Here is a 56439-nt window from a genome sequence, read left to right on the forward strand (position 1 = left end):
GGTCAACCGGCTGGTGAAGGCGGCGATGCCGATCAGCACCAGCACGGTCAGCACGCTCTGCGGATCGGTGATGGTGAAGGAGTAGAGCGGGGGCAGGAAGAAGAAGTTGAAGGCAAGCGCCGCCAGCACGCCCGCGGCCAGCCCCGGCCTCAGGCCGTACCGGCTCGCGGCGGCGACCACCGGCAGCAGGTAGATGAGGTCGATCGCGCCTGTGCCGATCCACGGTTCGACCAGCTCGGCGAACAGGGTCGTCGCGGCGACGAATGCAAGGACCGCGGCATAAACCGTTGGCCGGGCATCCCAGCGAAAGCCCTGTCCGGCCGCCCGCGCCGGCGGAGACGCATCGGCCGGGATGACATGGATCGCCAGCCCCTCGACGTTGCGAAGCAGCTTCTCGACCACCGACCCGTGGCGCAGCTCGAACCACCAGCTCCGCCGGGATTTGCCGATCACGAGCTGGGTCGCGCGCATGCCCTCCACCTGGGCGCGCAGCCCGTCGATCACGCTTTCCGCGGGTACGGTCGCGATGGTCGCCCCCAGGCTCGACGCGAGGCGCAACGTCGCGGCGATCCGGGCCTTCTCCTCGGTGCCGAAACCTTCCGCGCGCGGCGTCTCGATATAGACGGCGGTCCAGGGCGCCCGCAGCGCGTCGGCGAGGCGCTTGGTGGTGCGCACCAGCGCCTCGGCACCCGGCAACTCGCTGACCGCGACCAGTACCCGCTCCCCGGCGGCGAAGGCGCCCGGCAGGGCAGTCGCGTCGAGATGCTCAAGCATCTGCCGGTCGACGCTCATCGCCGCGCGGCGCAGCGCCATCTCGCGCAGCGCCGACAGGTTCGCCTTGGAGAAGAAATGGCCGAGCGCCCGCGTCGCCTCGGCCGGGATATAGACCTTGCCCTGCTTCAGCCGTTCGATCAGCTCGTCGGGCGGGATGTCGACCACCTCGATCTCGGCATCCTCCAGCACGCTGTCGGGCACCGTCTCACGCACGCGGACCCGGGTGAAGCTGGCGACGACGTCGTTGAGGCTCTCGACATGCTGGATGTTGAGGGTCGAGAACACATCGATCCCCGCATCGAGCAGTTCCTGGATGTCCTGCCAGCGCTTGGGATGGCGGCTGCCCTCGACATTGCTGTGGGCGAGCTCGTCGACCAGCACCAGCGCGGGGCGGCGGGCGAGGATCGCGTCGAGATCCATCTCGGTCAGCGCCTGTCCGCGATAGTCGATGATGCGGCGAGGGATCACCTCGAACGGCGCGACCAGCGCCTCGGTCTCGGCCCGGCCATGCGTTTCGACCACGCCGACGACCACGTCTGCGCCGGAGCGAAGGCGGGCGGCGCCCTCGCTCAGCATCTCATAGGTCTTGCCTACGCCCGGGGCCGCCCCAAGGAAGATCTTGAGCTGCCCACGCGCCTCCCGCTCCGCAGCACGGAGCAGGGCGTCAGGCGAGGGGCGTTTGTCGTTCAATCCGGTCTTCCGCTGGTGCATGCAGACTATGAGGGCGCCAATCGGGAAACGCCACGCCCGCACCCCAATCTATATGCGAACTTAACGCGACCGCACCCATTCGCCGTCGCACCTTAACGCACCCCGCGCCTATCTGCCTTTCCGACCCGGCCACACCGCGCCGGCCGATCGGAGGCACAGCCCCATGACCGATATCCTGTGGCTCGGCGCGCTCGCCGGGCTGTTCGCGTTGACGCTCGCCTATATCCGCCTGTGCGACGAGGCGTGAGGCGATGACGCTGCATCTCACCCTGGCCGCGATCACCGCTGCCGCTCTCCTCCTTTACCTCGTGGCCGTGCTCCTTCGGCCCGAGCGATTCTGATCGGTATCGTCATGGATATTCAGGGCTGGGGGCTGATCGCCCTCTTCGTCATCATCCTCGTCGCGCTGGCCAAGCCCATGGGCATGTGGCTGTTTGCGCTCTACGAAGGCCGCCGCACGCCGCTCCACTATGTCTTCGGGCCGGTGGAGAAGGGCTTCTACAAGCTCGGCGGAATCGACCCGAACGCCGAGCAGAGCTGGCGCCGCTACGCGGTGCATATGATCGCGTTCAATCTCGCGCTCCTGCTGCTCACCTATTTCGTGGTCCGTTTCCAGGACCTGCTGCCAATGAACCCGCGCGGATACGCCGGCATCGCACCGGACGGCGCGTGGAACATCGCGGTCAGCTTCACCACCAACACCAATTGGCAATGGTATTCGGGCGAGGTCGCCCTTTCCAACTTCAGCCAGATGTTCGGGCTGGTGATCCACAATTTCCTGAGCGCCGCGACCGGCATCGCGCTCGCCTTCGCCCTGTTCCGCGGCTTTGCACGGCGCGAAGCCAAGTCGATCGGCAATTTCTGGGCCGATGTCACGCGCGTCACGCTCTACCTGCTGCTGCCGATATCGATCGTCTACGCCGTCTACCTGATCTGGAGCGGCGTGCCCCAGACCTTCGCCCAGTCGATCGATGCGACCACGCTCGAGGGCGTGAAGCAGACCATCGCGCTCGGCCCGGTTGCCAGCCAGGAAGCGATCAAGATGCTCGGCACCAATGGCGGCGGCTTCTTCAACGCGAACAGCGCGCATCCGTTCGAGAACCCGAGCGCGATGACCAACCTCATCCAGATGCTCTCGATCTTCCTGATCGGCGTCGGGCTCACCTGGACTTTCGGCAAAGCGGTCGGCAACACCCGGCAGGGCTGGGCGATCCTCGCCGCGATGCTGATCATCTTCGTTGCCGGCACCGGCGTCGCCTATTGGCAGGAAGCGGCGGGCAACCCCGTGCTGCACTCGCTCCATGTCGCCGGCGGCAATATGGAGGGCAAGGAGGTCCGCTTCGGCATCGCCGCCTCGGCGCTGTTCGCCAGCGTCACCACGGCCGCCTCGTGCGGCGCGGTCAACGCCATGCACGACAGCTTCACGGCGCTCGGCGGCATGATCCCGATGATCAACATGGAGCTCGGCGAGATCGTCGTCGGCGGCGTCGGCGCGGGCATCTACGGCTTCCTGCTGTTCGCCATCCTCGCGGTGTTCGTCGCCGGGCTGATGGTCGGCCGTACACCCGAATATGTCGGCAAGAAGATCGAGGGCCGCGAGGTGAAGTTCGCCGTGCTGGCCATCGCCGTGCTGCCGCTGCTCATCCTGGGTGGCACGATGATCGCCTCGGTGATGCCCGCCGGGCTCGCCGGACCGCTCAACAAGGGTCCGCATGGCTTCTCGGAGATCCTCTACGCGTTCAGCTCGGCGGTCGCGAACAATGGTTCCGCCTTTGCCGGCCTGACCGCGGGCACGCCCTTCTACAATGCGCTGCTCGGCATCTGCATGTGGGGCGGCAGGTTCTTCATGATCGTGCCGATGCTGGCGATCGCCGGCAGCCTTGCGGCCAAGAAATACACGCCGCCGTCTTCGGGCTCCTTCCCGACGACCGGACCGCTCTGGGTGGGGCTGCTCATCGGCGTCATCCTGATCATGGGCGGCCTGACCTTCCTCCCCAGCCTCGCGCTTGGCCCGATCGCCGATCATCTCGCGATGATCAGCGGCCACCTGTCATGAGCCGGTCGCTTAAACTCCCTCTCCCAGCGGGAGAGGGAAGGAGCCACGAAGCGGCGGGAGGGTGAGGGTGATCGCACGTCTAACCTCGCCCTCACCCTCCCACTCGGCTGCGCCGAGCGGGCCCCTCCCTCTCCCGCCGGGAGAGGGGACTGGAGATCAATAATGTCCGTACCAACCTCCATCTTCACCGCGAGCCTGGTCGTCCCGGCGATCGGCGACTCGTTCAAGAAGCTCGATCCGCGCCAGCTGATCAAGAACCCGGTGATGTTCACCACGGCCGTGGTGGCCACGTTGCTCACCGTGTTGCTGATCATCGGCGGCGAGCCGCTCAGCTTCGGTTTCCAGATCCAGCTCATCGTCTGGCTGTGGCTGACCGTGCTGTTCGGCACCTTCGCCGAAGCGCTGGCCGAGGGCAGGGGCCGGGCCCAGGCCGCCTCGCTCCGCGCGACCAAGGCCGATCTCAAGGCCAAGCGCCTGCTCGGCGTCGGCGAGACCTATGAGATCGCCTTCGCGACCCTGCTCGAAAAGGGCGACATCGTCCTGGTCGAGACCGGCGACCTGATCCCCGCCGATGGCGAGGTCATCGAGGGTGTCGCCTCGGTCAACGAGGCAGCGATCACCGGCGAGAGCGCACCGGTGATCCGCGAGGCGGGCGGCGATCGGTCGGCGGTGACGGCGGGTACCCGCGTCATCTCCGACCGGATCAAGGTCCGCGTCACCCAGGAGCCGGGGCACGGCTTTCTCGATCGCATGATCGCGCTGGTCGAAGGGGCCGAGCGGCAAAAGACGCCGAACGAGATCGCGCTCACGATCCTGCTCGTCGGCCTGACGATCATCTTCCTGATCGCGGTCGCCACCATCCCGGGCTTCGCTTCCTATGCGGGTGGCGGCGTGCCGGTGGCGATCCTTGCCGCGCTGCTGATCACCCTCATCCCGACGACCATTGCCGCGCTGCTTTCGGCGATCGGCATCGCGGGCATGGACCGGCTGGTGCGTTTCAACGTGCTCGCCAAGTCGGGCCGCGCGGTCGAGGCTGCGGGCGACATCGATGTGCTGCTGCTCGACAAGACCGGGACGATCACCATCGGCGACCGCCAGGCGAGCCAGTTCGTGCCCGTCGGCGGAATCGACATCGACACGCTGGCGAGCGCCGCGTCGCTGGCGAGCCTTGCCGACGAGACGCCCGAGGGCCGCTCGATCGTGGTGCTGGCGCGCGAGCGGCATGCCATCCCGACCCGCGTCATGCCCGCCGATGCGGAGATCATCCCCTTCACCGCCCAGACCCGCGTATCGGGCATCGTCACCGGCGGCAGCACGATCCGCAAAGGCGCGGTCGATGCGATCCTGCGGGCCGATCCGGGCCTGGGGGCAAGCCCGGTCGCGGCCGAACTTCGCCGCGTGACCGAGGAGATCGCCCGCTCCGGCGCGACTCCACTCGCCGTGTCGCGCGACGGCAAGCTGCTCGGCGCGATCGCGCTGAAGGACGTGGTCAAGGCCGGCATCCGCGAACGCTTCGGCGAGCTGCGCCAGATGGGCATCCGCACGGTGATGATCACCGGCGACAACCCGCTGACCGCTGCCGCCATCGCCGCCGAGGCAGGGGTGGACGACTTCCTCGCCGAGGCGACGCCCGAGGACAAGCTCGCGCTGATCCGCAAGGAGCAGCAGGGCGGCCGGCTGGTCGCGATGTGCGGCGACGGCACCAACGACGCGCCGGCGCTGGCCCAGGCCGATGTCGGCGTAGCGATGAACACCGGCACCCAGGCGGCGCGCGAGGCGGGCAACATGGTCGATCTCGACAGCGATCCGACCAAGCTGATCGAGGTCGTCGGCCTCGGCAAACAGCTGCTGATGACGCGCGGCGCGCTGACCACCTTCTCGGTGGCCAACGATGTGGCGAAATATTTCGCCATCATCCCGGCGATGTTCGTCGCGCTTTATCCGGGGCTCGGCGTGCTCAACGTGATGGGGCTGGCGACGCCGCAATCGGCGATCCTGTCGGCGATCATCTTCAACGCGCTGATCATCCCGCTGCTGGTGCCGCTGGCGCTGAAAGGCGTGACGTATCGGCCGATGCCGGCGGGCCCGCTGCTGGCGCGCAACCTCGCCGTCTATGGGCTGGGTGGGCTGGTCGCGCCGTTCGTCGGGATCAAGTTGATCGATCTTGCCGTGACCGGGATGGGGCTGGCGTGACCAAATTAGCCCCTCCCCTTCAGGGGAGGGGCTTCAGAAGAAGGAATTTCCAATGCTCACCGACCTGAAATCCGCCCTTCGCCCCGCCTTCGCGCTCACCATCGGGTACGCGCTGCTGCTCGGGCTCGCTTATCCGCTCGCGCTCACCGGCGTCGGCCAGGCGCTGTTTCCCGCCCAGGCGAATGGCAGCCTGATCACCGAGAACGGCAAGGTCATCGGCTCCGAGCTGATCGGCCAGGGCTTTGCCGGCGACCGCTATTTCCACGGCCGGCCCTCCGCCGCGGGCAAGGGTTATGACGCCAGCGCCTCGTCCGGCTCGAATCTCGGCCCCGCATCCCAGGCGCTTGCCGACCGCGTCAAGGCCGATGTCGCCGCCAACCCCCCTTCACCGGAAGTATCGGTCCCCGCCGATCTGGTGACGTCCTCCGCCTCGGGGCTCGACCCCCATATCAGCCCCGAGGCGGCTTTTTATCAGGTGAGCCGCATCGCCAAGGCGCGGGGCCTTGCGCCGGATGCGGTGCGATCGCTGGTCGAGGCGCAGACCGAGCATCCGCTGCTCGGCTTCCTCGGCGAGCAGCGGGTCAACGTGCTGGCGCTCAATCGGGCGCTCGACCGGGCGACCGCACGGCCGTAACAAGGGAGCATGCCGATCGCCGCCAAGGTCCTGATCGTCGAGGACGACGCGCACATCCGCCGGTTGCTGCGCGTCGCGGCCGAGCGGGCCGGCTACAAGGCGGGGGAAGCGGCGACGGCCCGGGAAGGGCTGTCGCTGCTCGATATCGACAAGCCCGATGTAGTGCTGCTCGATCTCGGCCTGCCCGACCGCGACGGGCTCGAGCTGATCCAGTTGATCAAGGCGCGCGGGGCGACCTTGATCGTCGTTTCGGCGCGCGACGATACCGCGGAGAAGGTCGCGGCACTCGATCTCGGCGCGGACGACTATCTGACCAAGCCGTTCGATACCGAGGAACTGCTTGCCCGCATCCGCACCGCGCTGCGGCACCGGCTCGCCGATCAGACGGCCCAGCCGGTGGTGACGATCGGCGAGGTGACGATCGATCTCGATACCCGCCGCGTGCTGCGCGCCGGCGAGGAGATCCATCTCTCACCCAAGGAATATGGCGTGCTGGCCGAACTCGCCCGGCGGCCGGACCGGATCGTCGGCCATGCGCAACTGCTCCGCGACGTGTGGGGACCAGCCCATGAGAGCCGGGTCGAATATCTGCGCATCGTCGTCCGCAATTTGCGGCAGAAGCTTGAGCCTGACCCGGCACGGCCGACGATCATCCGCAATGAGATCGGCGTGGGCTATCGGCTGACGGGCGCGGCGTAGACCCCGCACGTTCCGGAAAATCAATGACATTGCGCACCGTATTGCCGCCGGCCATGTAGCGCGCGCGGCCGAAAGTCCCTAGGGCGGCCGTCGCGTCTCCGAATCATATAGGATACGCCGCTATCACTCACGGACGAGGATGTTTGCCGGTGCGTCGCTTTTACGGTCTTCCTCTCATTGCCCTGATGTTGCCCGTTCAGGCGCTTGCGCAGGAGGCACCCGACGCCTCGCACCCCGCCGATATCGTCGTTCTCGGCTCCGGCCTGCCGCTGCCGCCCGGCACGCCCGCTTACAGCTCTGTGGTGATCGATCGCGACCGGCTGACCAACGACGCCTCGGGCCGGGTCGAAGACGTGCTGGCCGATGTCGCGGGCTTGCAGCAATTCCGCCGGTCGGACAGCCGCTCGGCCAACCCGTCGGCGCAGGGCGTGACATTGCGCGCGCTGGGCGGCAACGCGTCGAGCCGGGCGCTGGTGCTGCTTGACGGCGTGCCGCTGGCCGATCCGTTTTTCGGCTATATCCCGTTCAACGCGCTGGTCGGCGATCGCTTCTCCGGCGTGCGGATCACACGGGGCGGCGGCGCGGGCGCGTTCGGCGCGGGTGCGGTGGCAGGAACGGTCGAGCTGGCCAGCGCGACGCGGGCCGACCTGCCGCTGCTTTCCGGCAGCGCCTTCTACGGCAGCTATGATTCGCAGAACGTCACCGCCAGCCTGACCCCGGACCTGGGCAGCGGCTTCGTGTCGGTGTCGGGCAAATGGGAACGCAGCGACGGTTATCGCACCACGCCCGAATCGCAGCGCACGCCCGCCGATGCGCGTGCGCGGTTCGAGGATTGGTCGGGTGGTATCCGCGCTGTCGCGCCGATCGACGCGGAAACCGAACTCCAGGCACGCCTGCTCGTCTTCCGCGACAATCGCACGCTGCGCTTTCAGGGAGCAGACAGCAGCTCGGAAGGGCAGGACGCCAGCATCCGGCTGGTCCATCGCGGTGACTGGGCGGTGGATGCGCTGGCCTATATCCAGGCGCGCAACTTCACCAACAAGGTGATCAGCGCGACCAGCTTCAAGCTGACGCTCGATCAGCGCAACACGCCGTCCACCGGCCTGGGCGGCAAGATCGAACTGCGCCCCCCGGTCGGAGCCGACCATGTGCTGCGCGTCGGGGTGGATGCCCGCCTGGCTGACGGCGAGCTGTACGAAGATGCCTATGCCGCGAGCGGCGCGGTGACGGCGCGACGCAACGCGGGCGGCAACAGCAGCACGATCGGCATGTTCATCGAGGACGACTGGACGATCGGCAAGCTTGTGCTGACCGGCGGCGTGCGCGGGGACCGCTGGACCATCACCAATGGCTTCTACCGCGACCTGGCCCCCAGTGGCACCTATACCCGGAACGCCGTCTTCCCCGATCGGGACGGGTTCGAGGGCACGGGCCGGGTCGGCGCGCTGTTCCATGCGGGCAGCGCCATCGCGCTCCGTGCCGCGAGTTATACCGGCTTTCGCCTGCCGACGCTGAACGAGTTGTACCGGCCCTTCACGGTGTTCCCGATCAATACCCTGGCCAACGAGAATCTGAAGCCCGAGAAGCTGAAGGGTTTCGAAGGCGGTATCGACCTGACTCCGGCGCCTGGTGTCTCGCTCGGCGTCACGGCCTTCTACAATCGGCTCGACGATGCGATCGCCAATGTGACGATCGGCACCAACCTGCGCCAACGCCAGAACGTCAATGCGATCGTCGCCAAGGGCATCGAAGTGACCGCCGGTGTGCGACGCGGCGCCGTCTCGCTCGACGGTTCCTATGCGTTCAGCGACAGCCATGTCCGTGCGCCGGGCACGACCCTGAACGGCCTCATCCCGGCGCAGAGCCCGCGCCATGCGGCAAGTGCGACGCTCGCATGGGAGCCGAAATCAGGGCCGTCCTTCTCCACCACCGTTCGCTATGTCGGCCTGCAATATGAGGATGATCTGCAGACCGGCGTGCTGCCGGCCGCGACGACCGTCGATACGGTCGTGCGGCTGCCGGTCGGCAGGCATTTCACCATCGTGGCGCGCGCGGAAAATCTGTTCGACGAGACGGTCATCACCCGCAACGCAGGCGGATCGATGGACCTTGGCACGCCGCGTACCCTGTGGATCGGGATAAAGTTCGGCAGCTAATTCCAATAGGGATCGGCGACTGAGACCTGTTATCACCTGTTCCTGGCGGTTTATTTTTTTTCTCACCTGTTATGTTGGATTCGGTCGGCTAATTTCCTCACTTGAATCAGCAGCTTCGGGGCGGCCACCTGTTCCGGCGATAACAGGTGGGGAACAGGTGAGAACAGGTGGCGGAACAGGTGCCTTCCCGAAAAAACAGGCTCGGGAAACCTTCAATATCTCCAGTCTTGAGAAAGAGCCGATCGAGGCAAGACCAATCGCCCCAGGGCTATAATGGCACGGGCGGATCGGATTTGAATCGATGAGCCCGCGCAGCTGGTGATTCGGAACCGCCGGTTCAGGCGGTCGGTGGCGCAGCCGGCAGGATCACCGTCACGCGCAGGCCGCCGATCGGCGAGCGGCTGGCCTCGATCCGGCCGTGATGCGCCTCGACGATCGCCTGGGCGGTCGCAAGGCCCAGGCCTGAGGTCATTACCGATTGGCCCGGCTCGGTGGTGGTGCGGTAAAAGGGTTCGAACAATTCCTGTGCGAGCCCGATGTCCACGCCCGGTGCGCTATCGTCGATGATCAGGCGCCATGCATTGCGCTGGCCCTCCAGCCCGAGCTGGATGCGCCCGCCGCCGGGGGTGTAGCGCAGGCTGTTCTCGATCAGCGCGGTGAAGAGCTGCTCGATGCGCGCGCCGTCCCATTTCACCGGCACGGTCGCCTGGGGCATGTTGCCCGGCTCGAGCGTGACGTTCTGCGCCTTTGCGCGCTTGCCGCTGGTCCAGATCGCATTGTGGATCAGCGCGCAAGGGTCGACCGTCGCGAACCGGACCGGGAGGCGCCCGAGATCGGCGAGCGCGACGGCGTGCAGGTCCTCGGCCATCTCGCCCAGGCGGCGGACGCCCTCGACGACTTCGTCAAATGCTTCGGGGTCGGTCGGCGGCGATTCCTCGCGGATCGTTCCGAGCCGCTCGGCCAGCGCATGGACGGGCTTGCGCAGTTCCTCGGAGACCGAGACCAGCCAGGTGCGGCGCGCGGTTTCGAGCCGGTCGAACGAGCGGGCGATGCGGCCCAGGTTGCGCATGGTGGCGCGGGTTTCCGCGGCGCCGGTCTCGGTGACGTCGGCGCCATAATCCCCCTGCGCGATGTCGCGGCTGGCGCGGAACAGGGCGAGTTGGGGTGCGGCCCACCGGCCCGCGATGTAATAGCCGGCGACCAGCAGGATCAGGAAGATCGCGGTCATGGCGACGACGATGCCGATCACCTGATCGCGGACAAAGGCGAAGCTGGCCGCGTTGGCCGGCGGGGCGCGTACGATCCGCGCGTTCGCTACGACCCGGCCGTCGAGCTTGACCGGGCGTTCGGCCCGCACCCGTTCACCGTTGAGGGTCGGACCGGCGATATGGGCGCCGGTCGGGCCGACCAGTTCGATGCGCTCGCGCAGCGGCGGCGCGGGGTCGCCGGGCAGGCTGTTGTCCCTGAAGCTCGACTGGACGACCTGCAACGCGTTCTCGACCGGAACGCCGGCCTTGAGTTCGGCGCCGAGCAGGGTCGTCATCGCCGCGAGCGCCTGGCGATCCTGCGCCTCCATATAGGCCGCATTGCCGCGATCCAGGTTCCACACCAGAACGGCACCCGGCAGGACAGCCGCCAACAGCGCCTGACCTGCCAGCAGCAGGAACAGTCCGGCAAACAACCGCAACGATAGTCTCCCCCCAAGGCGGCAATGCCGCCGGCCAAGGGCTAACCTGTATCAGGCTGGGAAACAATCAAGTTCCCGGCGACAAAGGCGCGTCCCGCTAAGGGACCGTGGCGGCTACCGCGGCCAGCACCGCTTCCGCATATTCGGGCCGGCAGATCAGCAGGTCGGGCAGCAGCGGATCGGCGCAATTATAGACGAGCGGGCTGCCGTCGATGCGCGACGCGTGCAGCCCCGCCGCCTGCGCCACCGCGACCGGCGCGCAATTGTCCCACTCATATTGGCCGCCGGCATGTAGGTAGATCTCGGCACGCCCCTCTACCACCGCCATCGCCTTGGCGCCGGCCGAGCCCATCGGCACCAGTTCCGCGCCGAGCGCCTCCGCCACGCTTCGGACGATCTCGTGCGCGCGGGTGCGGCTGACCACCATGCGGGGCCGTGCTGGAAGGGGCGGGAAAACGGGAGGCGCGTCGTCGGTCACGAAGACCTTGTGCGCCGCGGGCAAGGCGACCGCGCCCGCGGCCGGTACGCCGTCGATGGCCAGGCCGATATGCACCGCCCAATCCTCGCGCCGTTCGCCGAATTCGCGCGTGCCGTCGAGCGGATCGACCACCCAGACGCGGCTTGCCGAGCAGCGGTCGCGATTGTCCGCCGCCTCTTCCGACAGGACGAAATCGGCTGGCCGGGCGGCATGGAGGCGGTCGAGGATCAGCGTGTTGGCCTCGGCATCGCCGCGCCGTTTCAGATCGCCGTCAAGGCAATTGCCGGTCGCGCAGAGGTTCCGGAGCAGTGCCGCCGCCTCGAGCGCGACCGAACGGGCGACTTCGGCATCGGTCACAGATCGGGGCTCCACACGCCCATGATGTGCTCGACGATCCGCTCCGCCGCGGCTTCGGGGCTCTCACGGGTCGTATCGACCCGGACCTCGGGGCGCTCGGGCGCTTCATAGGGGCTGGAGATGCCGGTGAAATGGGCGATCTCGCCGCTCCGCGCCTTGGCGTAGAGGCCCTTCACGTCGCGCTTCTCGGCTTCGGCCAGTGGGGTATCGACGAAGATTTCGACGAACTCGCCGTGCGGCAGCATCGACCGCACCAGCTCGCGTTCGGCGCGGAAGGGCGAGATGAAGGCGGTCAGCACGATCAGCCCGGCATCGGCCATCAGCTTGGCCACCTCGCCGATGCGGCGGACATTCTCGATCCGGTCGGCATCGGTGAAGCCGAGATCCTTGTTGAGCCCATGCCGGATATTGTCGCCGTCGAGCAGGAAGCTGTGGCGGCCGAGCGCATGCAGTTTCTTCTCGACCAGATTGGCGATGGTCGACTTGCCCGAGCCGGACAGGCCGGTGAACCACAGCACCTTCGGGTTCTGGCCCTTTTGCGCGGCGTGCGCCTCGCGGGTCACGTCGATCGCCTGCCAATGCACGTTCTGCGCGCGGCGGAGCGAATAGGTCAGCATGCCGGCGGCGACCGTTGCGTTGGTCGCGCGGTCGATCAGGATGAAACCGCCGAGATCGGCACCGTCGCCGAACGCCTCGAAGACGATCGGCCGGTCGGTGTAAAGCTGGGCGACACCGATGTCGTTGAGATCCAGGGTCTTCACCGACAGTTCGGCCAGGGTGTTGATATCGACGGCATAGTCGGGCGGCTGGACGGTCGCGCCGACCGTCTGCGTGCCGATCTTCATCCAATAGGTGCGGCCGGGCAGCAAGTGATCTTCGGCCATCCAGACGATCGTCGCCTTGAACTGGTCGGCGACTTCGGGCGGGGCGGATGCCGTGGCGATCACGTCGCCGCGCGAGCAATCGACTTCATCGGCCAAGGTCAGCGTCACGGATTGACCCGCTACTGCCTGATCGAGATCGCCGTCCATGGTCACGATCCGCGCGACCTTGCTGGTCTTGCCCGAGGGCAGGATGCGCACGGCATCGCCGGGGCGCACCACGCCTGAGGCGATCATGCCGGCAAAGCCGCGGAAATCGAGATCGGGCCGGTTGACCCATTGTACCGGCAGGCGGAACGCACGGTCCTGCGCGGCGTCGGTGCCTAGCGGCACGGTTTCGAGATGCTCGATCAGCGAGGGGCCGGCATACCAGTCCATCGCGTCCGACCGCGATGCGATATTGTCGCCGGCGAGGCCCGAGAGCGGGATCGCGGTGAAGCTTTCGATGCCGATCGATTCGGCGAAGGTGCGATAGTCCTCGACGATCGCGTCGAAGGTCGCCTGATCGTAGCCGACCAGGTCCATCTTGTTCACCGCGAGCACGATGTGCCGGATGCCGAGCAGGTTGACGAGATAGGAGTGGCGGCGCGTCTGAGTCAGCACGCCCTTGCGCGCGTCGATCAGGATCGCGGCGAGATCGGCGGTCGAGGCGCCGGTCACCATGTTGCGGGTGTATTGCTCGTGCCCGGGGGTGTCGGCGACGATGAACTTGCGCTTCTCGGTGGCGAAGAAGCGATAGGCGACGTCGATGGTGATGCCCTGCTCGCGCTCGGCGGCGAGGCCGTCGACGAGAAGGGCGAAATCGATGTTCTGGCCCTGGGTGCCGACTCGCCTGCTGTCGGCTTCGAGCGCGGCGAGCTGATCCTCGAAGATCATCTTCGAATCGTAGAGCAGGCGGCCGATCAGCGTGGACTTGCCGTCGTCGACCGAGCCGCAAGTGATGAAGCGGAGCAGCGACTTGTTCTGGTGGAGCGCGAGGTACGCGTCGATGTCCGAGGCGATGAGGGCGTCGGTTTCGTAGGAAGGGGCGGAGGCCATCAGAAATACCCCTCCGCTTTTTTCTTCTCCATGCTCGCCGACTGATCATGGTCGATCGCGCGGCCCTGGCGTTCGCTCGTCGTGGTGAGCAGCATCTCCTGGATCACTTCGGACAGGGTCGCCGCTTCGCTCTCGACCGCACCGGTCAGCGGATAGCAGCCGAGCGTGCGAAAGCGGATCGAGCGTTCGACGGGCACTTCGCCCGGGTTCAGGCGGAAGCGGTCGTCGTCGACCATCAGCAACAGACCGTCGCGCTCGACCGTGGGGCGGGGGGCGGCGAGATAGAGCGGGACGATCTCGATGCCCTCGGAGAGGATGTACTGCCAGATGTCGAGTTCGGTCCAGTTGGAGAGCGGGAAGACGCGGATGCTTTCGCCGCGGCTCTTGCGGGCGTTGTAGAGCTTCCACAGTTCGGGGCGCTGGTTCTTCGGGTCCCAGCGCTGGCGGGCCGAGCGGAAGCTGAAGATGCGTTCCTTCGCGCGGCTCTTCTCCTCATCGCGGCGCGCGCCGCCAAAGGCGGCGTCGAAGCCGTATTTGTCGAGCGCCTGCTTCAGTCCTTCGGTCTTCCACATATCGGTGTGGAGGCTGCCGTGATCGAACGGGTTGATGCCACGCTCTTCGGCTTCGGGATTGCGATAGACCAGCAGCTCCATGCCTGCTTTGGCCGCTGCGCGATCACGCAGTTCGTACATGTCGCGGAACTTCCAGGTCGTATCGACATGGAGCAGCGGGAAGGGCGGGGGCGCGGGGAAAAAGGCCTTGCGCGCGAGGTGCAGCATCACCGCGCTATCCTTGCCCACGGAATAGAGCATGACCGGGCGTTCCGCCTCGGCCACCACTTCGCGCATGATGTGGATGCTCTCCGCCTCGAGGCGTTGGAGATGGGTGAGGGCGACGTTCATGCTCGTCCAGATAGTGGCGTAGGCGCCAAGCGCGATCAACTTATCCTGTTGAGCGCAATAGCTCGCTCATTCCGGGCGCGAGCGTTCGACCGAATCGAGGATGCGCGCGCCGGCCATGAACACGGCGATCGGGCAGACCGCGAACAGCATCCAGCCGCCATAGCCCGGATATTGCTGCAGATAATGGACGCCGCGTTCCACCGCCCCGAGACCGAGACCATAGATGACCGCAAAGGCCTCGAACTTGGTCTTGATGACGAACAGCCGGGAGAATTTCGTCCACATGCCCCTCCTTAAGCAATGACCGGGCCAACGGCGGATTTGCGCGGGTTTCGCCTTTACATATATGGTTACCTGTCAATTAACTCGACAGTTCCGAGGGCCTCCAGCAGCGCCGTCCGGGCGCGTTCGATCGCGCCGACCAAAGCCGGATCGGCGATCGTTTCATGCGGGATTTCCTCGGGCCAGAACTGCTCGACGACGCCGGCGATGAGGTCGAGCCGGTCGTTGTCGACCAGGAAACGCGGGTCGATCGCGGCGGGATCGGCGATGACGCGCAGGCGCAGGCAGGCCGGGCCGCCGCCATTGGCCATGGACTGCCGCACATCGACGACTTCGAGCCGACGGATCGGGCCGTTGCCGGCGATCATCTCCTGAAGCCAGGTCCAGACCGCAGGATTTTCGCGCGCTTCCTCCGGCAGGATCAGCGCCATGGCGCCGTCCGGCAGGGTCACGAGTTGGGCGTTGAACAGATAGGAAGAGACGGCGTCGGCCAGGCTGACGCGCGATGCGGGCACTTCGACGATCTCGACCTCGGCCAACATGCCGCGCAGATCGGCGTAGAAACGTTCCTTGTCGGCAAAGGCCAGTTCGTGCGCGAACAGCACGCGTTCATTGGCGACGGCGACCACGTCATTGTGGAAGGCGCCGGCGGCGATGGCTTGCTCCGACTGTTCGACGAACAGGGTGTAGCCCGCATCGAGCCGGTGCCGCCGCGCGACCGCCATGCTTGCCTCGCGGTGCTGGCGCGCGGGGAAGGGGCCGCCCGAGACGCCATAGACGAACACTTCGACACCTGGCTGGCCGTGCGCGGCGCACAGGCGCATGTGATTGGCAGCGCCCTCGTCGCCGAACGGGGCGGGCACGGGGCCGTGCACCGCGAACAATGGATCGGCGAAGGCGAGCTGCAACTGGGCGAGCGTGCCGGGCCATTCATGGCTGCGATGCGGCATGGTCACCAGGTTGGCGACCGAGAGATGGCAGCGGCCATCGGCGGTGTCGGGCGACGGCGAGACGGTGGCGGCGTTGGCGGCCCACATGGCAGAGGCGGAGAGAGCCTGAGCCTGGAGATGCGACGCGGCCTCGGCGTAATTGGTCGCGAGGCTGTCCAGCCAGGCATGGTCGGGGCGGGCGAGGGGGAGGAACACGCCCTGGGTCAGGCCGAGCGCGAGGTTGGCGCGCATCTTGGCGATGCCCTCCAGCGCGGCACGGCGCGGGGCGGCGACCTTGCCCGCGTTACGCGTCGCGGCGAGGTTGCCGGGGCTGAGGCCGGCATAATTGTGGCTCGGGCCGATCAGGCCGTCGAAGTTGATTTCCTTCAGCATTCACGCCCGCCCGACATGGCTGATCTCGGCATCCTCGGTGACGGCCAGCGCGGTGGCGCAGGTGCGGTCGATCGCGACGCCGTCGCCGCAGGGGCGCAGGCGACCATAAGCGCAGCGGAAATCGGCGAGCCGGCCGGTGGCGATCAGCGCCGCTTCGCCGCCGTCATTGTCGATCGCGGCGACCGTCGTCGACTGCGCTTCGCGGATGGTGCGAACCTGGTCGGTCTTCGCGGTCATGGTCGGGCCGCCGTCGAAGATGTCGATATAATTCTCGAAGGCGAACCCTTCATTCTCCAGCATGCGCATCGCGGCGCGGCCGGAAGGGTGGGGCAGGCCGATCGTGGCGCGGGCGTGTTCGGACAGCATCGCGATATAGATCGGGTGCTTGGGGAAAAGATCCGCGATGAACTGGTGGCCGCGCACGGCATTGAACTGGTCGGCATCCTGGAAATTCATGCCGAAGAAGCGTCCGGCAAGACCGTCCCAGAAAGGCGAGCCGCCCGCCTCGTCGATGATCCCGCGCAGCTCCGCGAGGATCCGGTCGGCGAAGCGCGCGCGATGGCGGGCGATGAACAGGTAGCGGCTGCGCGCGAGCAGCATGCCGAGCCCGCCGGCGCGCTCGCCGGGGTGGAGGAACAGGCCGCCGACTTCGCTGCATCCTTCCAGGTCGGTGGTGAGCGAGAGCTGGTCGGCGCGGAAGGTGCGGCCGAGCTCTGCGCTGTGCTGAGTCAGCGTGCCGAGGCGGTAGCTGTAAAAGGGGTAACGCTGCCCGACCTGGGTGAAGATCTGGCAGGTGCCGCGTACTTCGCCGGTCTCGACATTCTCCAGCACCAGCACGAACAGATCGTCGGCGAGCGTGTCGTCGGTTCGCGCGAACGCATCATGGCTGCGGGCCATCTTGATCATGAGCGCGCTGCGATCGGCGGGCAGGTTGGTGAAGCCGCCGCCGGTGAGCTTGGCCATCTCGTAGAGCGGCTGCAGATCCTCGTCGCGGGCGGCACGGATGCGGAAGCTCATAGCGAACCCTTTTCGGCGATGCGCAGTACGGTGAGCGCGGAGAGGGCCGCGCGTTCGGCCAGGCTGTCGACGATGAGGAATTCGTCGGGCGAATGAATCAGGCCGCCGCGCGGGCCCATGGTATCGACCACCGGCACGCCGCACGCCGCGATGTTGTTGCCGTCGCACACCCCGCCGGTCGCGCGCCAGGAGATGGCAAGGCCGAGATCGGCGCCGGCGGTCTTGACCAGCTCGAACAGTTTCGCCGCGCCCGGGTCGATCGGCTTGGGCGGGCGGTTGAAGCCGCCATGGACGTGGATGCGCACGTCATGCTCGGCAGCGACCGCGGCGACCGCCGAGTCGACCGCTGCCTGGGCGCGGGCAATTTCTTCCTGCGAGGCGGGGCGGAAATTGACGCGGAGGATGGCGAGTTCGGGCACGACATTGTTGGGCCCGCCGCCCTCGATCCGTGCCGGGTTCACCGCCAGACCGGGGCCGCGCACCTTGCTCAGCCGGAGTGCGATATCGGCCGCGGCGACGATCGCGTTGCGGCCTTCTTCCGGGTTGCGGCCGGCATGGGCGCTCTTGCCGTGGACCACGATCGAGAAATTTCCGGTGCCGCCACGCGCGCCGGCGAGCGTGCCGTCGGGCAAAGCGGGTTCGTAGGTGAGGGCGGCGACCTTGCCGCTTGCCGCGGCTGCCAGAAGTGAAGCGGAGGAGGCGGAGCCGGTTTCCTCGTCCGAGTTGATCACGACTTCATAGCCGATGCGAGCGGCGAGCGGCGACGCTTCGACTGCCTTGAGAGCGGCGAGCATGGTGGCGATGCCGCCTTTCATGTCGGCGACCCCGGGGCCGTTGAGCCTAGTGTCGTCGAGGAAGGTCAGCGCCTGGAAGGGGTGATCGACCGGATAGACCGTGTCCATATGGCCGGTGAACAGCATCTGCACCGGCGCGTCGGGGCGCACGGCGAGATGGAAATGCTTGCCATGAGCCAGGTCGGAGACGGTGCCGTCGGGTCCGACGCTGGTCACGGGGGTCGGCTCGACCAGATCGATTCGGCCGGGCAGTGCGGCGAAGGCGTCGCCCAGCTTGCCAGCCATGGCGGCGATCCCGGCCATGTTGCGAGTGCCGCTGTTGATCATGGCCCAGTCCTGGACCTGGGCGAGCATCGCGGCGTCGGAAAGGGTGGCGATGGCGTCTCGTTCGACGGTGGAAAGCGCGGTCATGACGCGGTGTTAGCCGGATTTGGGTGGCGCGGGAACCGGTCGGGCTTATCCATTACGAGGTCGTAACGGATGACGATAATTTTTTTCCTCTGTTCCGGGTGATTTTGTTGGAAATAATAGTCTTTTGTTTCAGTGTCTTGATGGTCGTTTTCCCTGTTATGCGATAACAGGGGAAAATGTGACCCGGAACAGCGGTGGAATCGGCGATAACAGCGGGACGAAATGGGCATAATTGGGGGCTCGATCTGGCCGCGCGGTGGTGGCGGCATTCGTGTTTCGGCGGCGTTCGCTGACGGGACGCTGACATAATGGAAGCCAGGTTTGAATCGCGCAGCCGTTCTACCGTTACGTCGCAGACGTATGTGCCTGAATGTTCGGTGAAGTGCCTAGGGGCGGAGCCAGCACCCCGCCCCTCGGTTTGTGGTCGCGATGACGACCTGAATTCCGTTGTTGAAGCGATTCAAAACTAGCGCATGTAACAGACTAAATAGCCCTGTGGTGCTTGCCCGGGTAGTGTTGGAATCAGATAGCCGTATGATGCGTTAAAACCGACTTGCTGACATACTTTCAATCCAGCGGCGCCGTTGTTTGCTTCTTTTGGCAGGGGAATAAGAAGTGGGGCTCGCGCACGGGTCTGATAATCTACATAAGTTTTTACATCGGCGCGTAATTTATCGACTTTGCCATCTACAGCTTGAAGTTGCGCAAGCGTCACCTCCTGGGCGTACGCTGGAAGCGGGCTAGCGAGGAGAACAATTGAAACCAGAATGCGAATGGACATACGAACCTCCTGCTTGAGTTAGGGAGACGCAACACGCACGGACAGGTGCACTCCAATGGTTCATGCGTCGCGACATCAGAACCAGCGCATTTACAACCCAAATGGAGCGAAAAATCGCTAAACGCTTGAGAAGTCTGCGGCGGGAGCTCACCAAGTCTTGGTCATTGGTCTGCTTTATCCGCTTCATTGCCAAGGATCGGTAGTGGGCAAGACCGCTAGAAGCTGTACGCCAGCGACGCGCGGCTGGTCGTGTCGGTACCGACGCGGCCCATAGGCGGCATGCTTTCATATTGCACGACGTAGGAGAAACGTGCGGCGAGCGGGCCGATCAGCTTCGCGTTGAGCGCGGTCGTGCTGCTGACCGTGCTGTTGTAATGCTGGACATAGGCCGAAGCGTCCTGGCTGACCGAGATCGTCCGGCTCAGCTTCCAGTCGAAATCGAGCGACCCGCGTGCCGCGACGCTGCTTTCCCGGTTCCGGTCAGTGAACGACGTGTCGCGATAGGCTGGGCCGAGTTCCAGATCGAGCGTGACGCCGGGCTGCTTGATCGCGCTGTAGCCGGCGCCGAGCGAGGCCGAATAGCGGTCGGTATAACCGAGGAACCGGTCGCTCTCATATTGCGCGGCGCCATAGACATAGCCGCGCGGAGAGAATTTGAAATTGGGTTCATAGCCGGCGACATAATGTTCGCGGCTGACCACGCCGGCGCTCTTCTTGTAGTCGGCGGCGAGATGGATCTTGTGGCGCCAGCGCAGCGTCTCGCGCGACAGGTCGATCGCACCGCTCAGGCCGGTGTCGTGCGTGTTGCCGGTGGTCAGATAACCGCCAAGCTCGGCGCGTCCATGCCACAGGTCGAACATACCGGCGTTGCGCAGCGTCTCTTCGCGCCTGGCCGCCCGATCCTTGCGCCATGCGTCGATCGCGGCGGTGATGGCGGGCGCGGCATCGGGTGCTGCGGCGCGCGCATATTTGGCGACGGTCGCGACCTCGCCTTCATTGCCCGAGGCCATCGCCGCATCGAGCATCGCCTTCATGGCCGGAGGGATGGGCGCCGGATCCGTGTTGGCGAGCAACAGGGGCGCTGCGAGCAGGGCGAGGCGAAGCTGCATACAAGCCGGATAGCCTGTGGATCAGCCCGCGATCAACCCAGATGCTCGGCAAAAGCGGCCAGAACGTCCTCGTAGAGCGTCTTTTTGAACGGCACGATGATGGCGGGCAGCTCGGCCGGATCGACCCAGCGCCAGGCACGGAATTCCTGGTGTTGCGTGGCGATGTCGACATCGCTGTCCTCGCCGAGGAAGCGGTAGAGGAACCAGCGCTGGCGCTGGCCGCGCCATTTTCCCTTCCAGACCTTGCCGATCAGGTCCGGTGGGAGGTCGTAGAAGAGTTCGTCTGGGGCGACCGCAACCAGCGCGACCTTGTCGGGCTGGACGCCGGTCTCCTCGCCCAGTTCGCGGATCGCGGCGGTCTCGGCATCCTCGCCATCGTCGATCCCGCCTTGCGGCATCTGCCAGGCCTCGACCGTCGAATCGATGCGCTGGCCGACGAACACCTGCCCGTCGCGGTTGATCAGCATGACGCCGGCACAGGGGCGATAGGGAAGGGTGGTCGGGTCGATCATCCTGCCGCCTGTGCCATCACGCGATCGCCTTCGGCTTCGGCGATCACCGTCTTCAGGGCCGCCAGCGCACCGGCGACATCGCCGACGGACGAGGGGATCGCCTTTCGCAAGGTGACGAAGCCATGGATATTGCCCTTCGCCTCGCGGAAGATGACCGGCACGCCCGCCACGGCAAGGCCGCCGGCATAGGCGCGGCCCTGGTCTCCGATCGGGTCGAGGCTGGCGGTGATCACCACCGCGGGCGGCATGCCGGCGAGGTCGCCGATCAGCGGCGAGGTGCGGATATGGTCGGCCTCGGCACCATAGGCCGCCTCGAACCAGTCCAGGCTCTCGCGGGTCAGGAGGAAGCCCTCCGCGAAAATGCCGTAGGAAGGATATTCCTTCGAGGCGTCGGTGGCCGGATAGATGGGGAATTGCGCGATGACCGGCACGGCGGCCGGCGCGTCGCGCAGCGCCATGGCGGTGACGATCGCCAGGTTGCCGCCCGCGCTGTCGCCGCAGACGACCAGGCTGGTGACCTTGCGGTCGAGCCCGGCCGGGTTTCCCGCCACCCAGCGCGCCGCCGCCTCGCAATCGTCGGGTGCGGCGGGCCAGCGATGTTCGGGGGCGAGGCGATAGTCGACCGAGACCACGGGGATATCGAGCACCCGGGCGATTTCGGCGCAGAAGCTGGCATGAGTCTCGATATTGCCGATGACGAAGCCGCCGCCGTGAAAGAAAAGCATGACCGGCCCGGGCTCGCGGCTCGCCCTGGCATCGAACAGCCGCGCCGGGATGGCGCCGGCCGGCCCCGGAATCGAAAGGTCGGTGATGGTGGCGAGATCGCCGACAGGCAGGTCGGCGACGTCCTTCATTGCGGCATAGACCGCGCGGGCGGCCGGCGCCTCCAGTTCATGCATCTTCGGCCCGGGGAGATTGTTGAGATAGGCGAGAAATCCGCGGACATCCGGGCGGACGAAGACTTCGGTCACGGTGTTCTCCCACATCCCGCATTGGCGATGCGGGTATCGGCGGACTACCTAAAGGCGATGATCCCGGTCGTCCATCACCCCGCCTATCTCGTCGCCGGCCGGCAGGTGGGTCGGCTGACGAAGAACGCGGCGATCCGCGACCTGCTCCAGGCCGAGGGCGATGCGATCGAGTGGATCGAGCCCGAGCCGATGCCGCGCCGCTGGATCGAGGCAGTACACGATCCGGATTATGTCGAGGAAGTGCTGAGCGCCCGCGTGCCGCGCGACAAGGAGCGGCGGATCGGGTTTCCGGTGACCGAGGCCGTGGCGCTCAGATCGCAGATGGTGGCGGGCGGCACCTGGCTGGCGGCACGGATCGCGCTCGATCGCGGCTTTGCAGCGAACAGCGCGGGCGGCAGCCACCATGCGCTGGCGACAACTGGGGCGGGTTATTGCGTGCTCAACGACCTCGCCATTGCGGCGGTGCGGCTGGTGGAGGAGGGAGCGGTGGCGCGGGTGCTGATCGTCGATGGCGATGTCCATCAGGGCGACGGCACCGCGGCGCTGACCGCGGGGAGGCCGGGCATCGCGACCTATTCGATCCATGCCGAGCGCAATTTTCCGGTACGCAAGGCACGCTCGACGCTCGATGTGGGGCTACCCGACGGCACCGGCGATGCGGCGTATCTGGAGGCGCTCGAATCGAGTCTTGCGCCGCTGATCGGCGAACAGCGGCCCGGATTGATCCTGTACCAGGCCGGGGTGGATCCGTTCGGCGGCGATCGACTCGGACGCCTGGCGCTTACCCGGGAAGGGCTGATCGCGCGCGACCAGCTTGTCGCGGGATTGGCGAAGCGGTGCGGCATCCCGCTCGCGAGCACGGTCGGCGGGGGCTATGGCGAGGACGTCGCCGCGGTCGCCCGGCGGCATGTCGCGGCGATCCTGACGCTTGCATCGGTGCTCGTGCCGGCCCGGGACGGGGCACTAGCTTAAAAGAACCATTTGCAGGTGCCCCCGATCAAACTAGGTTGGCCAGTCAACGCTCCGGGCATAGAGGGCGTCGGATAAATCCGCAGGACACATATTGATGGCATCCGCCGTTCACGAATTGACGCCCGCCGAGGCATCGGCACATCCCCCCGCAGAATCGATCGTTGTGCGCTTCGCCGGAGATTCCGGCGACGGCATGCAGCTCACCGGCGGGCAGTTCACTTTGTCGACCGCGCTCGCGGGCAACGACCTTGCGACCTTCCCCGATTTCCCCGCGGAGATCCGGGCGCCTCAGGGCACCTTGTTCGGCGTCTCCGCCTTCCAGATCAATTTCGGCTCGACCGCGATCGATACGGCGGGCGACGCGCCCGACGTGCTGGTCGCGATGAACCCGGCGGCGCTCAAGACCAATGTCGATGCGCTCAAGCCCGGCGGGCTGATCATCGCCGACGAGGGCGAGTTCGGCGAGCGCAACCTCGCCAAGGCGAAATATGAGGTCAATCCGCTGCACGACGGCAGCCTGGCCAAATGGCAGGTGCTGGCGTTCAACATCTCGCAGCTGACGCTCGATGCGGTGAAGCCCTTCGGCCTCGGCAACAAGGAGGCGCTGCGCTGCAAGAACATGTGGACGCTGGGGCTCGCGCTCTGGATGTTCGATCGTGACCGCCAGCCGCTGATCGACTGGCTCAAGAACAAGTTCGCCAAGGCACCGACCCTGGCCGAGGCCAATATCGCCGCGCTGAACGCGGGCCACGCCTATGGCGAGACGGCCGAGCTGGCCGGGCCGATGAAGCAGCATCATGTCGCGGCCGCCCCGGCCGAGCCGGGCCTGTACCGCACCGTGACGGGTGCCGAATCGATCTCGCTCGGCCTGGTCGCGGGTGCGCAGCTGGCCGGCGTGAAGATGTTCTTCGGCGGCTATCCGATCACCCCGGCCTCCGCGATCCTGCACCATCTGTCGCGGCTGAAGGAGTTCGGCATCACGACCTTCCAGGCGGAGGACGAGATCGCCGCGATCGCCAGCGCGATCGGCGCCTCGTACGCGGGGCAACTCGGCGTCACCTCATCGTCGGGGCCGGGCATTGCGCTCAAGGGCGAGGCGATGGGTCTGGCGATCATGACCGAGCTGCCTCTGGTCATCGTCAATTCGCAGCGCGGCGGCCCTTCGACGGGCCTGCCGACCAAGACCGAGCAGTCGGACCTCTACCAGGCTGTCTATGGCCGTAACGGCGACGCACCGATGCCGGTGATCGCGGCGCGCTCGCCCGCCGACGCGTTCGATTGCGCGATCGAGGCGGTGCGCATCGCCGTCCAGTATATGACCCCGGTGATGCTGCTGACCGACGGCTATATCGCCAATGCCGCCGAGCCCTGGCTCGTGCCCAATATGGACGATTATACGCCGTTCCCGGTCACCTATCTCGAGGAAGCGCCCGAGACTGGCTTCCTGCCTTATGCGCGTGACGAGAAGCTGGCGCGCCCCTGGGTGAAGCCGGGTACGCCCGGCCTGCTCCACCGCATCGGCGGGATCGAGAAGCAGCTCGGCACCGGCAATATCGACTATGGCGCCGCCAACCATCAGGCGATGACCGAGATGCGCCAGAACAAGGTGCTCGGTATCGACGTGCCCGACCAGAATGTCGAGCTGGGCACGGAGAGCGGTAAGTTGGCGATCGTCGGTTGGGGGTCGACCTATGGCCCGATCCATCAGGCGGTGCGCCGCGCGCGCGCCAGGGGGCTCGACGTCAGCCATATTCATATCCGCCACATCTGGCCGATGCCGGGCAATCTCGGCGCACTTCTCAAGAGTTACGGGAAGATCCTCGTACCCGAGATGAACACCGGCCAGCTCAAGACCGTGCTGCGCGACCAGTTCCTGGTCGACGCCAAGCCGCTCAACAAGATTTCGGGCCAGCCCTTCATGATCGCCGAGATCGAAGCGGCGATCGAGGAGGCGTTGAAATAATCCCTCTCCCAGCGGGAGAGGGAAGGAGCCGCGAAGCGGCGGAAGGGTGAGGGCGAATGGCGCCGGATCACCCTCACCCTCCCAAGCCTCCGGCTTGGGCCCCTCCCTCTCCCGATGGGAGAGGGGAAGAACGGAAGAAGACCGATGAATGATATGACGCCAATTGCGAAGACCAGCCCGAAGGACTGGGAGACCGACCAGGAGGTGCGCTGGTGCCCGGGGTGCGGCGACTACGCGATCCTCAAGGCGGTGCAGCGCACCATGCCGGAGATCGGCGCGCGGCCCGAGAACACCGTGTTCGTCAGCGGCATCGGCTGCTCGTCGCGCTTCCCTTATTATATGGAGACGTACGGCTTCCACACCATCCATGGCCGTGCGCCGGCGGTGGCGACGGGGGTGAAGCTGGCCAATCCCGATCTCGACGTGTGGATCATCACCGGCGACGGCGATGCGCTGTCGATCGGCGGCAACCACACCATGCACCTGATCCGCCGCAACCTCGATTGCCAGGTGCTGCTGTTCAACAACGAGATTTACGGCCTGACCAAGGGGCAATATTCGCCGACCAGCCATGTCGGCACGCGCAGCCCCTCGACCCCGTTCGGCTCGCTCGACCGGCCGCTGACGCCGTGCGCGTTCGTGCTCGGATCGGGCGCGCGCTTCGTCGCGCGGGCGATCGACGTGAACAAGAACCTGCCGGCGGTGCTCAAGGCGGCCTATGCCCATAAGGGCACGGGCTTTGTCGAGATCTTCCAGAACTGCATCGTCTATAATGACGATGTGTTTGCGCCCTTCACCGAGAAGGCCAATGCGGCCGGCAGCCAGCTCTGGGTCGAGCAGGGCAAGCCCCTGCTGTTCGCTGGCGGTACCAAGGGTTTGACGCTCGATCCCGAGAAGCTGGTGCTGAAGGTGGTCGATGTGGTGGATGGCGACTGGGCGGCGGCGCATGTCATCGTGCACGACCAGACCAACCGCGCGGTCGCGCATATGCTGGTCGAAATGCCGTTCGGGGCGTTCCCGATGGCGCTGGGCGTCATCTATGACGATCCGGCCCCGACCTTCGAGAGCGCGGTCGTGGCGCAGAACGCTCAGGCCAGCAGCGGCAAGACGCCGAATCTGCAGAAACTCCTCTCGCAGGGCCAGACCTGGCAGGTCGAGAAGCAGCCGCACACGATGTAGGCGGGCGGAGGCCGGCAATGACGTTCGTCGTCACGGATGCGTGCATCCGGTGCAAATTCATGGATTGCGTCCAGGTCTGTCCCGTGGAGGCGTTCCGCGAGGGCGAGAATATGCTCGTGATCGATCCGAACGAGTGCATCGATTGCAATCTCTGCCTGCCGGAATGCCCGGCCGATGCCATCCTGCCGGATATCGAAAGCGGTGCGACGGCCTGGATCGAGCTGAACAAGACCTATGCGGGGCTATGGCCGGTGGTGTCGCGCAAGCTCAACCAGATGCCGGATGACGCCGAGGCGTTCAACGGCGTGGCGGGCAAGTTCGAGGCGTATTTCTCGGCCGAGCCCGGGAAGGGCGACTAGTCGCTGCCGTCAGGTTTCTTACTCCAATATTAGTGGTTTAGGTGACAGTCCTGAGATAGCATCGCTGATGTCCTGCGTCGAAAGGTCAGGCAGGGCTTCGATCAGCGCACCGAGCGCCGATACGTCGTGAACGCGCCTATGCGTGGAAGTGTGCGCTGACGGCCGCAAAAAATGCGCGATGACGAATCGCTTTTCCCGCACCCTCTCCGGGTGCATGAGCCGCGTGATGAACGCATCAGCGCCGAACAGAGGCCGTCGCTTCGGGGCGCGCGGGAGACCGGCGACCGGTCGGGTCGACCGGCTGCTGGCCCCCTTTGCGAGCGTCTTCCACCGCCTGCTCGATCGGATCGACCAGGGCCTCGAGGCCGGATCGATCGAGGCCTCGCTGCCCGACGGGACCGATCGCATTCTCGGCGGGCGCGCCGACGGGCCGGTCGCCATCGTCGAGATCGCGAGTTGGCGGGCGCTGATCCGGCTGGCGATGGGCGGATCGGCCGGCTGGTATGTCGCCTGGTCGCTCGGCGAATGGCGCAGCCCCGATCCGGTGCCGCTGTTCGACCTGTTCATGCGCAACCGCCGCCCGCTCGGCGAGGCGGGGCGGTCGCGCGGGCCGATGCGGGCGGTGCGGCGGCTGTGGCACGCGCTGCGCCGCAACCATCGCAGCGGGGCGCGGCGGAACATCGAGTTCCATTACGATCTGGGCAACGACTTCTACGGCCTGTGGCTCGACCCGGGCATGACTTATTCGAGCGCGCTGTTCGATGAGCCGATCTCGGCGGCGCAATCGCTCGAAGACGCGCAGGCGACGAAGCTTCGCGCCGTCCTCGATCGCACCGCGACCAAGCCCGGCGACACCATCCTGGAGATCGGGTGCGGCTGGGGCTCTTTCGCCGAGATTGCGGCGGGGGCAGGGGTGAAGGTGCATGGCATCACCCTGTCCGCCGAGCAGAAACGCGCGGTCGAGGCGCGCATGGCGGCGGCGAGGTTGGACGGCGTCACCGTCTCGCTGACCGATTACCGCGACGTGACGGGACACTATGACGCAGTTGCCAGCATCGAGATGGTCGAGGCAGTCGGCGAGGAATTTTGGCCGGCCTATCTGCAGGCGATCGCGCGGGCGCTGAAGCCGGGCGGGCGCGCCGCGATCCAGTATATCGCGATCGATGATGCGATCTTCCACGCCTATGCGAGCAACGTCGATTTCATCCAGCGTTTCGTCTTCCCCGGTGGCATGCTGCTGTCGGAAAGCCGTTTCCGCGCGATCGCCGAGGCTGAGGGGCTGGCGTGGCATGACCAGCGCAATTTCGGGCCTCACTATGCGGAGACGCTGAAGCGCTGGCGTGCGGCGTTCGACGTGGCGGTGGCGGCGGGTCGTCTGCCCGCGGAATTCGATCGCCATTTCGTCGATCTGTGGCGATATTATCTGATGTATTGCGAGGGCGGGTTCAGAGGCGGCGGGATCCATGTCGCCCAGGTCACGCTGATCAAGAGGGGATGAGAATGAAACGGCAGTTGTTCGGCGCGCTCGCGCTGGCGGGCGTCGCGATGATTCCGATGCAGGGCTTCGGCCAGGCCCAGCCTGCGGCCGAGGCGACCCAGCGTCAGGTCGGGGCGGAGGTGCTGTTCTGGTCGCAGGCGCAGCGGGATTCGAACTTCCCGGCGATGGAGAAGGTCTTTCCGGGCAACGTCATCAAGGCGGATCCGGCCAAGCTTCGCGCACTGCCGGCGGGCAAGCCGCTGCCCATGGCGGCGGCGGATGTGGATGCGTTCATGACCTCGATGAACGTCGCGGGCCTGATCGTCCTGCAGGACGGCAAGGTGCGGCTGGAACGCTATGCGCGGGGGTTCTCCGCGGAGGGGCGCTGGACCAGCTTCTCGGTCGCCAAATCCTTCACCTCGACCCTGGTCGGCGCGGCGATCAAGGACGGCTTCATCACGTCGCTCGACGATCCGGTGACCCGCTACATCCCCGATCTGGCGGGAAGCGGCTATGACGGGGTGACCGTCGCTCAGCTCCTGACGATGACGTCGGGCGTCAAATGGAACGAGGACTATACCGATCCCAAATCCGACGTGGCGCGGATGTTCCTTGAGCCGGTGCCGGCTGGCGTCGACCCCACCGTGTTCTTCATGCGCAAGCTGCCGCGCGAGACGGCGCCGGGCACGAAATGGGTTTACAAGACCGGCGAGACCAACCTGATCGGCGTGCTGGTGCGCCGGGCGACGGGCAAGACGCTCGCCGCCTATGCCGAGGAGAAGATCTGGAAGCCCGCCGGCCTGGAGCGCGACGGGTTCTGGATGAAGGACCAGACCGGCGCCGAGGTCAGCGGCTGCTGCCTGTCGGTGTCGCTGCGCGATTATGCGCGTTTCGGGCAGTTCGCGCTGGAGGGCGGCAAGGGTGTGGTGGCGCCGGGCTGGTTCGCCGAGGCGACCAGGGCGCATGCGGAAGTGGCGCCGGGCGGCTATGGTTATGGCTATCAATGGTGGACCTATCCCGAGGGGCGCTACGGCGCGCAGGGGATTTTCGGGCAGATGATCACGATCGATCCGTCGAAGAAGCTGGTGATCGCGATGGTCAGCGCCGCGCCCAAGGCGAGCGAGCGGTCGCTGACCCTGGCGCGACTGGCGTTTTTCGAGAAGCTGATGGCGGCGGCGAAGTGAGCATGTCCCCTCCCGCAAGCGGGAGGGGAGAAGGTCAGTCGATCCGTTCGAAATGGCCGTTATCGAAATCGCCGGCGATCAGCGCGACGAGGCGATCGGCCACGACTTCCGGGGCCTTCACCGAGGCAGGATCCTCACCCGGATAGGCGCGCTCGCGCATCTTGGTCCGGGTCGCGCCCGGGTCGACGATGGCGACGCGGATGCTGCTGATATGCTCCATCTCGTCGCCGTACGCGCCGACCAGCGTCTCGAACGCTGCCTTGGAGGCACCGTACAGGCCCCAATAGGCGCGCGGGGTGCGGCCGACGCTCGAGGTGATGCCGATCACCCGGGCACGCTTCGACTTGCGCAGCATCGGGTCGAACGCGGTGATCAGCGCGGCCTGAGCGCTGACATTGAGGGTCAGGACGGTCGCCAGTTCCTTGGGGTCGATCGCGGGGACGGCGGCGAGGCTGCCCAGGGTCGCGGCGTTCATCACCATGATGTCGAGCTGCGGCCAGCGTTCGCCGATCGCGGCACCGAGGCGGGCGATGCTGTCGGTCTCGGTCAGGTCGAGCGGGGCGATGGTCGCGCTGCCGCCGGCGTCGAAGATCTCCGTCTCGACCTGCTCGAGGTCCTTGGCGGTGCGCGCGGTGATGACGACATGCGCGCCGGCCGCCGCCAGGGCCTTGGCGGTCGCGGCGCCGATGCCGCGGCTGGCGCCGGTCACGAGGGCGATCTGGTTGGCGAGGGGCTTGTCGGTCATGCTCGTCTCTCTTCGTCACCGGTCCGCACACACGGACGCGGCGGCGCTTGCACCACGGTGGATGCCGGAACAAGTCCGGCATGACGGGTTTTGCTAGATCACGCGCTCCGCGAGGAGGGCGAACTGGTCGACCGAGGCGACTTCGTCCTGGTCGGTCAAGGTCGTCGGGTAATCCCCGGTGAAGCACGCGTCGCAGTGGCTCGGACGGATATCGGCGCGGCAGGGTTCGCCAAGTGCCTTGTACAGGCCGTCGATCGAGACGAACGCCAGGCTGTCGGCCTGGATATAGGTGTTCATCTCTTCGATGTTCTTGGTCGCCGCGAGCAGCTTGGCCCGCTCCGGCGTGTCGACGCCGTAGAAGCAGCTGTGCCGGGTCGGCGGGCTGGCGATGCGCATATGCACCTCCGCCGCGCCGGCCTCGCGCATCATCTGCACGATCTTGAGGCTGGTCGTGCCGCGCACGATCGAATCGTCGATCAGCACGATGCGCTGGCCCTTGATCAGCGCGCGATTGGCATTGTGCTTCAGCTTCACGCCGAGATGGCGGACCTTGTCGCCCGGCTGGATGAAGGTGCGGCCGACATAATGCGAGCGGATGATGCCGAGCTCGAACGGGATGCCGGACTGCTGGGCATAGCCCAGTGCCGCGGGCGTGCCCGAATCGGGCACCGGGATGATCAGGTCGGCATCGACCGGGCTCTCGATCGCGAGCTGCGCACCGATCGCCTTGCGCACGGTATAGACGCTGCGGTCGTCCGAGATCGAATCGGGGCGCGAGAAATAGACATATTCGAAGATGCACGGGCGCGGGGAGACCGGCGCGAAGGGGCGGTGCGAGCTGATCTCGGTACCGCGCACGATGACCAGTTCGCCAGGCTCGATCGAGCGGACATATTCGGCGCCGACCACGTCGAGCGCCACGGTCTCAGAGGCAAAGATCACGGCGCCGTCGAGCGTGCCCATCACCAGCGGGCGGATGCCGAGCGGATCGCGGCAGGCGATCATGCCCTCCGGGGTCATCACGATCAGCGAATAGGCGCCCTCGACCCGCTTCAGCGCATCGATGAACTTGTCGACGAAGGTCCGGTAGCTCGAGGTCGCGACGAGATGGATGATCGTCTCGGTATCCGAGGTCGACTGGAAGATCGAGCCGCGCTGAACGAGGTCGCGGCGCAGGCGCATCGCGTTGGAAATATTGCCGTTATGCGCGATCGCGAAACCGCCCGAGGCGAGGTCGGCATAGAGTGGCTGCACGTTGCGCAGTGCCGTCTCGCCGGTTGTCGAGTAACGGACATGGCCGCAGGCGACTGTGCCGCGCAGCGCGCCAATGATGTCGTCGCGGTCGAAATTGCCGGCGACATGGCCCATCGCACGGTGGGTGTGGAATTCGGCGCCGTCGAAGCTGGTGATGCCAGCCGCCTCCTGGCCGCGGTGCTGCAGCGCATGGAGTCCGAGCGCCACGAGGGCGGCTGCGCCCTCGCTGCCGGATACGCCAAAAATGCCGCACTCTTCGCGCAGCTTGTCGTCATCAAATGGATTCGTTGTAAGCATGGCGCCCTTCGGGGGGTAGCGTCGCCCGCCATATAGGGGCGGCTTTCGGCTTTGTCGCGCTTTTGTCACATGGATTGATCGCCAACCGTCGCATTGGCGGTTTTGCGTGGGTCGCGCTAAGCGTCGTGCATGCCTGATTCCCGCGATACCGGCCTTGTGCTCGACCCGAAATACGATGCCGCCGGACTGATCACCGCCGTGGCGACTGATCGCACCACAGGCGAGGTGCTGATGCTCGCCCATATGAATGCCGAGGCGCTCGCCGCCACGGTGGAGACGAAGGAGGCGCATTTCTGGTCGCGCAGCCGCGGGCGGCTCTGGAAAAAGGGCGAATCCTCGGGCCATGTGCTGCGAGTCGCGGATATCAGGATCGATTGCGACCAGGACGCGGTGTGGCTGATCGTCGATGCCGCGGGCCCGGCCTGCCATACCGGCGAGCGCAGCTGCTTCTATCGCCGGATCGACGGCGACCGACTCGCGACGGCCGAATGAAGCGCGGGTCGGCGCTGGCGCTGTTGTTGCTCGTCGCCGGTTGCGGGAGGGATGAGCCGAAGCCGGCCGCCAATGCGACCGCCGCGACGGGACTCGAGGCCGCCGCGATCGAGGCTGGGGTGATTCCCGACCCCAACAACACCGATATCACCGGCCTTTATGCGCGCGACACCGACCGGGTTTGCATTGTGCCGAGCGCCACCGCGTACCGTGTCGGCGTGTTCGTCGACTATGGCGACAAGGTGAGTTGCGGCGGCTCCGGCACGATCACGCGGGCGGGCGAGAAGCTCCAGCTCGAATTCGACGGCGTGGAGGGTTGCAGCTTCGAGGCGCGATTCGAGGGGGACCGGATCGTGTTTCCGGGCACTTTGCCCAATGCCTGCCAGAAGCTTTGCGCCCAGCGTGCCTCGATGGCCGCGCTCGACGTGACCCGGTTGAGCGAGTCGGTTTCGGAAGCCTCGACCCTGCGCGACGGCAAGGGCAAGCTGCTCTGCAACAGCGGCGGATGAGCTTGACGTTCACGTAAACGGCACTTAATTTGCCGACATGTCGACAGCCGCTGCCCCCATTGCTGCCCAAGTCGCCGCCTATGCCGCGATCGAACGGCATCCCGACCGCGATCATTTCTCGATCTCCGACCTGTCGGCCGAGTTCGGCGTGACGGCGCGGGCTCTCAGATTCTACGAGGATGAAGGGCTGATCGCCCCCGAACGGCGCGGCACCGCCCGAATCTACTCCCAGCGGGATCGGGCGCGGCTGGCCTGGATTCTGCGCGGCAAGCGCGTAGGCTTCAGCCTCGCCGAGATCCGCGAGATGATCGACCTCTACGATATCGGCGATGGCCGGCAGGTGCAGCGCGCGGTCACGATCGATCGCTGCCGCCAGCGCGTGTCGCTGCTGACGTCACAGAAGCAGGATATCGATGCGGCGATCGACGAACTGAACGATTTCATCACCCTGCTCGAAACCCATGGCGCGCAAGGCCGCCTGAAGGACTGATATCATGCCGCAATATACCCCGCCCGTGCGCGACACGCGCTTCATCCTGGAGCATGTGGTCGGCCTCGATCGCTATGCGAACCTGCCGGGCTTCGCCAACGCGACGCCCGATGTGGTCGATGCGGTGCTCGACGAGGGCGGGCGGTTCGTGGCGGAGGTGCTGTTTCCGCTGAACCAGTCGGGCGACCTTGAAGGCTGCACCCGTCATGAGGACGGCTCGGTGACGACGCCCAAGGGCTTCAAGCAGGCCTATGACAAGTTCGTCGAATCGGGCTGGGGCACACTATCCGCGCCGGCCGCGTTCGGCGGGCAGGAAATGCCGCACGTCGTCTCGACCGCGTTCCAGGAATATATGATCTCCTCGAACATGGCGTTTGCCATGTATCCGGGCCTCACGCATGGCGCGATCGCCGCGCTGCTGGTCAAGGGCACCGACGAGCAGAAGGCGAAATACGTCCCCCATATGGTCTCGGGCAAATGGGGCGGGACGATGAACCTGACCGAGCCGCAATGCGGCACCGATCTCGGCCTGATCCGCACCCGCGCCGAGCCGCAGCCGGGGGGGGCCTATTCGATCACCGGCACGAAGATCTTCATCTCGTCGGGCGAGCATGACCTGACCGAGAACATCATCCATCTCGTCCTGGCCAAGACGCCGGGCGCGCCGGAAAGCTCGAAGGGCATTTCGCTGTTCGTGGTGCCGAAATTTCTCGTCAATGACGACGGATCGCTCGGCGAGCGCAATGCCGTGACGTGCGGCTCGATCGAGCACAAGATGGGCATCCACGCCAATTCGACCTGCGTGATGAACTATGACGGTGCCACCGGCTGGCTGGTCGGCGAGGAGATGAAAGGCCTCGCCGCGATGTTCATCATGATGAACGCGGCGCGCCTCGGCGTCGGTCTGCAGGGCCTTGGCGTTGCCGAGACCGCCTACCAGAATGCCGTCCAGTACGCGCATGACCGCCGCCAGGGCCGTTCGCTCACGGGTGCCAAGGATCCGCAGGAAAAGGCCGACACGCTGTTCGTCCATCCGGACATCCGCCGCATGCTGATGGATGCCAAGGCGCTGACCGAAGGCCTGCGCGCCTTGTGCCTGTGGGGCGCGCTCCAGGTCGATCTCGAACATGCCGCCGGGAACGAGGAGGAGCGCCAGCTCGCCGAGGACCTGATCGGGCTGCTGACCCCGGTCATCAAGGGCTATGGTACCGACAAGGGGTACGAGATCGCGACCAACGCGCAGCAGGTTTATGGCGGCCATGGCTACATCGCCGAATGGGGCATGGAGCAATATGTCCGCGATGCCCGCATCTCGATGATCTATGAGGGCACCAACGGCATCCAGGCGATGGACCTGGTCGGCCGCAAGCTCGCCATGAATGGCGGCCGGGCGGTGCAGGCCTTCTTCAAGGTTGTCGGCGAGGATGTGGCGGCCGGCAAGGCCGACCCTGCCACTGCCGACTTCGCGGCGCGCCTGGAAAAGGCCAATGGCGAGTTGCAGCAGGCGACGGTCTGGTTCCTCCAGAACGGCATGCAGAACCCCGACAATGTCGGCGCCGGCGCTCAGCCCTATCTGCACCTGATGGGCATCGTCGCGGTCGGGCTGATGTGGCTGCGCATGGCCTCGGCCGCCGCGAAGCTGAAGGCGGCGGGGGAGGGCGATGCCGCGTTCCTCGACGCGAAGCTGGTGACCGCGCGCTATTTCGCCGAGCGGATCATGCCCGATGCCGGTGCGCTCCGCCGCAAGATCGAGGGCGGGGCCGAAGCGCTGATGACCCTGCCGCCCGAGATGTTCGTGGCGGCGTGATCGGCTAGTGCACTGCTGGCGGCTGCGTAGCGGGCGCCGGCGGTGCCGTGGCAGGTTTGACCGGCGGCGGGGTGGTTTCTGCCCTCCGCCGCACGCCCGACAGCTCCGGTACCGGCCTGATCGTCGTCGTCACCGGCGGCGGCATGACCCTGGTCGTGCCGGCCAGGCTTTCCAGCTTGAAACTGTCGACCTGGCGCGCGACCGGCACCAGCACCTGCAACTTCATGCACTGGGTGAAATCGGGCCGCTTGAACTCGGTGCAGTTCCACAGCGCCTTGTCGTAGCTGCGGGACTTGTCGCGGAGATAGCTGAACGACATCGCCGCGATCTGGGTCGGCTGAAGCGGCAGCGCGCCCGGCGTCTTGGCCTTGCTGGTCCAGCCCATGACCTTGCAATAAGGCCGGTCGCCGCAAGTGCGCGCGGCGAGCAGCGCATAGGCATCGGGCGGCATGCGCGGATCGAGCGTCAACAGGAAGCTGTTGGCATCCGTGGTCAGCGCAGGCGGCAATGTGGCGCCGGCCGCAGCCGCCTCGGCGATGGTGGCTGACGCATCGACCAGTGCGGCGCCGGTCTTGTGGGCATCCGAATAGAGCGCGAGCTGGGTGATCACGGGTTCTTCGGATGAGACGTGCCGATTGAACGCTGGCGGCGTGCCCCACCATCCGGTCCAGCGGAAGAACAGGTGCGTGCGGACCGCAGCGATCTTGTCGAGGCTCGATTGCCAATAGGGCACGACCCAGTCGGTATGATAATGGGTCGCATAGCCGACCGGTTTGTAGACCGCACCGGACAGCGCGAGCGTGGCGGTTTCTCGCGCGCGTACCCAGGCGGCGTCCGACCAGCGATGCCGCACCAGTGCGCCGTCGCAGGTGAAGGTGAACTGGCACCCGGTCACGCGCTCGGCCCCCTGGAACACCACGCCGCAGATCGTCTTGGGAAAGGCCGGATGGCGCGCCCGGTTGATCACGACCTGCGCCACCGAGCGTTGGCCGAGCGTATCGTCGCCCGCCTCATAGAGCACGCCGGCGGCAAGGCAGTCGATCGCCCGGGCGCGCTCCTCGTCGGTGCCGACGAACTTGAAGGGTCGCGCCGCCGGGTTGGGGCCGGTCGAGAAGGGCACCGACGCGTTGAAGGCGCGGGCATCGTCGGGGGCCAGGTTCTGGAACGCGACCGGCTCGACCGGGGGCAGTTCCGCCTTGGGCACGACGCGCTGCGGCAGCCGCTTGACGACGTGATGGGGCACGACCGGCGGCGCGTTGCGGACGATCAGCGCCGGTGCCGCAATCGCGGTGATCGCGACCAGCAACAGCAGGAGGTTCAGTCCTAAACCGGGATTGCCCGGCGGGGCGGAGGGCTGGGGCATGGGCGAAGAAGTTTCAGCGATGAAGGGAGCGGCGCGGAAGGGAGGTCAAGAGCGGCTCCTGGCGACGGTAAGGAGGGGGCCTTTACCTCAGAACGCTTCGGATGCGAAATGGTTCGCGGGAGTCTCTAAGAGGGACAGCGGCACGTCCGGCCGGAGCAACGGCTGGGCTCGCCGGACAAGCAGTGGAGTCCGAGTCGCGGGTCGGCGGTACGTGCGATGCCGCCCCGATCTGGCGGACGACGATGGTCGCCCGAGCACGCTGAAAGCTGTGATCGCGCCGCCGGTCGCGAACGGCCGCGCATCGCGCTTTCACGGGCGGGCGGCCGGATCGTCGTTGAGGTCTGCTAGATCGAGGACCGTTCGCCACAGGCCCCGATTGCGCCGGCTACACCGGCGGCGGCGTCGCACGTCGGGGAACCGATACCGTCGCGAGGCAATCGCTGCCACCGCGACGGCGGCACATTATTCCGGCCAGAATCCCGTGGCTTCGCACAGGTCCCATCGATCGGCGGCCTTGATGCTGCAGGCCTGATCGCCCCTGGCGCAGCGCCGGAATTCCGTCTGGTAATGCTTGTAGCAGCTCTTCGGAGCGATAGCGGCCGGCAGGCTGACCTTGGCGGGAATCGGGATCACCGTCGCCACGGCGACGGCGGGAATGGGTTTCGGCACCTCCCGCGTCGCGGTGGCGGCCGCTGCCGCGCCCTCGCCATGCTGCCCGAAGATCATCGGCCAAACCAGAAACAGCGCCAGCATCACACTGACGCAAATCATCGCCCTGCGCATTGTCCCACCCCTCGCAACGCCCCCGCGTCGACCATCTAAATATAGCCGAAACGGATGGTTTGCGCGAGATTAACTTTCGGGGAGGAAGTCCGGCACGGAGAGGTAGCGCTCGCCGGTATCATAGTTGAATCCGAGCACGCGCGTGCCGCTGGGTAGCTCGGGCAGCTTCTGCTGGATCGCGGCCAGGGTCGCGCCCGAGCTGATGCCGACCAGCATGCCTTCCTCGCGCGCGGCGCGGCGGGCCATGTCCTTCGCGGCTCCCGCATCGACCTCGATCGCGCCGTCGATCGCCTGGGTATGGAGGTTGGCCGGAATGAAGCCGGCGCCGATGCCCTGGATCGGGTGAGGCCCAGGCTGGCCGCCCGAGATGACGGGCGAGGCCTGGGGTTCGACCGCATAGACCTTCAAATGCGGCCATTCCTTCTTCAGCGTCTCGGCGACGCCGGTGATATGGCCGCCGGTGCCGACGCCGGTGATGATCACGTCGATCGGCGAATCGCGAAAGTCGTTCAGAATCTCCTGCGCCGTCGTGCGCACATGGACGTCGATATTGGCCGGATTCTCGAACTGCTGCGGCATCCAGCTGTTCGGCGTCTGCGAGACGAGTTCGAGTGCTCGCTCGATCGCGCCCTTCATGCCCTTTTCGCGCGGAGTCAGATCGAAGGTCGCGCCATACGCAAGCATCAGGCGGCGGCGCTCGAGCGACATGCTCTCGGGCATGACGAGCACGAGCTTGTAGCCCTTCACCGCGGCGACCATCGCCAGACCGACACCGGTATTGCCGCTGGTCGGCTCGATGATCGTGCCGCCGGGCTTGAGATCGCCGGACTTCTCGGCCGCCTCGATCATGCTGAGCGCGATACGGTCCTTGATCGAGCCGCCGGGATTCGCCCGCTCGGACTTGATCCATACCTCGGCGCCAGGGAACAGCTTCTGCACGCGGATGTGCGGGGTGTTGCCGATCGTCTCGAGGATCGTGTTGGCTTTCATCGTGCGGCCTCCATCTCAATATCTGCGGCGTCTTGCGGCGTCGCGGGTGGATCGAATGTCCGCGCGTTGCGGATGTTCGGGAATAGATAGGTCCACAGGATCGTGACGACAATCGCCCCGCCGCCGCCAATCAGCACTGCACCGACCGGGCCAACCGCCCAAGCGAGGAAGCCGGATTCGGCCTCGCCCAGTTCGTTCGAAGCGGAAATGGTGAGCTGCGAAGCGGCACCGACCCGGCCGCGCATCCCGTCCGGGGTGTAGAGCTGGATTAGCGACTGGCGGATATAGACCGAGAACATGTCGGCCGCGCCGGCGATGGCAAGCGCGATCAGGCTGAGCGGCATCGAAGTCGACAGGCCGAAGACTACGGTGGCCGAACCATAGATGAGCACCGACCCGAGCATTTTCGGTCCGACGTTGGTCTTGAGCGGGCGGAACGAGAAGAACAGCGCTACGAGGCCCGCGCCGACTGCCGGCGCCCCGGTAAGGGCGCCCAGCGCTTGCGGACCGACCTTCAGGATATCGTGTGCATAGATTGGCAGAAGCGCACTGGTGCCGGCCAGGAATACGGCGAACAGATCCAGCGTGATGGTACCAAGGATCATTTTGTTCTGCCAGACATAGGCAACCCCCTCGACGATCTGGCGTAGCGGATGCGCGGTGCTGATGGCGATCGTGCGAGGCACGCCGCCAATCATGAAGACGCAGACCAGCGCCACGCCAAACAGCCCGGTCGCGAGGAAATAGGGCGCTGACGGGGCGAACGAATAGGCCAAGCCGCCGCTTGCATGGCCGATGATCGTGCCGACCTGCCAGGAGATGGAACTGAGCGCGATTGCGGTCGGCAAGACTTCCTTCGGCACGAGGTTGGGCGCCAACGCGGAGAAGGCAGGGCCGGCAAAGGCGCGGCCGAGGCCGAGCAGCACCGCGACCGAAAACAGCACCGGCAGTGTCATCCAGCCTTCATAGGTCGCCATGGCGAGAATGAGGGCGCAAAGCACCTGCAGCGAGACGGTGCCGCGGGCGATCCAGCGGCGATCGAATCGGTCGGCAAACCAGCCCGTGAGCGGCGTCGTCACAAAGAGCGGGACGAACTGCAACAGCCCGATCAGGCCGAGCTGTGCCGCGGCACCCGCCGGAGACATGGTTTCGCGGGCGATGGTGTAAGTCTGCCAGCCGATCACGATGATCATGCCGTTCTGCGCCAGCGTCATGCAAAAGCGGGCTGCCCAATAAGCGCGGAAATTGGCGATGCGGAACGGATGGGGGGACGAATCCATTGCGGCGGGCTTTAAGCCCCCGATCCTTGGCGGAGCAATCGCCGATTGCTTGGGGGCGTGAAACTTCTCATGTCTCCGCGTGATCGATGTTGTGCTCGGACGATTGATGTCCGGGACGAAACGCGCCTATAGGCTCGCCGTCCTCCCCTACGGAAACGAGGTTTCCCTCACGTGGCCAAAGCCCCTGCTGCTCGCAAAGCCGAGCCCCTGACGCCCAATCGCGAGCGTCCCGACGAACCCAAGCCCTACAAGGCGTCCAAGGAAGAGCTGCTCGACTTCTACAAGCAGATGCTGCTCATCCGCCGCTTCGAGGAGAAGGCGGGCCAGCTCTACGGCCTCGGCCTGATCGGCGGTTTCTGCCATCTCTATATCGGTCAGGAAGCCGTCGCGGTCGGCCTGCAGTCCGCGCTGACCGACAAGGACAGCGTGATCACCGGCTACCGCGACCATGGCCATATGCTGTTGTGCGGGATCCCGCCGCAGGACGTGATGGCCGAGCTCACGGGGCGCCAGGCCGGCATCTCGAAGGGCAAGGGCGGCTCGATGCACATGTTCAGCGTCGAACATAAATTCTACGGCGGCCACGGCATCGTCGGTGCGCAGGTTTCGCTCGGCACCGGGCTTGGCTTCAGCCACAAATACAAGGGCGATGGCGGCGTATGCCTCGCCTATTTCGGCGACGGCGCCTCGAATCAGGGCCAGGTGTACGAGAGCTTCAACATGGCCGAGCTGTGGAAGCTGCCGGTCATCTACGTCATCGAGAACAACCAGTACGCCATGGGCACGAGCGTCAACCGCTCCTCGTCCGAGGACCAGCTCTACCGCCGCGGCGAGAGCTTCCGCATCCCCGGCATCCAGGTCGACGGCATGGACGTGCTGGCCTGCCGCGGCGCGGCCGAAGAGGCTTTGGCCTGGGTTCGTGCGGGCAAGGGGCCGATCATCCTCGAGATGAAGACATACCGGTATCGCGGCCATTCGATGTCCGACCCGGCCAAGTATCGCAGCCGCGAGGAGGTTCAGGCCGTTCGCGACAAGTCCGATCCGATCGAGCATGTGAAGAAGCTGCTCGAGGAGTTCGGCGCGAAGGAAGACGAATTCAAGAAGGTCGATCAGGAGATCCGCAAGGTCGTGAACGAAGCCGCCGATTTCGCCGAACAGACGCCTGAACCGGAGCCAGCCGAGCTCTACACCGACGTGCTGGTGGAGAAATACTGATGGCGATCGAGATCAAGATGCCGGCGCTTTCCCCGACGATGGAGGAAGGCACGCTCGCCAAATGGCTCGTCAAGGAAGGCGACACGGTCAAGTCCGGCGACATCATGGCCGAGATCGAAACCGACAAGGCGACGATGGAATTCGAAGCCGTCGACGAAGGCACGATCGGGAAGATCCTGGTCGCCGAGGGCACGGATAACGTGAAGGTCGGCACCGTCATCGCGACCTTGAACGCCGAGGGTGAAGAGGCTTCGACTGCCGCGCCCGCTCCGGCCGCCGAAAAGGCGCCGGTGGAGCAGAAGGCCGAGGCGGTGCCCGATCCGAAGCAGGTCGAGACCGGTGCGCGCCAGATGTACGAAGCGGCGAGGAATGACGGCCCGACCGATCCGGCGATTCCGGCTGGCACGGAGATGGTCAAGCTGACGCTGCGCGAGGCGCTGCGTGACGCGATGGCCGAGGAAATGCGCAAGGACGACCGAGTCTTCGTCATGGGCGAGGAAGTCGCGCAATATCAGGGCGCCTACAAGGTCACCCAGGGGCTGCTCGACGAGTTCGGCGACAAGCGTGTGATCGACACGCCGATCACCGAATATGGCTTTGCCGGCGTCGGCACGGGCGCGGCGATGGGCGGTCTTCGCCCGATCGTCGAGTTCATGACCTTCAACTTCGCGATGCAGGCGATCGACCACATCATCAACTCGGCCGCGAAGACCAATTACATGTCGGGCGGCCAGATGCGCTGCCCGATCGTGTTCCGCGGGCCGAACGGCGCCGCGTCGCGCGTGGGTGCGCAGCATTCGCAGAATTACGGTCCCTGGTACGCCAGCGTGCCGGGCCTGATCGTGATCGCGCCCTATGACGCGGCGGATGCCAAGGGCTTGCTCAAGGCAGCGATCCGCAGCGAGGATCCGGTCGTGTTCCTCGAGAACGAGCTGCTCTATGGCCGCACGTTCGAGGTGCCGGCGCTCGACGATTATGTCCTGCCGATCGGCAAGGCGCGGATCATGCGCGAAGGCAAGGACGTGACGATCGTCAGCTATTCGATCGGCGTTGGCCTGGCGCTCGAAGCCGCCGAGACGCTGGCGGGCGAGGGCGTGGACGCCGAGGTGATCGACCTGCGCACCTTGCGGCCGCTCGACAAGGAAGCGGTGCTCAAGAGCCTCAAAAAGACCAACCGCATGGTGGTGGTCGAAGAGGGCTGGGCGACCTGCTCGATCAGCTCCGAGATCGTCGCGATCGCGATGGAGGAAGGGTTCGACGACCTCGACGCGCCGGTGCTGCGCGTGACCAACGAGGATGTGCCGCTGCCCTATGCCGCCAATCTCGAGAAGCTGGCGCTGATCAACGCCGACAAGATCGTCGCGGCGGCGAAGAAGGTGACGTACCGGGGCTGACGCCCCGGTCATCACTTTGGTGGCGGCCCGGGCCGGGTGCCGCGCGTCCTTGTCCTTTTGCCGCGCTCGGCTTTCGAGCGGTGCAGGACATAGGCGACCAGGCCTGCCCAAAGCAGCAGCATGATGACGAACGTGATCAGCGGTTCGGTGCGCATCAGGGCTCTCCGGCGCGCGGGACGGGTGATCGTGTGTGCTGGCAAGCCTGTCCGGATCGGCAAAAGGGCGGGGTGGCGAACACGGCCGCTCCTTGCCATGGCGGCCCCATAAGGTTCGAGGGCCGAAAATGCCGCAGCGCGTTAATTTTCCATAAGGATGCGCGCAGCGCTGCCGCGCATCGCACCGCGAAAACCGAGGCGATACAGGCAAATACGGAGTGTCGTGGCTTTGCGTGCGCCGGCTGCAAACCAAATTGACAATGCTGCGCTGCGGGAGCAATCGCCCCGTTGTCGGCGACTCGCCGGCGGTCAGGAACCAAACGCAATGCCAAGCGACAGTAGTCGATTGTCCGCGCCGTCGAAGGCGCCTGGCCGAGCCTGATCCCTCAGTCTCGTTGCCGGGTGCCCGCAGGCGGCGCCCCGACGAGGTGAGATATGAACAATACGCCCCAGACCGGCCTGGGTGCGGCTGCCTTGGCGCGCTTCTGGCGCGGCACGGCAACACCAGGTTGGGCCGACGCCATCGCCTTGCTGTTGCTCGGCGGCATCGCGGTACTCGTGATCCGTGGCGCCGGCGGCATGGCCGAGCCGCTGTCGCACCTGCGCCTCGCGCCGGTGACGCTCGATCCCGCGAACCTGCCGACCTATGCGTTGCGGACGACGCTGCGCATGTTCGCGGCGCTCGGCGCATCGCTGGTCTTCACCTTCGTCGTCGCGACCCTCGCCGCCAAGAGCCGCCGTGCCGAAATGGTGATCGTGCCCGCGCTCGACATCCTCCAGTCGGTGCCGGTGCTGGGTTTCCTCACCTTCACGGTCACCTTCTTCATGGGCCTGTTCCCGGGGCGCGAACTAGGTGTCGAACTGGCCGCGATCTTCGCGATCTTCACCAGCCAGGCCTGGAACATGGCGTTCAGTTTCTATCAGTCGCTGCGATCGGTGCCGACCGACCTGGAGGAGGTGTCACGCGGCTTCTCGCTCTCGCCGTGGCGGCGCTTCATCCGGCTCGACCTGCCCTTCGCCACGCCGGCCTTGGTGTGGAATGCGATGATGTCGATGTCGGGCGGCTGGTTCTTCGTCGTCGCCTCCGAGGCGATCAGCGTCGGCGACACCAGGATCATGCTGCCGGGGATCGGGTCCTGGCTCGCGCTCGCGATCGACGCGCAGGATTTCCGCGCGGTCGCCTGGGCGGTTGGCGCGATGGCATTGGTCATCCTGATCTACGACCAGCTCGTCTTCCGGCCGGTCGTGGCCTGGGCCGACCGTTTCCGGTTCGAGCAGACCGCGGCCCAGACCGCGCCGCGGTCCTGGGCATATGACCTGTTCCGCCGGGCGAGATTGCTGCCGGTGCTGTTCTCGCCGCTGACCGGTCTCGGGCGGATCCTGATGGCGCTCGATCGTCGGCCCGGCCGGCGCCCGAAGGTCAGGATCGACACCGCGCCGGGCCGTCTCGGCCAGGTCCTGTGGGTTTCGGCGCTCGCGGTCGCGCTCGCGAGCGCCGCCTGGCTGGTCATCGGCTATGTCGCCCGCAACCTGGCATGGGACGACATGGTTGCCGCGTTCGGCTTCGGCTTGGTCACCATGCTGCGGGTGCTCGTCCTGATCGCGTTCGCCAGCCTGGTCTGGGTGCCGATCGGCGTGTGGATCGGGTTGCGTCCGCGCTGGGCGGAGCGCCTGCAGCCGGTCGCGCAGTTCCTGGCGGCTTTCCCCGCCAACGTGCTGTTTCCCTTCGCGGTGATCGCGATCGTCCATTGGCATCTGAACGCCGATATCTGGCTGTCGCCGCTGATGGTGCTCGGCACCCAATGGTACATCCTGTTCAACGTGATCGCGGGCGCGAGCGCGATCCCCAACGATCTGCGCGAGGCGGCCGGCATGTTCGGCGTCCGGCGCTGGCAATGGTGGCGGCAGCTCGCGATCCCGGGGATCTTTCCCTATTATGTCACGGGCGCACTGACCGCGTCGGGCGGGTCCTGGAATGCGAGCATCGTCGCCGAGGCGGTTTCCTGGGGCAGCCAGCGGCTCGAGGCGACCGGCCTCGGGGCCTATATCGCCAAGGCGACCGCCGCCGGCGACTATCCGCGCGTGACCCTTGGCATCGCGGTGATGTCGATCTTCGTCATCGGCTTCAACCGGCTGCTCTGGCGACCGCTCTATCGCTACGCCGACCGCCGCCTGCGGCTGGGCTGATCTTCCCCCGACCCTGAACTTCCCCGGACCAGGAGCTGTACCATGGCCACCATCCTCGCACGTCCCCCCGTTTCGCCGGCGCTCGTCACGGTCGAGCATCTGCGCCATCGCTATGGCAAGACCGGCGGCGGCCTGCTCGTGCTCGACGATGTCGACCTCACGCTGCACGAGAATGAGGTCGTCGGACTGCTCGGCCGTTCGGGATCGGGCAAGTCGACCTTGCTGCGCTCGATCGCTGGGCTGATCCGGCCTGACGAAGGGACCATTGCCTTCGTGCCGGAAGCCGGCGGCGCGGCGCCGACGGTGAGCATGGTGTTCCAGACCTTCGCGCTGTTTCCTTGGCTCACCGTCCTGCAGAATGTCGAGCTGGGGCTGGAGGCGCAGCGCGTGCCTGCCGCCGAACGGCGGACCCGGGCGCTTGCCGCGATCGACCTGATCGGCCTCGACGGCTTCGAGAATGCCTATCCCAAGGAATTGTCGGGCGGGATGCGCCAGCGCGTCGGCCTGGCGCGCGCGATCGTGGTCAATCCGTCGCTGCTGCTGATGGACGAACCCTTCTCCGCGCTCGACGTGCTGACCGCCGAGACGCTGCGCACCGATCTGCTCGATCTGTGGGCGGAGGGGCGGATGCCGATCAAGTCGATCCTGATCGTCACCCACAATATCGAGGAAGCGGTGCTGATGTGCGACCGCATCCTGGTCTTTTCGTCCAATCCGGGGCGGGTCGCGGCGGAGATCAGGGTCGATCTGCCGCAGCCGCGCGACCGGCTCGACCCTTCCTTCCGGGCGCTGGTGGACGACATCTATGCGCGGATGACCGCGCGTGCCGCGGTCGAGCCAGCGCGCGACGGCGTGTTCCCGGGCACCGGCATCGCCATGGCCCTGCCGGTCGTCTCGACCAATGCGCTGGCCGGCCTGATCGAGGAGGTCGATGCCACGCCGTTCGACGGACGCGCGAGCATGGCGGATCTCGCCGACCAGTTACAGCTTGAGATCGACGAGCTGTTCCCGATGGCGGAGACGCTCCAGCTCATGCGCTTCGCCGATCTGTCGGGCGGCGACGTGACGCTCACGCCCGCCGCGCGCCGCTACGCCGTGTCCGACGTCGATCAGCGCAAGGCGATGGTCGCGCACGCGCTTCTCGCTCACGTACCGCTTGCCCAGCATATCCGCCGAATCCTCGACGAGCGCGCCAGCCATACCGCGCCGGCGCGGCGCTTCCGCGATGAGCTGGAGGATCATATGTCCCCCGATTATGCGACGGAGACACTCCGTGCCGTCACCCATTGGGGCCGCTACGCCGAAATCTTCGCCTATGACGAGGATGCCGATCAGTTCAGCCTGGACGATCCCAGCTGATGCGGGGCCGAGGCAAAGCGGTCAGCAGCTCGCCACCGTTGCACCGGCGGTATTGTAGACCGTGGTCAGGTCGCGCCGGTCGCGGACCGCCATCGAGGCGATCTCGGTGAAGGTCGTCGTCGGGGCGAGCGTGCCGCGGCCGACCAGCGGGACATAAGTGTAGAACACCTCGACGAACATCGTCGCATTGCCGCTCTGCGCCGTCACCTGGCGGCCGGTGGGGCCGATGCCGGTCAGGTTGGTCGTGCCCGAGGTGGTTGGATATTGCCGGGCATAGCTGGTCTTCAGGCCGTAGCAGCGCCGCCAGCCGATCTTGTACTTGCCGGCATTGGCCGGATCCTCTTCGAGATCGGAGAGGATGACTCGGCCGTTGGTGTTGAGATCGAGCTCGCCCGACTGCATCTGCGCACCGGTGAACAGGTCGTTGATGTCGGTCTCGGTGATCGTCTTGGCCGAGAGCTGGCTGCCATTGCCCATGCGCGCCGCGTCGTCGGCGATGTGCAGCGCGAGCTGGCTGATGCGCATCTTGGCGGTGATATAGTTGGTCATCTCCGCCCCGGTGAGCGCCATGGTCAGGAACACCGGCAGGATGAACGCGAATTCGAGCAGCGCGAGGCCGCTCCTGTCGTCGCGGAGCCGCATTGCGGTGCTGGTCAAGCGCGCAATCATGTACAATTCCTCACGGTCGATGCACCGTAGCTGCCCTGATCCGAATAAGGCTGGTTCGCCAGGACGGTCGCGGCGCTGATGCGGGTCGTGTTCGACCCGCCGATGATCCGATAGAGCGGGAAATAGCGCGGATAGCTCATGCTGACGGTATAGACGGCCTTGTCCTTCGCGCCGCCCTGGCCGCCATCGCCGCCATCGGCATCCCAGACACTGTTGTTGTTGGCATCCTGATAAGGCTCGTTCGCGTCGCACGTGCCGTTATGGTTGGTGTCGGTCCATGCCTCGGCCTGAGCCGCCGACGCGGTGGAGAAGGTGCGATAGTAGCGCCGGGTGATCGTGATGGTGGCATTGTTGGCGATCGCCTTGACCGATGCCCGCACCTTGTTGTCGAGCACCGTCTGCTGGGCGCTGGTCGTGCCCGTTTCGAGCGACGAATCGCGCGCCACCTTCTGCACGATGCCCTGCAGCACCGACCGCATATACAGCGAATGGGCGGTGTCGAACGCACCGAGCAGCAACAGACCCATGACAGGGGCGATCATCGCGAACTCGACGACCGTCGAGCCGCGCCGGTCAGCGGCGATATGCCGCAGCAAAGGGTGAGGCAAGGGGCGGCGGATCATTTGGTGAGCCTCAGCTGGGAGATCTGGTTCGCGATGCTGGCGAAGGTCGTCTGCAGCGCGGCGGAGTCGCGTGCCGTGAAATAGCGGCCGGGCGAGGCGCAGGTTTCGAGCCGGGTCTCGGTGGTGGTGTTCGATCCGTTGCCGAACGAGATCACCCACAAGGTGATGTTCTTGTTCTTGACCGCGGTGCAGAGCGCCTCGAGCCGGTAATTGATCTGGTTGTTGAGCGACGTCATGCCGCCAGTGACACCCTGGCATTGCGAGGCGGTGCCGACATCGTCCGTGGTCCGCTTGTCCCAGAAGGCGACGCCATACGCGGCATAGTCGCAATTCTGCGACACCGCGTCGCCGTCGGTCATGAAGATCATGTGGCGCTCGATCTCGGCCCCGCCCGGGGTGAGGGCGTTCTCCGAGGCGAAGATGCCGGTCGGCGACATCAGCCGCGCCCCCCACAGCATGCCGATATCATGATAGGTGTTGCCGGTGGGCACGAGGCTGTCGACATAAGTGTCGAACGTGGTCGCATCGGGCCATGCCTGCAGCTTCTTGGCGGCTGTCGGGCAATAATAGGACACGCTGTTGTAATAGTTGGCCGTGGTGTCGAGCACGTTCGCCGTGTTTGCCTGGCTCCACTGGGTCGAGATCGACCGCATATAGATGAGCTCGGGCAGCGCCGGCCCCCAGAGCGTGGTCGCGTCGCCCGACGAAGGGACGAGATCGATATTGAGGTCCTTGGAGCTGCTCGGGATCGGATCGTAGTCCGTCAGCTTGTCGGTGGGGCGGCGTTCCTCGATACAGCCGTCCCAGGTGATGGTGCGATTGGTTCCGCTCGATCCGATCGGTGCGGTGAAGGTGTTGTTCCAGCTGCTGCCGCCCGCCTTCAGGCCGCTGATATCGATCGGCGCTTCCTTATAGTCCCAGCTGCGGAACTGCTGGACATAGGTGGTGGTGGTGTCGGTGCGCGAGCGTCTGCAGCTGCGATTGGTGCCGCTGTCGTCCGATGCACCGCTCCAGCCCCATTCGCCGGTGCCGCCGGCGGTTGCCGCGCCGTCGCTGTTGAAGGTGACCGTCGAGGTCGCCGCGGGCGCGGGGCCGCCCGAGCTGGTTGCCGTCGGCGTGAAGCTGCCAAAGGACTGGTTGTTCATGTATTTCAGGCAGTCGCTCTGCGAGATCGCGCTACCATAGGTCTGCCAATAGGGGCCGTTGGTGGTGGTGCCGGGCGGATTCCAGTTGGCGACGCGTGTCTGGTAGTTCCAGCTGCTGGCGAGATAGCTGTTGGGAAGGAGTTTCCCGACGTTCACGTTGGTTGAATAGGGCACGAAGCCGAAGCGTATCTGGACCTGGCTGCCGGTGCCGCTGGTGCCCGGATTGCCGGTAGTGCAGTTGGCGTCGGTATCGAGGCGGGCCACGATCTCGTAGAAACATTTCACTGCAACCTTGAGGCCCGCCATCTTCGAGCTGGAGCCGGACGAACCGCAATTGTTCCCGTTCGAATCGCAATCCATCGAGCCGGTATTGTCGAGCACGAACATGATGTCGGTATTGGGCAGCCGCATCTCGGCGTCGCAGGTGACGTTGAGCGTCGCATAGGCCCAGTCCTTGGTCACGACCTTGACCAGGGTCATCTGCAGCTCGACCGACGCGGTGCCGGTGACCCTGCCCGCGCTTTCGGCAAAGGCCTTGGTGAGGTTGCGGGTGCCGTAGCTGCTCGGGGCGAAATTCGCGTCGAAGAACTGGACGGCGGTGGTGTTGGGCATGCCGTTGCTCTGCGACCAGGTGCCGCCGCCCATCGCCTTGCGTCCGGCGAGCGCGCCGGCGTCACAGGCGTGTTGCAGCCGCGTCTTGGTGATGTACATCCGGCTGATGTCGATACCGCCGCCGACCAGCCCCGCCAGGGGGACCATTGCGATCGCCATGATCGCCAGCGTATTACCCCGCACATCACGTGCGAGCCGGCTCAAAAAGCCAAGCGGCATCGCTAGCATCTTCGGCTTCTTCCCCAGCATTCGCGTGCCCCACCCGATAGAAACAGTTCCCGGTCGGTGCAGTATGCGGGGGGAAGGGATAATCGCGGCTCAAGCGACATGGTTAACGCGGCGGTTACCAAATGCTTTTCCTGGAGGCTGCTGGTGAGCCGGGACGAGAGGGGGCAAGACCCCGAGCGCGGGCTCGCACTGGGCTATTCCCCGCGGGCCGCCATGCCCGGCCTGCTGGCGCTGTTCGCGCTCGACGACAGCCTTGGCTCGATCCTGCGGACGACGCGCGAGCCCATGGTCGGCCAGATGAGGCTGACCTGGTGGCACGAGGCGCTGACCAGGCTCGATACTGCACTGCCGCCGGCCGAGCCCGTGCTGCAGGCGCTGGCGCGGCATGTCGTGCCGAACGGCGTTTCCGGCGCGCGGCTGGCCTGGATGATCGAGGGATGGGAGGAACTGCTCGAGCCTGAGCTCAACGACGACGCGATAGCCAGGCATGCCGCCCGGCGCGGCGGCAAGCTGTTCGAGATGGCCGGGTTGTTGCTTGGCGCGACCGAGACCGACCCGCTGACGGCCGCCGGAGAGGGATGGGCACTGGCCGACCTCGCCCGACATCTGAGCGACCGGGCCACCGGCGACCATGTCCTGGCGCGCGCCGCAGCGCCGCTGGCCCAGGCAACGCGCCGGAAGTGGAGCCGGCAGGCGAGGCCGCTTGGCGCGCTGGCGCATATTGCGCGTCTCAACCTCGACATTCCGTTCGATCAACCGATACCGACCGGCGCTCCCCGGCGCGTGGCGCGCTTGCTGCTCCATCGATTGACCGGCCGCTAGAAGACGATAGCTTTCCAACACGGATCGGGAGGAGAGTGGGGATGTGGCGTTATGTCGTGGGCGGCGGTTCGGCACTGCTGCTGGGCACTGCGGGGGTCATGCTGTCGACCGGCAAGGCGCGCCCGCCATCGCCGTTAGCGGCTCAGCCGGTCGCTGCGGCCGCGCAGGACGGCCCGCTTCCCGCCGATGTGCCCGAGGCGAGCGAGCGTAGCCGCGAGCAGAAGCGGTTCGACCGCTACGACAAGGATCGCAACGCGCAGGTGACGCGCGAGGAATATCTCGCCCAGCGCCGCAAGGCCTATGCGAAGCTCGACGCCAATCATGACGGCCAGCTCTCGTTCGACGAATGGGCGGTCAAGACGACGACCAAGTTCGCGGAGGCCGACAAGGACAAATCGGGCGCGATGACTCCGGCCGAGTTCGCGACGACTGCCCCGAAACGCACCGTCAAGCGGCAGCCCAATTGTCCGCCGGCACCGGCGGCGCGCGAGGACGAGGAGACCTGACAATCTCCAACATTGTCGCTGGTCCGGCGGTTTGTTTTTTTATTCCGCTGTTATGTTGGATTTTGAGCCGGAAATCGTCGTGGATTTCCAGTGACTTGAAGCGGCGTTTCCCTGTTATGGCATAACAGCGGAAAACGGAGCGGTTACAGCGGAAAAAGAGTCATCATTTTCCGCTGTTCCCGGCAGAAAACCGTCCAACAAAATCGACCATGTCAAAGAGCGTGCCGAGGTTCCGGACATCGAATCCTGTCGTCACCCCGGACCTGTTCCGGGGTCCATGATGCGGCAACCCAGGCGCCGATGAGCGTGCGGAACGGTGGATGCCGGAACAAGTCCGGCATGACGATGATCTTGAGTGACTTCGGCACGCTGTGCTGCCACGATCTCGTTGGCTGTTGAATCAAAGGTGACGATCAGGCGGTCAGCCATTCCCCGAATGCCGCACGGGCGCGGTCGGTGTACATCTTCTTGCGGTCGGCCTTTTTCGTGCGGCCGGGGATCGGCGGCATCAGGCCGAAATTGACGTTCATCGGCTGATAAGTCTCGGCGACGGCGGCACCGGTGATGTGGTGGAGCAGCGCCCCGAACGCCGTCTCGACCGGCGGCGGCGCGAGCGCCCGTCCGCCAAGCTCCGCCGCGGCGAAGCGGCCGGCGAGCAGGCCGATCGCGGCGCTCTCGATATAGCCCTCACAGCCGGTGATCTGGCCGGCGAAACGGATGTTGGGCTTGTTCTTCAGGCGCAGCGTTTCGTCGAGCAGCTCGGGCGAGCGGATGAAGGTGTTGCGGTGGAGCCCGCCGAGCCGCGCGAACTCGGCATTCTCCAGCCCTGGAATGGTGCGGAACAGGCTGACCTGCTCGGCATGTTTCAGCTTGGTCTGGAACCCGACGATGTTCCACAGCGTGCCCTGGGCATTGTCCTGGCGGAGCTGGACCACGGCATGCGGCCAGCGGCCAGTGCGCGGATCGTCGAGGCCGACCGGCTTCATCGGGCCGAAGCGCAAAGTGTCGAAGCCGCGCTCCGCCATCACCTCGATCGGCATGCAGCCCTCGAAATAGGGCGTGTCCTTCTCCCATTCCTTGAAGTCGGTCTTTTCACCCGCGATCAGCCCGGCATGGAAGGCGGCGTACTGATCCTTGTCCATCGCGCAGTTGATGTAGTCCTTGCCTTCACCCTTGTTCCAGCGGGACTGGAACCAGGCCGTCTCCATGTCGATTGAATCGAAATGGACGATCGGCGCGATGGCGTCGAAGAAAGCGAGCGAGTCCGCGCCGGTCGCGGCGCCGATGCTTGAGGCGAGGCTGGCGGCGGTGAGGGGGCCGGTGGCGACGATGGCGAGGCCGTCATCGGGCAGCGCGTCGACTCGTTCGCGCACCACCGTGATGTTGGGATGCGCGGTGATCGCAGCGGTAACGCCGGCGGAGAAGCCGTCGCGATCCACCGCGAGCGCAGAGCCTGCCGGGACCTTGTGGATATCGCCTTCGCGCATGATCAGCGAGCCGAGCGCGCGCATCTCGGCATGGAGCAGACCGACCGCGTTGCTGATCGCGTCGTCCGAGCGGAAACTGTTCGAGCAGACCAGCTCGGCAAGGCCGTCGGTGTGGTGCGCCGGCGTCATCTCGCCCGAGCCGCGCATTTCGGAAAGCTTCACCTTGAAGCCGGCCTCGGCAAGCTGCCACGCAGCTTCGGAACCGGCGAGGCCGCCGCCGATGATATGGATGTCGTGAGTCATGGCGCGGGCAGATAGCAGCGTGCCCGGCGATCGGCCAGCAGGGCTGATTCTTGTTGGGTCAGGTCGTCACGGCGCGACCCTGTCCGTTGCAGGTCAATCGCCACGACGCTATATCGCCCGTGTCGGAAAAGGCAGACTTGGTTTGGTAAGCCCAAGTCCTTTCGGAAACGAAAGCTCTGGTCTTTGGCTTCGTGCACGAGATCCCCGCGACGAACGTCGGATGCCGCCCAGGCACCCAATCGTTCGTCCGTGTGGTTCTCAAGCTCGAGGAACGCTCCGGTCGAACATCGACACAGGAGCATTTCATGCACAGCCACCACCCGGCTCTTTATGATGTCGTGATTGCCGGCGCCGGCCCCGTCGGCTTGTTTCTCGCCTGTGAGCTGCGGCTCGCCAACCTTTCGGTGCTGGTGCTGGAGCAGGCCGAGGACCCGCGATCACCGTTGAAGCGGCTTCCGTTCGGCATGCGCGGTCTTTCGGCGCCCACGATCGAGGCCTTCTATCGTCGCGGCATGCTGGACGACGTCGCGATGCCGGAGCATGCGAAGGATGACTCGGGCAACAGCGTGGCGAGTGTCGCGCATTGGATGCAACAGCCGCGCCGCCCGGCTGGTCATTTCGCCGGCATCCAATTCTATCACGACGCCATCGACACCTCGACATGGCAATATCGCCTGCCGAGTCCGGCCGGCACGAGCATGGCAGTCACGATGGAGCATCTCGAAACGCTATTGGCCGCTCGGGCATGCGCGATGGGGGCCGAGATCAGGCGCGGCTTCGGCGTCGACGATTTCGACCAGTCGGATGAGGAGGTGACCCTTCGCGCTGGTCGGGAGACTTTTCACGCGCTCTGGCTTGTCGGTTGCGATGGCGGCCGCAGCACGGTGCGCAAAGCTGGCGGCTTCGCGTTCGTCGGCACCGATCCCGAGTTCACCGGCTATTCCGTCGATGTCGAGATGGCCGACCCGGACAAGCTCAGCCCGGGCCGCCACTATACGCCGACGGGCATGTATACCTATGCAAGGCCCGGAACGATCGCGATGGTCGAGTTCGACGGGGGTGCTTTCCACCGGACCCGGCCGATCACGCTCGAGCATGTGCAGGCGGTCTTGCGCCGGGTGTCCGGCACCGACGTCTCCCTGACGGCCCTCCGGCTCGCCACCACCTGGACCGATCGCGCCTGCCAGGCGACGGCGTACCGCAACGGGCGTGTGCTGCTCGCGGGTGACGCCGCGCATATCCACTCTCCCCTGGGCGGGCAGGGGCTCAACCTCGGGCTCGGCGACGCGATGAACCTGGGCTGGAAGCTGGCTGCCACGATCAGCGGTGACGCGCCGGCCGGTCTGCTCGACAGCTATGTGACTGAACGGCATCCGGTGGGGGCGCAAATTCTCGACTGGTCGCGCGCGCAGGTCGCGCTCATGCGTCCCAGCCGGAGCACGCGCGCGCTCGAAGCCATCATCCGTGATCTCATCGAAACCCGCGATGGCGCGACCTACTTCGCCGAGCGCGTGTGGGGCGTCTCCTTCCGCTACGATCTTGGCGGCGATCATGTGCTCATCGGCCGTAGCGTCCCTGATTTCGAACTGGTCGACGGAACGAAGGTCGGCGCGCTCCTGAGCGAGGGAAAGGGCCTTTTCCTGGACTTCGACTCTCGCGCGCCGCTTCGGGCGCTTGCACGCCGGTGGAACGGGCGAATCACCTATATCGCAGGTGAGGCCATGGATCGGCTTGGCTTGAGCGCGGTTCTCGTGCGTCCCGACGGTATCGTTGCCTGGGTCAGCGAGGATGCCGCTGACGAAGACGCAGCTTCCAAGGCCGTGTCACGTTGGTTCGGCGACGCTGAAGAGGCACATGAATCCGCCTGACGCTTCCGACGCCGCGCACCGTAATTCCTGCCGAGTTCTTAGGCGACGCTCAATTCGTGGCGGTCGTCGAGGCTTGCGAATGGCTGGTCTGTGGCACTGTCGTAAAATAACATCACGAAAGCCAGTCTTGGTTCTGGAGAGCGAAGCGGCACGACGCGGTGCTCGATCGAGCCAGGGAAGCAGATGAACGCGCCTGCGCGGGGGTGGATTTGCGCAATCGGACACCCCGGGTGGCGAAACTCCAGTTCGCCCCCGAAGCCCATCTCGGGCACTGCGGCATAGAACACGCCGGTTACTAGGTTCGCGTCGGTATGCCAATCGGTCTCCGCGCCAACGCCTTCCAGTATATTCAGGGTAATCGCCGAACTGATCCGATTGGCTGGATAAACCGGGCGGCCGAAACGATCAGCGACGAAGGCCCGGATCGGGCCAAGATACAGACGCCAGAGCCAATCGAACCGCGCACGGACGTCTGTGCCTCCGAGGATCGAGAATTTCTCGTCGCCTGGGGCAATGTCGGCGCCGGATCGGACAATCAGGCGCTCGGGCGCGTGAGTCGCGGCATGAACCTGCTCCGCCCAATCGCGCGGCAGCGCATTCTGGTTGTTGAGATCCAATACAAAATGGGGCGGCCAATTCATGGGAAGGTCTTGCGGCCAACCTTGTCCGCGCGCAACCTGAACATGAGCGGCTCATTGAGAAGCGCGCGTCGACAGAACGACCCGTGAGCAAGAGGCGGCGAAGAGATCATCCCCAGTGATCGATTCAAGTTTCAGGCGCGGTCGCCTTCTCCTCCTGCGCAAGCTCCGCACAGACGCGGGCAGTGTGCTCGTCGGCGGGAAAGGTGCAGTCGATCCGGATCTCGTCGAGCGTCACGTCGTGCGGCGCGGCGAAGGTGGTGAAGGTTTCGAAGAAGCGGAGCTCGCCGCGCGGACTGGCGAAGGTGAAGGTAATGATCGGCGCGGGCTCCTCGCCGAGATCGCGCAGCCGCCAGCGCTGCGGCACGCCGGGATATTGGAAGATCTCGTCGAGCAGCTGCCGGGTCCGGCGATCGGTCGGGTTGGCGGTGAGATCGTCGTGGAGGTGGCGGATGAAGCGGCCGGCCACTTCCGGCCAGTTGACGATGACCGATCGAAAATCCGCCGGATCGAACAGCTGGTGGAGCAGGTTGGCGTGGGGGCTCTGGCGCCCGCCGGTCAGCAGCGTGTTGAGGCGCACCGCCGCCGCGTTGGTCATCAGCACATCCCAGTGCCGACTGATCACGAAGGCGGGGTAGGGCTCCTGGTGCGCGATGATCAGATCGACGGCCTGGCGGACCCGGTCGAGCGCCGGCGCGGCGAGATCGCGTTCGGGATGCATCGCCGCATAGCCCGCCGCCCGGAGCAGGACATTGCGTTCACGCAGCGGCATGGCGAGCGTATCGGCGAGCCGCGAGATCGTCTCGCGGCTGGCCTTTGCCTTGCCGGTTTCGATGCAACTCAGATGCCGGGTCGAGATGCCCGCCTCCAGCGAGAGATCGAGCTGGCTCATCCGCCGCGCCGCACGCCACTCGCGCAGCAGCATGCCGATTGGCGGATAGGCATCTTCCGCGGTTGCACGTGTGGCCATGGCGACTCCTTCGGTTCCGGGCACATGAATAGCCGGGTTCACGGTGCGCTACACGGGTCCTCAATCGTCGTCAGCGCATGAAACTCGATCAGCACGCGATCCTCGCCGGATCAGGGCGTGACGGGCTTTCGTTCCGCTGACCCAACCGCCCAGTCGGGTCGCAGGATATTTTGCCCCTGGTCGCCGGTAAAACCGATCTTGTCGGGCCAGCGATCCTGAACGCGCGCAAGGAGCGCCGCGAATGGTTCGCGCCAACTCTTGCCTCCCTGCGGCTGAGACAGCGAGAAGCGCATATTTCCATCCGAAAAAGCACCAACGAGAATCTGGGTGCCGGGCTCAGTACACAGGCTGATCTGAAACCATTTGAAGCTCTCGTTTGGGCGGACGTCGGACAGGATTGACCATTTCCGTTGGTGTGCGAAACGCCCGATGATCGCAGCAGCTTCGTCCCAGTCCGATGGGCCGATATGAAGATCGAAGCTGGCGACAGGACCGATCGACTCGCGACCGTCGCGCAATGGGTTGTGACATGACCGATCGCGCGTGATTTCGGGCACGGCGATTGATGCTGCGGTGAATCCGACGGCGGCGCAGACCAGCATGACGATCCGCCAAGGCGGAGCCTTGTCATGGTCATGATCGCGTTTCTCACTGGCCGCGGCAGGTATCGCTCCGGTGGCCCTCATGAGGAGCCAAAAGACCAATGCTCCCGCCATGCCGAGCAGTCCGAAGCCGCCGACGACCATCGCGTTTTGCCGCCAACCGGCCAAAGTGTACGCGCCGTTCACGACGGTTGCCACACCATCGACTGAGGCCTGGCCCGTGTGGGATGTCATCACCACGAATAGCGGGAGGGCGGCGCCAACCATGAAACCCGCGATGATCGCGGATTTCCATTGTACGCGGCGCGCGGCCAGCAACGCGGCATAGATTGGCATGCCGAAGACAAGGCCGACGATCAGGATCAGGAGGAATGCTGGCGGGTATAGTCTGATTTCTCCGCCGACCCACGTAAACGCAGCCGCCGCGGCGCCGGCCGCCACAACGAGCGCCATCACATGTAATATGATCTGCCTTGCCGTTCTGGGCATGATTGCTCTTCCAACTGTAGTTACTGAAAAAAGAGAAACTAATAAGCGTGGCGGTCGAAGGCGGGCACGGACGATCGTCGAACGTGGTTTCTATTCGCTCTTGCCTTTGCCGCCCGGAATGAAGCGCGCCACCTTGCTGCCGAGCTTCATCAGAGTGACCAGGGTCGGTTTGGGCAGGGTGCGGACCTGGTCGTACCAGCCGCCGAGCGTCGAGATGAATTCGTGCATCCGCGTCACGCGTTCCCGGACATAGGCAGGCGCCGCCTTGTCGTTCTTCATGCGCTCGGACAGTTCGGCGAGCAGGGCGAGGGTGGGGTC

The 56439-nt window shown here is 65.8% G+C and carries 51 protein-coding genes (2 of these 51 only partly in view); 23 read left to right on the forward strand and 28 right to left on the reverse strand.

Annotated elements, in window-relative coordinates:
• Window positions 1-1485 carry the 5' portion of a DUF4118 domain-containing protein gene (locus tag AC1RT8_RS00520; RefSeq protein WP_493073070.1) on the reverse strand. Its footprint begins 1164 nt before the window's first position, so 1485 of the gene's 2649 nt are visible here — the first part of the coding sequence; it begins with the start codon at window positions 1483-1485; the stop codon falls past the left edge of the window.
• A gap of 251 nt (window positions 1486-1736) precedes the next feature.
• Between AC1RT8_RS00520 and kdpF the strand changes: the two genes are divergently transcribed.
• The 6 genes from kdpF to AC1RT8_RS00550 all read left to right on the forward strand — a co-directional run bounded on the left by kdpF (window position 1737) and on the right by AC1RT8_RS00550 (window position 9223).
• Entirely contained in the window at window positions 1737-1826 is a 90-nt protein-coding gene (gene kdpF, locus AC1RT8_RS00525; protein WP_272626678.1) for a K(+)-transporting ATPase subunit F, read from the forward strand.
• Window positions 1827-1837: 11 nt separating this feature from the next.
• Window positions 1838-3541 carry a potassium-transporting ATPase subunit KdpA gene (kdpA, locus tag AC1RT8_RS00530; protein WP_493073075.1) on the forward strand — a complete coding sequence of 568 codons (1704 nt, stop codon included), beginning with the start codon at window positions 1838-1840 and terminating at the stop codon, window positions 3539-3541.
• A gap of 162 nt (window positions 3542-3703) precedes the next feature.
• On the forward strand, window positions 3704-5734 hold the full coding sequence (kdpB, locus tag AC1RT8_RS00535) for a potassium-transporting ATPase subunit KdpB (RefSeq protein WP_493073077.1): 2031 nt from the start codon (window positions 3704-3706) through the stop codon (window positions 5732-5734).
• 52 nt (window positions 5735-5786) lie between these two features.
• Window positions 5787-6368, forward strand: a complete 582-nt coding sequence (gene kdpC / locus AC1RT8_RS00540; RefSeq protein ID WP_493073079.1) for a potassium-transporting ATPase subunit KdpC — start codon at window positions 5787-5789, stop codon at window positions 6366-6368.
• A gap of 9 nt (window positions 6369-6377) precedes the next feature.
• A complete protein-coding gene (locus AC1RT8_RS00545) occupies window positions 6378-7067 on the forward strand; it encodes a response regulator (protein WP_493073082.1) in 690 nt (229 codons plus the stop codon).
• A gap of 185 nt (window positions 7068-7252) precedes the next feature.
• Window positions 7253-9223: a TonB-dependent receptor plug domain-containing protein gene (locus AC1RT8_RS00550; RefSeq protein ID WP_493074653.1), complete on the forward strand. Its 1971-nt coding sequence runs from the start codon at window positions 7253-7255 to the stop codon at window positions 9221-9223.
• 337 nt (window positions 9224-9560) lie between these two features.
• Here the strand turns inward: AC1RT8_RS00550 and AC1RT8_RS00555 are convergent, their stop codons facing one another.
• From AC1RT8_RS00555 to AC1RT8_RS00610, 12 genes are all read right to left on the reverse strand, one after another.
• Entirely contained in the window at window positions 9561-10910 is a 1350-nt protein-coding gene (locus tag AC1RT8_RS00555; RefSeq protein ID WP_493073085.1) for an ATP-binding protein, read from the reverse strand.
• Between the two features lie 97 nt (window positions 10911-11007).
• Window positions 11008-11745 carry a 3'(2'),5'-bisphosphate nucleotidase CysQ gene (locus tag AC1RT8_RS00560; protein ID WP_493073087.1) on the reverse strand — a complete coding sequence of 246 codons (738 nt, stop codon included), beginning with the start codon at window positions 11743-11745 and terminating at the stop codon, window positions 11008-11010.
• Window positions 11742-13664 carry a sulfate adenylyltransferase subunit CysN gene (gene cysN / locus AC1RT8_RS00565; RefSeq protein ID WP_493073089.1) on the reverse strand — a complete coding sequence of 641 codons (1923 nt, stop codon included), beginning with the start codon at window positions 13662-13664 and terminating at the stop codon, window positions 11742-11744. Before cysN ends, AC1RT8_RS00560 begins: the two co-directional genes overlap by 4 nt.
• Window positions 13664-14566, reverse strand: coding sequence for a sulfate adenylyltransferase subunit CysD (cysD, locus tag AC1RT8_RS00570; RefSeq protein WP_493073091.1), 903 nt, complete (start codon window positions 14564-14566; stop codon window positions 13664-13666). Before cysD ends, cysN begins: the two co-directional genes overlap by 1 nt.
• Window positions 14567-14632: 66 nt before the next feature.
• Window positions 14633-14851: a hypothetical protein gene (locus AC1RT8_RS00575; protein ID WP_493073094.1), complete on the reverse strand. Its 219-nt coding sequence runs from the start codon at window positions 14849-14851 to the stop codon at window positions 14633-14635.
• A gap of 65 nt (window positions 14852-14916) precedes the next feature.
• On the reverse strand, window positions 14917-16170 hold the full coding sequence (locus tag AC1RT8_RS00580) for an N-succinylarginine dihydrolase (RefSeq protein ID WP_493073096.1): 1254 nt from the start codon (window positions 16168-16170) through the stop codon (window positions 14917-14919).
• Complete coding sequence (locus tag AC1RT8_RS00585; RefSeq protein WP_493073098.1) at window positions 16171-17187, reverse strand: arginine N-succinyltransferase; 1017 nt, start codon at window positions 17185-17187, stop codon at window positions 16171-16173.
• Entirely contained in the window at window positions 17184-18392 is a 1209-nt protein-coding gene (locus AC1RT8_RS00590; RefSeq protein WP_493073101.1) for a hydrolase, read from the reverse strand. The genes AC1RT8_RS00585 and AC1RT8_RS00590 overlap by 4 nt, the downstream gene beginning before the upstream one ends.
• A 466-nt stretch (window positions 18393-18858) precedes the next feature.
• Window positions 18859-19173 carry a hypothetical protein gene (locus AC1RT8_RS00595; protein WP_493073103.1) on the reverse strand — a complete coding sequence of 105 codons (315 nt, stop codon included), beginning with the start codon at window positions 19171-19173 and terminating at the stop codon, window positions 18859-18861.
• A gap of 215 nt (window positions 19174-19388) precedes the next feature.
• A complete protein-coding gene (locus tag AC1RT8_RS00600; RefSeq protein ID WP_493073104.1) occupies window positions 19389-20282 on the reverse strand; it encodes a DUF481 domain-containing protein in 894 nt (297 codons plus the stop codon).
• Between the two features lie 32 nt (window positions 20283-20314).
• Window positions 20315-20794 carry an RNA pyrophosphohydrolase gene (locus tag AC1RT8_RS00605; RefSeq protein ID WP_493073108.1) on the reverse strand — a complete coding sequence of 160 codons (480 nt, stop codon included), beginning with the start codon at window positions 20792-20794 and terminating at the stop codon, window positions 20315-20317.
• Window positions 20791-21765: an alpha/beta hydrolase gene (locus AC1RT8_RS00610; RefSeq protein WP_493073111.1), complete on the reverse strand. Its 975-nt coding sequence runs from the start codon at window positions 21763-21765 to the stop codon at window positions 20791-20793. Before AC1RT8_RS00610 ends, AC1RT8_RS00605 begins: the two co-directional genes overlap by 4 nt.
• Window positions 21766-21822: 57 nt before the next feature.
• Here AC1RT8_RS00610 and AC1RT8_RS00615 point away from each other — a divergent pair, with 57 nt between their 5' ends.
• The 6 genes from AC1RT8_RS00615 to AC1RT8_RS00640 all read left to right on the forward strand — a co-directional run bounded on the left by AC1RT8_RS00615 (window position 21823) and on the right by AC1RT8_RS00640 (window position 28899).
• Window positions 21823-22737, forward strand: a complete 915-nt coding sequence (locus AC1RT8_RS00615) for a histone deacetylase family protein (protein ID WP_493073113.1) — start codon at window positions 21823-21825, stop codon at window positions 22735-22737.
• 94 nt (window positions 22738-22831) lie between these two features.
• Entirely contained in the window at window positions 22832-24700 is a 1869-nt protein-coding gene (locus tag AC1RT8_RS00620; RefSeq protein WP_493073115.1) for a 2-oxoacid:acceptor oxidoreductase subunit alpha, read from the forward strand.
• A 144-nt stretch (window positions 24701-24844) separates the two neighbouring features.
• Complete coding sequence (locus AC1RT8_RS00625; protein WP_493073118.1) at window positions 24845-25879, forward strand: 2-oxoacid:ferredoxin oxidoreductase subunit beta; 1035 nt, start codon at window positions 24845-24847, stop codon at window positions 25877-25879.
• 17 nt (window positions 25880-25896) lie between these two features.
• The gene (gene fdxA / locus AC1RT8_RS00630; protein ID WP_493073122.1) at window positions 25897-26238 is read left to right on the forward strand and encodes a ferredoxin FdxA; all 342 of its coding nucleotides are present in this window, start codon (window positions 25897-25899) and stop codon (window positions 26236-26238) included.
• A 226-nt stretch (window positions 26239-26464) separates the two neighbouring features.
• Window positions 26465-27736, forward strand: a complete 1272-nt coding sequence (locus AC1RT8_RS00635; protein WP_493073125.1) for a class I SAM-dependent methyltransferase — start codon at window positions 26465-26467, stop codon at window positions 27734-27736.
• Window positions 27737-27738: 2 nt separating this feature from the next.
• Window positions 27739-28899, forward strand: a complete 1161-nt coding sequence (locus tag AC1RT8_RS00640; protein ID WP_493073129.1) for a serine hydrolase domain-containing protein — start codon at window positions 27739-27741, stop codon at window positions 28897-28899.
• 34 nt (window positions 28900-28933) lie between these two features.
• On the opposite strand, the gene AC1RT8_RS00645 is transcribed toward AC1RT8_RS00640, so the two are convergent.
• Both AC1RT8_RS00645 and purF read right to left on the reverse strand, forming a co-directional pair.
• Window positions 28934-29644, reverse strand: a complete 711-nt coding sequence (locus tag AC1RT8_RS00645) for an SDR family NAD(P)-dependent oxidoreductase (protein ID WP_493073134.1) — start codon at window positions 29642-29644, stop codon at window positions 28934-28936.
• 93 nt (window positions 29645-29737) lie between these two features.
• The gene (purF, locus tag AC1RT8_RS00650) at window positions 29738-31195 is read right to left on the reverse strand and encodes an amidophosphoribosyltransferase (RefSeq protein WP_493073138.1); all 1458 of its coding nucleotides are present in this window, start codon (window positions 31193-31195) and stop codon (window positions 29738-29740) included.
• Between the two features lie 129 nt (window positions 31196-31324).
• Here purF and hisI point away from each other — a divergent pair, with 129 nt between their 5' ends.
• From hisI to AC1RT8_RS00670, 4 genes are read left to right on the forward strand one after another with little or no spacing between them, the layout of a single operon-like run.
• Window positions 31325-31687 (forward strand): phosphoribosyl-AMP cyclohydrolase, encoded by a 363-nt coding sequence (gene hisI / locus AC1RT8_RS00655; RefSeq protein WP_493073143.1) that lies wholly within the window; start codon window positions 31325-31327, stop codon window positions 31685-31687.
• Window positions 31684-32196: a hypothetical protein gene (locus tag AC1RT8_RS00660; RefSeq protein WP_493073147.1), complete on the forward strand. Its 513-nt coding sequence runs from the start codon at window positions 31684-31686 to the stop codon at window positions 32194-32196. Before hisI ends, AC1RT8_RS00660 begins: the two co-directional genes overlap by 4 nt.
• Window positions 32197-32233: 37 nt before the next feature.
• Window positions 32234-32686: a MerR family transcriptional regulator gene (locus AC1RT8_RS00665; RefSeq protein WP_493073151.1), complete on the forward strand. Its 453-nt coding sequence runs from the start codon at window positions 32234-32236 to the stop codon at window positions 32684-32686.
• A gap of 4 nt (window positions 32687-32690) precedes the next feature.
• Window positions 32691-34493, forward strand: a complete 1803-nt coding sequence (locus AC1RT8_RS00670; RefSeq protein WP_493073155.1) for an acyl-CoA dehydrogenase C-terminal domain-containing protein — start codon at window positions 32691-32693, stop codon at window positions 34491-34493.
• Between the two features lie 4 nt (window positions 34494-34497).
• Here AC1RT8_RS00670 and AC1RT8_RS00675 read toward each other — a convergent pair whose 3' ends face one another.
• The 4 genes from AC1RT8_RS00675 to AC1RT8_RS00690 all read right to left on the reverse strand — a co-directional run bounded on the left by AC1RT8_RS00675 (window position 34498) and on the right by AC1RT8_RS00690 (window position 38909).
• Window positions 34498-35856: a cell wall hydrolase gene (locus AC1RT8_RS00675; protein WP_493073160.1), complete on the reverse strand. Its 1359-nt coding sequence runs from the start codon at window positions 35854-35856 to the stop codon at window positions 34498-34500.
• 462 nt (window positions 35857-36318) lie between these two features.
• On the reverse strand, window positions 36319-36639 hold the full coding sequence (locus tag AC1RT8_RS00680; RefSeq protein WP_493073163.1) for a hypothetical protein: 321 nt from the start codon (window positions 36637-36639) through the stop codon (window positions 36319-36321).
• A 69-nt stretch (window positions 36640-36708) separates the two neighbouring features.
• Window positions 36709-37629 carry a cysteine synthase A gene (cysK, locus tag AC1RT8_RS00685; RefSeq protein WP_493073166.1) on the reverse strand — a complete coding sequence of 307 codons (921 nt, stop codon included), beginning with the start codon at window positions 37627-37629 and terminating at the stop codon, window positions 36709-36711.
• Window positions 37626-38909, reverse strand: coding sequence for an MFS transporter (locus tag AC1RT8_RS00690; RefSeq protein WP_493073171.1), 1284 nt, complete (start codon window positions 38907-38909; stop codon window positions 37626-37628). The genes cysK and AC1RT8_RS00690 overlap by 4 nt, the downstream gene beginning before the upstream one ends.
• A gap of 171 nt (window positions 38910-39080) precedes the next feature.
• On the opposite strand from AC1RT8_RS00690, the gene pdhA reads away from it, so the two are divergent.
• Together pdhA and AC1RT8_RS00700 are read left to right on the forward strand one after the other, a co-directional pair.
• Window positions 39081-40124: a pyruvate dehydrogenase (acetyl-transferring) E1 component subunit alpha gene (pdhA, locus tag AC1RT8_RS00695; RefSeq protein ID WP_493073176.1), complete on the forward strand. Its 1044-nt coding sequence runs from the start codon at window positions 39081-39083 to the stop codon at window positions 40122-40124.
• Window positions 40124-41518: a pyruvate dehydrogenase complex E1 component subunit beta gene (locus AC1RT8_RS00700; protein WP_493073178.1), complete on the forward strand. Its 1395-nt coding sequence runs from the start codon at window positions 40124-40126 to the stop codon at window positions 41516-41518. The genes pdhA and AC1RT8_RS00700 overlap by 1 nt, the downstream gene beginning before the upstream one ends.
• Window positions 41519-41529: 11 nt before the next feature.
• Here AC1RT8_RS00700 and AC1RT8_RS00705 read toward each other — a convergent pair whose 3' ends face one another.
• Entirely contained in the window at window positions 41530-41673 is a 144-nt protein-coding gene (locus tag AC1RT8_RS00705; RefSeq protein WP_493073181.1) for a hypothetical protein, read from the reverse strand.
• 435 nt (window positions 41674-42108) lie between these two features.
• On the opposite strand from AC1RT8_RS00705, the gene AC1RT8_RS00710 reads away from it, so the two are divergent.
• Entirely contained in the window at window positions 42109-43860 is a 1752-nt protein-coding gene (locus AC1RT8_RS00710) for an ABC transporter permease (protein ID WP_493073185.1), read from the forward strand.
• A 42-nt stretch (window positions 43861-43902) separates the two neighbouring features.
• Window positions 43903-45219, forward strand: coding sequence for an ABC transporter ATP-binding protein (locus AC1RT8_RS00715; RefSeq protein WP_493073190.1), 1317 nt, complete (start codon window positions 43903-43905; stop codon window positions 45217-45219).
• A 21-nt stretch (window positions 45220-45240) separates the two neighbouring features.
• Here the strand turns inward: AC1RT8_RS00715 and AC1RT8_RS00720 are convergent, their stop codons facing one another.
• Genes AC1RT8_RS00720 through AC1RT8_RS00730 form a run of 3 tightly spaced genes read right to left on the reverse strand, consistent with a single transcriptional unit; the run spans window position 45241 to window position 48517 of the window.
• A complete protein-coding gene (locus AC1RT8_RS00720) occupies window positions 45241-45888 on the reverse strand; it encodes a TadE/TadG family type IV pilus assembly protein (protein WP_493073194.1) in 648 nt (215 codons plus the stop codon).
• Complete coding sequence (locus tag AC1RT8_RS00725; protein WP_493073198.1) at window positions 45885-46484, reverse strand: TadE/TadG family type IV pilus assembly protein; 600 nt, start codon at window positions 46482-46484, stop codon at window positions 45885-45887. The genes AC1RT8_RS00720 and AC1RT8_RS00725 overlap by 4 nt, the downstream gene beginning before the upstream one ends.
• A 23-nt stretch (window positions 46485-46507) precedes the next feature.
• Complete coding sequence (locus AC1RT8_RS00730; protein WP_493073202.1) at window positions 46508-48517, reverse strand: TadE/TadG family type IV pilus assembly protein; 2010 nt, start codon at window positions 48515-48517, stop codon at window positions 46508-46510.
• Between the two features lie 123 nt (window positions 48518-48640).
• On the opposite strand from AC1RT8_RS00730, the gene AC1RT8_RS00735 reads away from it, so the two are divergent.
• Window positions 48641-49318: a squalene/phytoene synthase family protein gene (locus tag AC1RT8_RS00735; RefSeq protein ID WP_493073206.1), complete on the forward strand. Its 678-nt coding sequence runs from the start codon at window positions 48641-48643 to the stop codon at window positions 49316-49318.
• Between the two features lie 41 nt (window positions 49319-49359).
• Window positions 49360-49824 carry an EF-hand domain-containing protein gene (locus AC1RT8_RS00740; protein WP_493073210.1) on the forward strand — a complete coding sequence of 155 codons (465 nt, stop codon included), beginning with the start codon at window positions 49360-49362 and terminating at the stop codon, window positions 49822-49824.
• Between the two features lie 413 nt (window positions 49825-50237).
• Here the strand turns inward: AC1RT8_RS00740 and trmFO are convergent, their stop codons facing one another.
• Entirely contained in the window at window positions 50238-51554 is a 1317-nt protein-coding gene (gene trmFO, locus AC1RT8_RS00745; protein ID WP_493073213.1) for a methylenetetrahydrofolate--tRNA-(uracil(54)-C(5))-methyltransferase (FADH(2)-oxidizing) TrmFO, read from the reverse strand.
• A 305-nt stretch (window positions 51555-51859) separates the two neighbouring features.
• Between trmFO and AC1RT8_RS00750 the strand changes: the two genes are divergently transcribed.
• Window positions 51860-53422 carry an FAD-dependent monooxygenase gene (locus AC1RT8_RS00750; RefSeq protein ID WP_493073217.1) on the forward strand — a complete coding sequence of 521 codons (1563 nt, stop codon included), beginning with the start codon at window positions 51860-51862 and terminating at the stop codon, window positions 53420-53422.
• 38 nt (window positions 53423-53460) lie between these two features.
• Here the strand turns inward: AC1RT8_RS00750 and AC1RT8_RS00755 are convergent, their stop codons facing one another.
• The 4 genes from AC1RT8_RS00755 to AC1RT8_RS00770 form a co-directional block, all read right to left on the reverse strand.
• Complete coding sequence (locus tag AC1RT8_RS00755; protein ID WP_493073221.1) at window positions 53461-54063, reverse strand: 2OG-Fe(II) oxygenase; 603 nt, start codon at window positions 54061-54063, stop codon at window positions 53461-53463.
• A 124-nt stretch (window positions 54064-54187) separates the two neighbouring features.
• Window positions 54188-55030: a helix-turn-helix domain-containing protein gene (locus tag AC1RT8_RS00760; protein ID WP_493073226.1), complete on the reverse strand. Its 843-nt coding sequence runs from the start codon at window positions 55028-55030 to the stop codon at window positions 54188-54190.
• Window positions 55031-55140: 110 nt separating this feature from the next.
• On the reverse strand, window positions 55141-56085 hold the full coding sequence (locus AC1RT8_RS00765; RefSeq protein ID WP_493073230.1) for a hypothetical protein: 945 nt from the start codon (window positions 56083-56085) through the stop codon (window positions 55141-55143).
• Window positions 56086-56211: 126 nt separating this feature from the next.
• Window positions 56212-56439, reverse strand: the 3' end of a protein-coding gene (locus tag AC1RT8_RS00770) for a GbsR/MarR family transcriptional regulator (protein ID WP_493073235.1). It continues 321 nt past the right edge of the window; only the last 228 of its 549 coding nucleotides appear in the window; its start codon lies off the right edge, out of view — the gene reads right to left on this strand; it ends in the stop codon at window positions 56212-56214.

The sequence above is a fragment of the Sphingomonas sp. GW821-FHT10F11 genome, assembly GCF_058809095.1.

Bases quoted from the DNA above. Each gene is read 5' to 3' on its own strand.
- AC1RT8_RS00740 (WP_493073210.1), top strand. From the start codon at position 49,360: ATGTGGCGTTATGTCGTGGGCGGCGGTTCGGCACTGCTGCTGGGCACT.
- AC1RT8_RS00760 (WP_493073226.1), bottom strand. From the start codon at position 55,030: ATGGCCACACGTGCAACCGCGGAAGATGCCTATCCGCCAATCGGCATG.
- AC1RT8_RS00620 (WP_493073115.1), top strand. From the start codon at position 22,832: ATGGCATCCGCCGTTCACGAATTGACGCCCGCCGAGGCATCGGCACAT.
- cysK (WP_493073166.1), bottom strand. From the start codon at position 37,629: ATGAAAGCCAACACGATCCTCGAGACGATCGGCAACACCCCGCACATC.
- AC1RT8_RS00765 (WP_493073230.1), bottom strand. From the start codon at position 56,085: ATGGCGCTCGTTGTGGCGGCCGGCGCCGCGGCGGCTGCGTTTACGTGG.
- AC1RT8_RS00660 (WP_493073147.1), top strand. From the start codon at position 31,684: ATGAAGCGCGGGTCGGCGCTGGCGCTGTTGTTGCTCGTCGCCGGTTGC.
- AC1RT8_RS00635 (WP_493073125.1), top strand. From the start codon at position 26,465: ATGAACGCATCAGCGCCGAACAGAGGCCGTCGCTTCGGGGCGCGCGGG.
- AC1RT8_RS00665 (WP_493073151.1), top strand. From the start codon at position 32,234: ATGTCGACAGCCGCTGCCCCCATTGCTGCCCAAGTCGCCGCCTATGCC.
- kdpA (WP_493073075.1), top strand. From the start codon at position 1,838: ATGGATATTCAGGGCTGGGGGCTGATCGCCCTCTTCGTCATCATCCTC.
- AC1RT8_RS00580 (WP_493073096.1), bottom strand. From the start codon at position 16,170: ATGCTGAAGGAAATCAACTTCGACGGCCTGATCGGCCCGAGCCACAAT.
- hisI (WP_493073143.1), top strand. From the start codon at position 31,325: ATGCCTGATTCCCGCGATACCGGCCTTGTGCTCGACCCGAAATACGAT.
- AC1RT8_RS00545 (WP_493073082.1), top strand. From the start codon at position 6,378: ATGCCGATCGCCGCCAAGGTCCTGATCGTCGAGGACGACGCGCACATC.
- AC1RT8_RS00720 (WP_493073194.1), bottom strand. From the start codon at position 45,888: ATGATTGCGCGCTTGACCAGCACCGCAATGCGGCTCCGCGACGACAGG.
- AC1RT8_RS00730 (WP_493073202.1), bottom strand. From the start codon at position 48,517: ATGCTGGGGAAGAAGCCGAAGATGCTAGCGATGCCGCTTGGCTTTTTG.
- cysN (WP_493073089.1), bottom strand. From the start codon at position 13,664: ATGGCCTCCGCCCCTTCCTACGAAACCGACGCCCTCATCGCCTCGGAC.
- kdpC (WP_493073079.1), top strand. From the start codon at position 5,787: ATGCTCACCGACCTGAAATCCGCCCTTCGCCCCGCCTTCGCGCTCACC.
- purF (WP_493073138.1), bottom strand. From the start codon at position 31,195: ATGCTTACAACGAATCCATTTGATGACGACAAGCTGCGCGAAGAGTGC.
- AC1RT8_RS00755 (WP_493073221.1), bottom strand. From the start codon at position 54,063: ATGAATTGGCCGCCCCATTTTGTATTGGATCTCAACAACCAGAATGCG.
- AC1RT8_RS00715 (WP_493073190.1), top strand. From the start codon at position 43,903: ATGGCCACCATCCTCGCACGTCCCCCCGTTTCGCCGGCGCTCGTCACG.
- AC1RT8_RS00710 (WP_493073185.1), top strand. From the start codon at position 42,109: ATGAACAATACGCCCCAGACCGGCCTGGGTGCGGCTGCCTTGGCGCGC.
- AC1RT8_RS00600 (WP_493073104.1), bottom strand. From the start codon at position 20,282: ATGCAGCTTCGCCTCGCCCTGCTCGCAGCGCCCCTGTTGCTCGCCAAC.
- AC1RT8_RS00640 (WP_493073129.1), top strand. From the start codon at position 27,739: ATGAAACGGCAGTTGTTCGGCGCGCTCGCGCTGGCGGGCGTCGCGATG.
- cysD (WP_493073091.1), bottom strand. From the start codon at position 14,566: ATGAACGTCGCCCTCACCCATCTCCAACGCCTCGAGGCGGAGAGCATC.
- AC1RT8_RS00670 (WP_493073155.1), top strand. From the start codon at position 32,691: ATGCCGCAATATACCCCGCCCGTGCGCGACACGCGCTTCATCCTGGAG.
- trmFO (WP_493073213.1), bottom strand. From the start codon at position 51,554: ATGACTCACGACATCCATATCATCGGCGGCGGCCTCGCCGGTTCCGAA.
- AC1RT8_RS00550 (WP_493074653.1), top strand. From the start codon at position 7,253: ATGTTGCCCGTTCAGGCGCTTGCGCAGGAGGCACCCGACGCCTCGCAC.
- AC1RT8_RS00690 (WP_493073171.1), bottom strand. From the start codon at position 38,909: ATGGATTCGTCCCCCCATCCGTTCCGCATCGCCAATTTCCGCGCTTAT.
- AC1RT8_RS00625 (WP_493073118.1), top strand. From the start codon at position 24,845: ATGAATGATATGACGCCAATTGCGAAGACCAGCCCGAAGGACTGGGAG.
- AC1RT8_RS00700 (WP_493073178.1), top strand. From the start codon at position 40,124: ATGGCGATCGAGATCAAGATGCCGGCGCTTTCCCCGACGATGGAGGAA.
- AC1RT8_RS00675 (WP_493073160.1), bottom strand. From the start codon at position 35,856: ATGCCCCAGCCCTCCGCCCCGCCGGGCAATCCCGGTTTAGGACTGAAC.
- AC1RT8_RS00615 (WP_493073113.1), top strand. From the start codon at position 21,823: ATGATCCCGGTCGTCCATCACCCCGCCTATCTCGTCGCCGGCCGGCAG.
- AC1RT8_RS00595 (WP_493073103.1), bottom strand. From the start codon at position 19,173: ATGTCCATTCGCATTCTGGTTTCAATTGTTCTCCTCGCTAGCCCGCTT.
- kdpB (WP_493073077.1), top strand. From the start codon at position 3,704: ATGTCCGTACCAACCTCCATCTTCACCGCGAGCCTGGTCGTCCCGGCG.
- AC1RT8_RS00605 (WP_493073108.1), bottom strand. From the start codon at position 20,794: ATGATCGACCCGACCACCCTTCCCTATCGCCCCTGTGCCGGCGTCATG.
- fdxA (WP_493073122.1), top strand. From the start codon at position 25,897: ATGACGTTCGTCGTCACGGATGCGTGCATCCGGTGCAAATTCATGGAT.
- AC1RT8_RS00585 (WP_493073098.1), bottom strand. From the start codon at position 17,187: ATGAGCTTCCGCATCCGTGCCGCCCGCGACGAGGATCTGCAGCCGCTC.
- AC1RT8_RS00680 (WP_493073163.1), bottom strand. From the start codon at position 36,639: ATGCGCAGGGCGATGATTTGCGTCAGTGTGATGCTGGCGCTGTTTCTG.
- AC1RT8_RS00750 (WP_493073217.1), top strand. From the start codon at position 51,860: ATGCACAGCCACCACCCGGCTCTTTATGATGTCGTGATTGCCGGCGCC.
- kdpF (WP_272626678.1), top strand. From the start codon at position 1,737: ATGACGCTGCATCTCACCCTGGCCGCGATCACCGCTGCCGCTCTCCTC.
- AC1RT8_RS00705 (WP_493073181.1), bottom strand. From the start codon at position 41,673: ATGCGCACCGAACCGCTGATCACGTTCGTCATCATGCTGCTGCTTTGG.
- AC1RT8_RS00590 (WP_493073101.1), bottom strand. From the start codon at position 18,392: ATGACCGCGCTTTCCACCGTCGAACGAGACGCCATCGCCACCCTTTCC.
- AC1RT8_RS00645 (WP_493073134.1), bottom strand. From the start codon at position 29,644: ATGACCGACAAGCCCCTCGCCAACCAGATCGCCCTCGTGACCGGCGCC.
- AC1RT8_RS00575 (WP_493073094.1), bottom strand. From the start codon at position 14,851: ATGTGGACGAAATTCTCCCGGCTGTTCGTCATCAAGACCAAGTTCGAG.